This is a genomic window from Bartonella callosciuri (assembly GCF_014203215.1).
GTDB classification, from domain to species: domain Bacteria; phylum Pseudomonadota; class Alphaproteobacteria; order Rhizobiales; family Rhizobiaceae; genus Bartonella; species Bartonella callosciuri.
Genome location: NZ_JACHIM010000001.1, coordinates 1 through 57,671, shown reverse-complemented (window position 1 = coordinate 57,671; position 57,671 = coordinate 1). Strand labels below are relative to the sequence as shown.

At 38.6% G+C, this 57,671-nt stretch carries 53 protein-coding genes, 1 tRNA gene and 5 pseudogenes (1 of these 59 running past the window's edge); 14 read left to right on the top strand and 45 right to left on the bottom strand.

What is annotated here, in order from left to right; all coding sequences use genetic code 11:
- The 3 genes from HNQ69_RS00285 to HNQ69_RS00275 all read left to right on the top strand — a co-directional run.
- Positions 1 to 590, top strand: partial view of a deoxyguanosinetriphosphate triphosphohydrolase gene (locus tag HNQ69_RS00285; RefSeq protein WP_183228127.1) — the 3' portion only. 613 nt of this gene lie to the left of the window's left edge; only the last 590 of its 1,203 coding nucleotides appear in the window; the start codon falls outside the window, past its left edge; the stop codon is at positions 588 to 590.
- A gap of 31 nt (positions 591 to 621) precedes the next feature.
- A complete protein-coding gene (gene argS, locus HNQ69_RS00280; protein WP_183228126.1) occupies positions 622 to 2,379 on the top strand; it encodes an arginine--tRNA ligase in 1,758 nt (585 codons plus the stop codon).
- Between the two features lie 151 nt (positions 2,380 to 2,530).
- A complete protein-coding gene (locus tag HNQ69_RS00275) occupies positions 2,531 to 5,047 on the top strand; it encodes an SPOR domain-containing protein (protein WP_183228125.1) in 2,517 nt (838 codons plus the stop codon).
- Positions 5,048 to 5,245: 198 nt separating this feature from the next.
- Here HNQ69_RS00275 and HNQ69_RS00270 read toward each other — a convergent pair.
- A pseudogene (locus tag HNQ69_RS00270) lies at positions 5,246 to 5,511 on the bottom strand (hypothetical protein).
- A gap of 290 nt (positions 5,512 to 5,801) precedes the next feature.
- Between HNQ69_RS00270 and HNQ69_RS00265 the strand changes: the two are divergent.
- Positions 5,802 to 6,908 carry a branched-chain amino acid aminotransferase gene (locus HNQ69_RS00265; RefSeq protein WP_183228124.1) on the top strand — a complete coding sequence of 369 codons (1,107 nt, stop codon included), beginning with the start codon at positions 5,802 to 5,804 and terminating at the stop codon, positions 6,906 to 6,908.
- A 121-nt stretch (positions 6,909 to 7,029) separates the two neighbouring features.
- Here HNQ69_RS00265 and glpX read toward each other — a convergent pair whose 3' ends face one another.
- Together glpX and HNQ69_RS00255 are read right to left on the bottom strand one after the other, a co-directional pair.
- Complete coding sequence (glpX, locus tag HNQ69_RS00260) at positions 7,030 to 8,016, bottom strand: class II fructose-bisphosphatase (RefSeq protein ID WP_183228123.1); 987 nt, start codon at positions 8,014 to 8,016, stop codon at positions 7,030 to 7,032.
- Between the two features lie 151 nt (positions 8,017 to 8,167).
- A complete protein-coding gene (locus HNQ69_RS00255; protein ID WP_183228122.1) occupies positions 8,168 to 9,478 on the bottom strand; it encodes a homoserine dehydrogenase in 1,311 nt (436 codons plus the stop codon).
- 1,196 nt (positions 9,479 to 10,674) lie between these two features.
- Between HNQ69_RS00255 and HNQ69_RS00250 the strand changes: the two genes are divergently transcribed.
- Positions 10,675 to 10,749, top strand: a tRNA-Glu gene (locus HNQ69_RS00250).
- A 126-nt stretch (positions 10,750 to 10,875) separates the two neighbouring features.
- On the opposite strand, the pseudogene HNQ69_RS00245 reads toward HNQ69_RS00250, so the two are convergent.
- Positions 10,876 to 11,234: pseudogene (locus tag HNQ69_RS00245) on the bottom strand (XRE family transcriptional regulator); the annotation flags it as partial.
- A gap of 1,710 nt (positions 11,235 to 12,944) precedes the next feature.
- On the opposite strand from HNQ69_RS00245, the gene HNQ69_RS00240 reads away from it, so the two are divergent.
- The gene (locus HNQ69_RS00240) at positions 12,945 to 14,159 is read left to right on the top strand and encodes an NADP-dependent isocitrate dehydrogenase (protein WP_183228121.1); all 1,215 of its coding nucleotides are present in this window, start codon (positions 12,945 to 12,947) and stop codon (positions 14,157 to 14,159) included.
- A 120-nt stretch (positions 14,160 to 14,279) separates the two neighbouring features.
- Positions 14,280 to 15,707 carry an MFS transporter gene (locus tag HNQ69_RS00235; RefSeq protein ID WP_183228120.1) on the top strand — a complete coding sequence of 476 codons (1,428 nt, stop codon included), beginning with the start codon at positions 14,280 to 14,282 and terminating at the stop codon, positions 15,705 to 15,707.
- A 41-nt stretch (positions 15,708 to 15,748) separates the two neighbouring features.
- On the opposite strand, the gene HNQ69_RS00230 is transcribed toward HNQ69_RS00235, so the two are convergent.
- The 7 genes and pseudogenes from HNQ69_RS00230 to ssb all read right to left on the bottom strand — a co-directional run bounded on the left by HNQ69_RS00230 (position 15,749) and on the right by ssb (position 25,255).
- Positions 15,749 to 16,948 (bottom strand): MFS transporter, encoded by a 1,200-nt coding sequence (locus tag HNQ69_RS00230; protein ID WP_183228119.1) that lies wholly within the window; start codon positions 16,946 to 16,948, stop codon positions 15,749 to 15,751.
- Positions 16,949 to 17,666: 718 nt separating this feature from the next.
- Entirely contained in the window at positions 17,667 to 18,785 is a 1,119-nt protein-coding gene (tgt, locus tag HNQ69_RS00225; protein ID WP_183228118.1) for a tRNA guanosine(34) transglycosylase Tgt, read from the bottom strand.
- A gap of 1,282 nt (positions 18,786 to 20,067) precedes the next feature.
- Complete coding sequence (locus HNQ69_RS00220) at positions 20,068 to 20,580, bottom strand: peptidylprolyl isomerase (protein WP_183228117.1); 513 nt, start codon at positions 20,578 to 20,580, stop codon at positions 20,068 to 20,070.
- A 19-nt stretch (positions 20,581 to 20,599) separates the two neighbouring features.
- On the bottom strand, positions 20,600 to 21,193 hold the full coding sequence (locus HNQ69_RS00215; protein WP_183228116.1) for a peptidylprolyl isomerase: 594 nt from the start codon (positions 21,191 to 21,193) through the stop codon (positions 20,600 to 20,602).
- Positions 21,183 to 21,700 (bottom strand): annotated as a pseudogene (gene coaD / locus HNQ69_RS00210) (pantetheine-phosphate adenylyltransferase). Before coaD ends, HNQ69_RS00215 begins: the two are co-directional and overlap by 11 nt.
- A 26-nt stretch (positions 21,701 to 21,726) precedes the next feature.
- Entirely contained in the window at positions 21,727 to 24,507 is a 2,781-nt protein-coding gene (gyrA, locus tag HNQ69_RS00205; RefSeq protein WP_183228114.1) for a DNA gyrase subunit A, read from the bottom strand.
- Between the two features lie 229 nt (positions 24,508 to 24,736).
- Positions 24,737 to 25,255: a single-stranded DNA-binding protein gene (gene ssb / locus HNQ69_RS00200; protein ID WP_183228113.1), complete on the bottom strand. Its 519-nt coding sequence runs from the start codon at positions 25,253 to 25,255 to the stop codon at positions 24,737 to 24,739.
- Positions 25,256 to 25,595: 340 nt separating this feature from the next.
- Here ssb and uvrA point away from each other — a divergent pair, with 340 nt between their 5' ends.
- The 4 genes from uvrA to HNQ69_RS00180 all read left to right on the top strand — a co-directional run bounded on the left by uvrA (position 25,596) and on the right by HNQ69_RS00180 (position 31,516).
- On the top strand, positions 25,596 to 28,496 hold the full coding sequence (gene uvrA, locus HNQ69_RS00195; RefSeq protein WP_183228112.1) for an excinuclease ABC subunit UvrA: 2,901 nt from the start codon (positions 25,596 to 25,598) through the stop codon (positions 28,494 to 28,496).
- Between the two features lie 507 nt (positions 28,497 to 29,003).
- A complete protein-coding gene (locus HNQ69_RS00190) occupies positions 29,004 to 29,342 on the top strand; it encodes a P-II family nitrogen regulator (protein ID WP_183228111.1) in 339 nt (112 codons plus the stop codon).
- A 61-nt stretch (positions 29,343 to 29,403) separates the two neighbouring features.
- Complete coding sequence (glnA, locus tag HNQ69_RS00185; RefSeq protein WP_183228110.1) at positions 29,404 to 30,813, top strand: type I glutamate--ammonia ligase; 1,410 nt, start codon at positions 29,404 to 29,406, stop codon at positions 30,811 to 30,813.
- A gap of 157 nt (positions 30,814 to 30,970) precedes the next feature.
- Positions 30,971 to 31,516, top strand: a complete 546-nt coding sequence (locus HNQ69_RS00180) for a hypothetical protein (RefSeq protein WP_183228109.1) — start codon at positions 30,971 to 30,973, stop codon at positions 31,514 to 31,516.
- A gap of 49 nt (positions 31,517 to 31,565) precedes the next feature.
- Here the strand turns inward: HNQ69_RS00180 and HNQ69_RS00175 are convergent, their stop codons facing one another.
- Both HNQ69_RS00175 and HNQ69_RS00170 read right to left on the bottom strand, forming a co-directional pair.
- Positions 31,566 to 32,348: an ATP12 family chaperone protein gene (locus tag HNQ69_RS00175; RefSeq protein WP_183228108.1), complete on the bottom strand. Its 783-nt coding sequence runs from the start codon at positions 32,346 to 32,348 to the stop codon at positions 31,566 to 31,568.
- A 233-nt stretch (positions 32,349 to 32,581) separates the two neighbouring features.
- Positions 32,582 to 33,565 carry an RluA family pseudouridine synthase gene (locus tag HNQ69_RS00170; protein ID WP_183228107.1) on the bottom strand — a complete coding sequence of 328 codons (984 nt, stop codon included), beginning with the start codon at positions 33,563 to 33,565 and terminating at the stop codon, positions 32,582 to 32,584.
- A 208-nt stretch (positions 33,566 to 33,773) separates the two neighbouring features.
- On the opposite strand from HNQ69_RS00170, the gene HNQ69_RS08280 reads away from it, so the two are divergent.
- From HNQ69_RS08280 to HNQ69_RS08270, 3 genes and pseudogenes are all read left to right on the top strand, one after another.
- Positions 33,774 to 34,091 carry a hypothetical protein gene (locus HNQ69_RS08280; protein ID WP_210302641.1) on the top strand — a complete coding sequence of 106 codons (318 nt, stop codon included), beginning with the start codon at positions 33,774 to 33,776 and terminating at the stop codon, positions 34,089 to 34,091.
- Between the two features lie 12 nt (positions 34,092 to 34,103).
- Positions 34,104 to 34,352: pseudogene (locus tag HNQ69_RS08275) on the top strand (glucan ABC transporter ATP-binding protein/ permease); the annotation flags it as partial.
- Positions 34,353 to 34,365: 13 nt separating this feature from the next.
- Positions 34,366 to 35,304 (top strand): annotated as a pseudogene (locus HNQ69_RS08270) (ATP-binding cassette domain-containing protein).
- Positions 35,305 to 35,660: 356 nt separating this feature from the next.
- Here HNQ69_RS08270 and alaS read toward each other — a convergent pair.
- The 32 genes from alaS to HNQ69_RS00005 form a co-directional block, all read right to left on the bottom strand.
- Entirely contained in the window at positions 35,661 to 38,324 is a 2,664-nt protein-coding gene (gene alaS / locus HNQ69_RS00160) for an alanine--tRNA ligase (protein ID WP_183228106.1), read from the bottom strand.
- Between the two features lie 209 nt (positions 38,325 to 38,533).
- Positions 38,534 to 39,577 (bottom strand): recombinase RecA, encoded by a 1,044-nt coding sequence (recA, locus tag HNQ69_RS00155; protein ID WP_183228105.1) that lies wholly within the window; start codon positions 39,575 to 39,577, stop codon positions 38,534 to 38,536.
- 622 nt (positions 39,578 to 40,199) lie between these two features.
- Positions 40,200 to 41,513 (bottom strand): replication-associated recombination protein A, encoded by a 1,314-nt coding sequence (locus HNQ69_RS00150; RefSeq protein ID WP_183228104.1) that lies wholly within the window; start codon positions 41,511 to 41,513, stop codon positions 40,200 to 40,202.
- 8 nt (positions 41,514 to 41,521) lie between these two features.
- Positions 41,522 to 42,922: a DegQ family serine endoprotease gene (locus HNQ69_RS00145; RefSeq protein WP_183228103.1), complete on the bottom strand. Its 1,401-nt coding sequence runs from the start codon at positions 42,920 to 42,922 to the stop codon at positions 41,522 to 41,524.
- A 269-nt stretch (positions 42,923 to 43,191) separates the two neighbouring features.
- Positions 43,192 to 43,620: a 50S ribosomal protein L17 gene (rplQ, locus tag HNQ69_RS00140; protein ID WP_183228102.1), complete on the bottom strand. Its 429-nt coding sequence runs from the start codon at positions 43,618 to 43,620 to the stop codon at positions 43,192 to 43,194.
- 24 nt (positions 43,621 to 43,644) lie between these two features.
- Positions 43,645 to 44,658, bottom strand: coding sequence for a DNA-directed RNA polymerase subunit alpha (locus tag HNQ69_RS00135; protein ID WP_183228101.1), 1,014 nt, complete (start codon positions 44,656 to 44,658; stop codon positions 43,645 to 43,647).
- Between the two features lie 94 nt (positions 44,659 to 44,752).
- Positions 44,753 to 45,142 (bottom strand): 30S ribosomal protein S11, encoded by a 390-nt coding sequence (gene rpsK, locus HNQ69_RS00130; RefSeq protein ID WP_183228100.1) that lies wholly within the window; start codon positions 45,140 to 45,142, stop codon positions 44,753 to 44,755.
- A gap of 125 nt (positions 45,143 to 45,267) precedes the next feature.
- Positions 45,268 to 45,636, bottom strand: coding sequence for a 30S ribosomal protein S13 (gene rpsM, locus HNQ69_RS00125; RefSeq protein WP_183228099.1), 369 nt, complete (start codon positions 45,634 to 45,636; stop codon positions 45,268 to 45,270).
- Between the two features lie 179 nt (positions 45,637 to 45,815).
- The gene (locus HNQ69_RS00120) at positions 45,816 to 46,391 is read right to left on the bottom strand and encodes an adenylate kinase (protein ID WP_183228098.1); all 576 of its coding nucleotides are present in this window, start codon (positions 46,389 to 46,391) and stop codon (positions 45,816 to 45,818) included.
- Positions 46,388 to 47,734, bottom strand: a complete 1,347-nt coding sequence (secY, locus tag HNQ69_RS00115) for a preprotein translocase subunit SecY (RefSeq protein WP_183228097.1) — start codon at positions 47,732 to 47,734, stop codon at positions 46,388 to 46,390. The genes HNQ69_RS00120 and secY overlap by 4 nt, the downstream gene beginning before the upstream one ends.
- A gap of 166 nt (positions 47,735 to 47,900) precedes the next feature.
- On the bottom strand, positions 47,901 to 48,368 hold the full coding sequence (gene rplO, locus HNQ69_RS00110; protein ID WP_183228096.1) for a 50S ribosomal protein L15: 468 nt from the start codon (positions 48,366 to 48,368) through the stop codon (positions 47,901 to 47,903).
- A gap of 20 nt (positions 48,369 to 48,388) precedes the next feature.
- The gene (gene rpmD / locus HNQ69_RS00105; RefSeq protein WP_183228095.1) at positions 48,389 to 48,595 is read right to left on the bottom strand and encodes a 50S ribosomal protein L30; all 207 of its coding nucleotides are present in this window, start codon (positions 48,593 to 48,595) and stop codon (positions 48,389 to 48,391) included.
- Positions 48,596 to 48,626: 31 nt separating this feature from the next.
- The gene (gene rpsE, locus HNQ69_RS00100; protein ID WP_183228094.1) at positions 48,627 to 49,175 is read right to left on the bottom strand and encodes a 30S ribosomal protein S5; all 549 of its coding nucleotides are present in this window, start codon (positions 49,173 to 49,175) and stop codon (positions 48,627 to 48,629) included.
- Positions 49,176 to 49,289: 114 nt separating this feature from the next.
- Positions 49,290 to 49,652: a 50S ribosomal protein L18 gene (rplR, locus tag HNQ69_RS00095; protein WP_183228093.1), complete on the bottom strand. Its 363-nt coding sequence runs from the start codon at positions 49,650 to 49,652 to the stop codon at positions 49,290 to 49,292.
- 12 nt (positions 49,653 to 49,664) lie between these two features.
- A complete protein-coding gene (rplF, locus tag HNQ69_RS00090) occupies positions 49,665 to 50,198 on the bottom strand; it encodes a 50S ribosomal protein L6 (RefSeq protein ID WP_183228092.1) in 534 nt (177 codons plus the stop codon).
- Between the two features lie 38 nt (positions 50,199 to 50,236).
- Positions 50,237 to 50,635, bottom strand: a complete 399-nt coding sequence (gene rpsH / locus HNQ69_RS00085; RefSeq protein ID WP_183228091.1) for a 30S ribosomal protein S8 — start codon at positions 50,633 to 50,635, stop codon at positions 50,237 to 50,239.
- 14 nt (positions 50,636 to 50,649) lie between these two features.
- Positions 50,650 to 50,955, bottom strand: coding sequence for a 30S ribosomal protein S14 (rpsN, locus tag HNQ69_RS00080; RefSeq protein ID WP_183228090.1), 306 nt, complete (start codon positions 50,953 to 50,955; stop codon positions 50,650 to 50,652).
- A gap of 24 nt (positions 50,956 to 50,979) precedes the next feature.
- The gene (gene rplE / locus HNQ69_RS00075) at positions 50,980 to 51,537 is read right to left on the bottom strand and encodes a 50S ribosomal protein L5 (protein WP_183228089.1); all 558 of its coding nucleotides are present in this window, start codon (positions 51,535 to 51,537) and stop codon (positions 50,980 to 50,982) included.
- Positions 51,530 to 51,844 (bottom strand): 50S ribosomal protein L24, encoded by a 315-nt coding sequence (rplX, locus tag HNQ69_RS00070; protein ID WP_183228088.1) that lies wholly within the window; start codon positions 51,842 to 51,844, stop codon positions 51,530 to 51,532. The genes rplE and rplX overlap by 8 nt, the downstream gene beginning before the upstream one ends.
- Positions 51,845 to 51,856: 12 nt before the next feature.
- Positions 51,857 to 52,225 carry a 50S ribosomal protein L14 gene (gene rplN / locus HNQ69_RS00065; RefSeq protein WP_005865073.1) on the bottom strand — a complete coding sequence of 123 codons (369 nt, stop codon included), beginning with the start codon at positions 52,223 to 52,225 and terminating at the stop codon, positions 51,857 to 51,859.
- A 147-nt stretch (positions 52,226 to 52,372) separates the two neighbouring features.
- Positions 52,373 to 52,612: a 30S ribosomal protein S17 gene (gene rpsQ, locus HNQ69_RS00060; protein ID WP_010705114.1), complete on the bottom strand. Its 240-nt coding sequence runs from the start codon at positions 52,610 to 52,612 to the stop codon at positions 52,373 to 52,375.
- Positions 52,613 to 52,623: 11 nt separating this feature from the next.
- Complete coding sequence (gene rpmC / locus HNQ69_RS00055) at positions 52,624 to 52,824, bottom strand: 50S ribosomal protein L29 (RefSeq protein WP_183228087.1); 201 nt, start codon at positions 52,822 to 52,824, stop codon at positions 52,624 to 52,626.
- A 12-nt stretch (positions 52,825 to 52,836) separates the two neighbouring features.
- A complete protein-coding gene (gene rplP / locus HNQ69_RS00050) occupies positions 52,837 to 53,250 on the bottom strand; it encodes a 50S ribosomal protein L16 (protein WP_183228086.1) in 414 nt (137 codons plus the stop codon).
- A gap of 36 nt (positions 53,251 to 53,286) precedes the next feature.
- A complete protein-coding gene (rpsC, locus tag HNQ69_RS00045; protein WP_183228085.1) occupies positions 53,287 to 53,997 on the bottom strand; it encodes a 30S ribosomal protein S3 in 711 nt (236 codons plus the stop codon).
- Positions 53,997 to 54,386 carry a 50S ribosomal protein L22 gene (gene rplV, locus HNQ69_RS00040; protein WP_183228084.1) on the bottom strand — a complete coding sequence of 130 codons (390 nt, stop codon included), beginning with the start codon at positions 54,384 to 54,386 and terminating at the stop codon, positions 53,997 to 53,999. Before rplV ends, rpsC begins: the two co-directional genes overlap by 1 nt.
- A 2-nt stretch (positions 54,387 to 54,388) precedes the next feature.
- A complete protein-coding gene (rpsS, locus tag HNQ69_RS00035; RefSeq protein ID WP_004855734.1) occupies positions 54,389 to 54,667 on the bottom strand; it encodes a 30S ribosomal protein S19 in 279 nt (92 codons plus the stop codon).
- Between the two features lie 15 nt (positions 54,668 to 54,682).
- Complete coding sequence (gene rplB, locus HNQ69_RS00030; RefSeq protein ID WP_183228083.1) at positions 54,683 to 55,516, bottom strand: 50S ribosomal protein L2; 834 nt, start codon at positions 55,514 to 55,516, stop codon at positions 54,683 to 54,685.
- Positions 55,517 to 55,537: 21 nt separating this feature from the next.
- Positions 55,538 to 55,831: a 50S ribosomal protein L23 gene (locus tag HNQ69_RS00025; RefSeq protein WP_183228082.1), complete on the bottom strand. Its 294-nt coding sequence runs from the start codon at positions 55,829 to 55,831 to the stop codon at positions 55,538 to 55,540.
- Entirely contained in the window at positions 55,828 to 56,448 is a 621-nt protein-coding gene (gene rplD / locus HNQ69_RS00020; protein WP_183228081.1) for a 50S ribosomal protein L4, read from the bottom strand. Before rplD ends, HNQ69_RS00025 begins: the two co-directional genes overlap by 4 nt.
- On the bottom strand, positions 56,448 to 57,188 hold the full coding sequence (rplC, locus tag HNQ69_RS00015; protein ID WP_183228080.1) for a 50S ribosomal protein L3: 741 nt from the start codon (positions 57,186 to 57,188) through the stop codon (positions 56,448 to 56,450). The genes rplD and rplC overlap by 1 nt, the downstream gene beginning before the upstream one ends.
- Positions 57,189 to 57,216: 28 nt before the next feature.
- The gene (gene rpsJ / locus HNQ69_RS00010) at positions 57,217 to 57,525 is read right to left on the bottom strand and encodes a 30S ribosomal protein S10 (protein WP_183228079.1); all 309 of its coding nucleotides are present in this window, start codon (positions 57,523 to 57,525) and stop codon (positions 57,217 to 57,219) included.
- 65 nt (positions 57,526 to 57,590) lie between these two features.
- Positions 57,591 to 57,671: EF-Tu C-terminal domain-related protein (locus HNQ69_RS00005; protein ID WP_006589354.1), on the bottom strand; the 81-nt coding region annotated here is incomplete at its 5' end.

The window sequence follows — 57,671 nt, the reverse complement described above, 5'->3', positions numbered from 1 at the left end:
GTGCTGCTATTGCTGATGATATTGCTTATAATGCGCATGATATTGATGATGGGTTGCGCTCGCAATTTTTAACACTCGATCAATTCAAACAAATTCCACTGACAGCAGCATTATTAAAAGATATAACCAACGAACATCCACAGCTCGATCAAGCTCGGTGCGGTTACACACTTGTACGAAGACAGATAACAACCATGGTTGAGGACGTCATAAAACAATCACAGGAAAATTTAGCACGTATTAAACCGACAAGCATAAATGATGTTCACCAAGCAAAACAAACCATTGTTGCCTTTTCACCCATGATGGCTGTTTACGAAAAAGAACTAAAAGACTTTCTGTTTAAAAATCTTTATTACCATGATCAAGTTCTCAAGCGTCGCAATGCAGCAAAATGCATTGTACAAAAATTATTCGACTGTTACTATAAAAGTCCGGATAAAATGCCTGAAAATTGGTGCAAAAGAACAGCGGACTTAACAAGTTATGAGTTAGCACGTCTCATTTCTGACTTTCTCTCGGGTATGACAGATCACTACGCTCTACGTGAATACCACCGCTTATTTGACCATACAGATAATTTCATTTAATTGCTTTTATATACCATGATGGAAGTTAAATATGAATGTCTTTAAAAATTTCGAAAAAAAACTTAAAAAATTACTCGAATTATCTGATATAAAAGGGAAAAATGGAGAAGACTTAGATTTATCAAAAATCACCGTTGATTCCCCACGCGATTCTTCACATGGCCACTTATCAACCAATGCTGCCATGGTGCTTGCAAAGCCTATTGGCCTGAATCCCCGTGCTGTTGCCGAGAAGATCATAGAACGTCTCAAAGATGATCCCTTTATCGACTCTATTGGTGTTGCAGGTCCTGGATTTATCAACATCAAGCTCACAACAGCATTTTGGCAAAATGCAATAAAATCCATGCTTGAATTAGGCCTCTCTTACGGACGTATACCCTTGGGACAGGGCAAGCGTATCAATGTTGAATATGTGTCAGCAAATCCAACAGGGCCAATGCATGTGGGGCACTGTCGAGGTGCCGTTATTGGAGATGTTCTCTCTAATTTACTACAATTTGTAGGCTATAACATTACGAAAGAATATTACATCAATGATGCTGGTAAACAAATCGAAGTACTTGCCCACTCCGTACTTTTGCGCTATCGCGAAGCGCTTGGAGAAAAAATTAATGAAATTCCAGAAGGACTTTATCCTGGTGAATACTTGATACCATTGGGCAAAGCACTTGTTCAAGAGTTCGATGACCAATTACTCACCATCGATAAAGATGAAGCTTTATCTATCGTGAAAGAGCGTGCAATTCATGCAATGATGTCAATGATTCGCAAAGATTTAGCTGCTCTTAATATTTATCATGATATCTTTTTCTCTGAGAAGATGCTTTACGCAGATAATGCACGTGCTATCCGTAATACGATTAATGACCTCACTTTAAATGGTTATATTTACAAAGGAAAACTCCCACCACCAAAGGGACAAAATATAGAAGACTGGGAACCAAGCGAACAGACTTTGTTTCGTTCAACGGATGTTGGCGATGACCAAGACCGGGTCTTAGTTAAATCTGACGGTTCTTACACTTACTTTGCTGCAGATATTGCTTATTTTCGTGATAAATTCAATCGTCATTTTGATGAAATGATTTATATTCTAGGTGCAGATCACGCTGGTTACGTAAAACGGTTAGAAGCGATGGCAAAAGCAATTTCTGGTAATAAAGCCAAATTGAGCGTTTTCTTATGTCAATTGGTAAAACTCTTTCGCAACGGTCAACCTGTACGCATGTCAAAAAGAGCAGGATCATTTGTCACTTTGCGTGATGTTGTAGAAGAAGTGGGGCGTGATCCTGTACGTTTTATGATGCTATACCGTAAGTGTGAAGCACCTCTTGATTTTGATTTTGCAAAAGTGACAGAACAATCAAAAGATAACCCTATCTTTTATGTACAATACGCTAGTGCGCGTTGTCATTCGGTCTTTCGTCAAGCACAAGAATCCCTTCATATTGAAAGTTTTTCAAACGACACAATGATTGCGCATCTTAACCTATTAACAGACGATAATGAAATATCCTTAATACGCAAACTTTCTGAATATCCACGCATAATTGAACAGGCTGTAGTCCATAAAGAACCACATCGATTGGCATTTTATCTCTATGACCTCGCTTCCAACTTTCACGCCCATTGGAATAAAGGGAGTGATAATGTCAATTTACGCTTTATTCAGTCTGATAATAAGGAGCTATCATTTGCCAGATTGGGGTTGATACAAGCTGTCATGAATATTTTAACATCAGGACTTGCAATTGTGGGAGTCGAAGCAGCAACAGAAATGCGTTGAAAAAGTTCTATAAATACATAAAATAAATACTTTATTGATGAAAATTTTTATGTATCCTTGTCATAGGAGGGGGAGTTTATAATTTTAAATATAATAAACCACAATTAACCATTTATTGCACGCAGATGCAAATCATCATGTGAGAAAAGCTATGAGCGGTAACGATCGCAAAAATTTGCACGAAATGAAACGAGATCATGAACACCATGATCCTTTAGAGAGGCTTACGCAACTCTTTAATCCCAACAAACAAAGCGTAAGTCAGCAAGATCAATCTTCCTTACAGACTGATCAATCAAGATCTCGTCCCCCTAAAACTTCATCTCATGATGACGATTTAGATTTGTCCTTTCTAGAAGCAGAACTTGAAAATAATTTAACGAATAACCTACCTTTTGATGATCAAAAGAAGCCATGGGACTCACATACAACGAGCAGTGAACAAACCTCATATGTTGCTCAATATTCTCCTTCTAACCAATTTAAAGAAAACAATTTTTTGTCTAAAAATCCAGATTCCTCATCTCTTGCTCATGATGAAGAGCAAATTTTAGATGCGCTTTCACCGTTGCCTATTCAAAAGAATCAATCGCCTCAATATAGAGCAACTTCGACCAATGCTGATCTTTTTTTTAAAAAAAGTGATTTTAGTGCACAATCAGAAAATTTCTTTTTTGATGAAGCTGATAGAGACAATAATAAAGATACAACAGTCTTCATTGAACATGCCAACCATTTTCCAAACACAAACGAGCAACAATCAAATACTCCAGACGTACAACAAAATTATGAAGAGACTCAAAATCTCTACGATGCCCCCATAAACCATTCCTATAAAGCTTCGGCTGATCAAGAAAATTTAAGTGAAGAATTTTATACAGATATCTCTCCTGTAGATGAAAATATGTTTTTTCCATCTTCTAACTTTGTTTCAGAAAGAAAAAACACTGTAAAAAATGAAACAAGAAATGACTTCTCATCATATTTAGATCCAGAAAAAATTAATAACCCGTCTGATTTAAAAGGTTTTCCACAAAAAGACCATACGACTGATTATCCTGAATTTTATGGAGAGAGTCTCTTAGAAAAAGAAACTTATACTGAAGAAGCACTAACATATCGCAATGCTCAATCCCAATATATCAGTAATGCTGAAAATATCTCTAGTCAAACCAATAAAAAAGAAGTTCTGTATAGCCAAAATAATTTAAATGATACACACCACGCATCAGAAACTCTAAATATAACAGAAACGAGCAATGTTTCTGCTCATAACTACACACACAGAGATGATCCCCCTCCAAATGTTGATACTTATAAATTTTCAGAGGAAATTGTAGAAAAAACTGGACAAATTATGGTTCCAAAAGTCCCGTATGAAGCTCCAGAATATGATGTACCAATTGATGATTTAAAGGAAGAATTTGCTGATGTACTCAATGTAGGAAATGTTTCAGCAGAAGATTTTTCACAGCAACAGCGGCAAAGCCAAGTCGTTAATGAAATCTTTCATCAAACCATACAAAATCAAAAAGAAGATGCATATACAAATTCCCAAAACAGAAATGCTAAATATTTCTCCGCTGACAATGTGGATTATAATTCTTCTTCCTTTACTGAGAAATCATCATACAGAGGTGTAGAGGAAGTCTCCACTCCTGTATCACCCCCCTCTACCTTTAAAAATTTTATTATTGGAAAAAGTATTATTAAAGGTGCTGTTTTTCTTATCTTAATGGCAATTGGTTTTGTCGGTTATTCTCATTTCTTTATGCCATCACAACAAAACGAAAGCACTCCCATTATCCAGGCTGACAATACACCTTTTAAATTCAAACAAGAAATAACTGAAACGAAAAATGATATTGCACATAATTTAGATATTTATAAACAAAAAACTGGACAAAATGAAAAACAAGAAAATCCACAACAGTTTCTTATTGATAAATCTGAACAGCCGGAAGACTTGGCAGAATTAAATCAACAAGAATCTACAAACTTTTCATCGTCTTCTCTTGATGAATCTGATGTTGAAAATGCTGTGACCGAGGCAATTAATCATACTATTCCAACGCGAGAAATACAAACTGTTGTTGTAAATCAAGATGGCACAATTGCTTTATCACCAAAGCATCAAACAGAGGGAAAAACCTCTGATGAACTAGAAAAAACAATTGATAAAACTCCTGGTGATCAATTTCAAGATTCTTCCTCTATTTCTTCAAACGAAGCCGATATAAATACCAACGTAACAGAAGATAATATCACAAGTGAGATTGATAAAATAATAGCGGAAAACGCTTCTATTTCTGATATTGAAAAAAAAGTTATACCAATTCCTCCATATGTAGAGGACAATTCAGAGGTACAAACACACGATTCTTCTCGCCCAGCACTACCAAGCAAGACAGTTGCACAACACTCAGAAAATTATTACGTCCAACTTGCATCCCAACCGACCCAGGCGCTCGCTAGGGATTCTTTGAAAAGAATGAAGTCTAGATTTGGATTCCTCATTGGTTCTCGTCCTTTAAATATTCAGTCTGCTCTTATACCAGGAAAAGGAACATATTATCGTATTCGTATTCAAACACAAAACCGGAATGACGCCATAAATCTTTGTGAAGATATTAAAAACTCTGGGGGAAATTGTTTCATCACACGCTAAATAAATAGTGCAACGGTTCCAACAACCGTCGCACTATTTATTTCCACAGCAACTCATTAACTACTCTAATAATTTTGGAATTAAAGTCCTATTAGATTTTTCTAGATATATATTTAAGGTAATTTTACTACTTAATTTATGTTGAGTTAGATTTTTCCTTTGAAGAGTTCTACTTATGAAATAAAGATGGCCATGCTCTTAATAGGTGTAAGGTAATGGAGCTTTTGGATTTAAATCTTTTCCTGGGCTTATTATACTCTGTTCTGATTGTGTCGTGTTATCATGAGATACATGTTTTAGGGGATTTTTCAAAAAAAAGAACCTAAAAAGCCAAAAATAAGCCAAATAATAAAAAGCCCAAGAAGAATAGCAAAGATACCTTTGCCAATTGAATTAAGCTGTTCACGCTCTTTTTTTTCTGAAGCTATATGCTCCTCGTATGTTTCGTAATTTCTATCAATCATAGTAAATTCCTTTTTTCCCTATCTTTAAGTTATAAGATATGCCTATATGAAATTATTTAGACAGTTATTTTGCAAAACGATAACTATGTATAACGGTTCCAGATTGCTTGATAAAATTGAAAAGAAAAATCATAAAAATAGAATCAAAAAGGTATCCGCGAATAGTTTTCACTTTAAATTTTGTAATAAAACATTGACACAAAGGATTTGCTAATAATAGATTTACAATGAAAGTATCTTATTGTTCTTATAATAGAAGTACTTAAAAATAATGTATAAAGGCTCTACTTATGAACTCTCCCATATCATCGCTTCCGTTTAAAATAGAAAAGCACCCATCACCTCTATCAAACGAAAACCGTGAAGAAATTCTAAGAAGTCCGGGTTTTGGTAAATTTTTTACAGATCACATGTGCACCATCCAATGGAGTAAAGCCAAAGGTTGGCATAACGCTGTTATCTCTCAATACAAACCTTTAGAAATTAGCCCAGCAAGTACTGTTTTGCATTATGCACAAGAAATTTTTGAGGGTTTAAAAGCATATCGTGCAGAAGATGGACGCATTTTGTTATTCCGTCCTACTGCCAATGCGCAACGCTTTATAGAATCGGCAAAACGGTTAGCCATGCCCGAATTACCAAAGGATATTTTTTTAGAAGCAGTTAATCAATTGGTAAAAATTGATCAAAAATGGGTTTCCGGTCTTCCAAATGCTAGCCTCTATATACGCCCATTTATGTTTGGTAATGAAAACTTTTTGGGCGTTCGCCCTTCTGAAGAATATCTTTTTTGTATCATAGCATCTCCTGTTGAATCATATTTCAAGGGAGAAGAAAAACCTGTCAGCGTATGGCTTGAAACAGATTATAGCCGTGCTGGTCCAGGAGGAACAGGTGCTGCCAAATGTGGCGGTAATTATGCAGCGAGCTTGCTTGTACAAAAGTATGCAATACAAAATAATTGTAGCCAAGTGCTCTTCCTTGATATGGTTGAACATAAATGGATTGAAGAACTTGGTGGCATGAATGTTTGCTTTATTATGGCAAATAATACACTTGTAACACCTGCGCTTAATGGTACTATTCTCCCAGGAATAACCCGTGATTCAGTTTTAAAGCTGGCACAACAGATGGGTTTAATAATAGAGGAGCGTCCTTATTCTTTTGAATCACTCAAAGAAGATGCACAAAGTGGTCACCTTAAAGAAGCTTTTGCTTGCGGGACTGCTGCTGTTATCACATCAATTGGCCGTTTTAAATATAAAGGTGGAGAGTTGATCATTGGAAATGAAACGATTGGCGAGATTACACAGCAACTTCGCACACAATTGGTTAACCTTCAAAAAGGAAATACAGAAGACACACATGGCTGGGTACATTTTGTTCCACTCTCATAACAATAAAGCTATCTCTAAGTACAGTCATCAATTCTTCTGTGAGTATACCTCCCAAAGCCTTTATAAAAGCGTATATTCATAGAATGATATTTTTTAATAGCTACTGCGAAAAAAGATGAAATTAATCAAATTTTGAATAATCCCTATGTTTTGCTTTAATATTACGGATCGTACCCGTATGTGAACGCATCACAAGAGTTTCTGTCTGAATATAACGAGGAGTGAATTTAACACCAGAAAGCATATTGCCGTCCGTTACTCCGGTTGCAGAAAATAAAACATCACCCTTTGCCATTTCTTCCATTGTATAAGCTTTATTAGGATTATCGATCCCCATTTTGGCAGCACGTACGATTTTTTCTTCTGTATCAAGCAGCAAACGCCCTTGCATCTGCCCACCAATACAGCGCAAAGCTGCAGCAGCTAATACCCCCTCTGGCGCTCCACCAATCCCCATATAGATATCAATACCCGTTTCATCTGAATCAGTTGTATCAATCACGGCTGCAACATCTCCATCACCAATTAAACGAATTGATGCCCCCGTTGTTCGCACTTCATTAATCAGTTTTTCGTGGCGAGGTCGATCCATAATACAAACGGTAATCTGATTAACAACAACGCCTTTAGCCTTTGCAAGGGCATGAATATTATCAGCAGGAGAAGCATCTATATCAACAATCCCCTCTGGATAACCAGGACCAATAGCAAGTTTTTTCATATAAACGTCAGGAGCATAAAGTAAGTTACCCTTTTCAGCAATGGCAACCACAGCTAAGGAATTAGCAAGATTTTTAGCACAAATTGTCGTTCCCTCAAGTGGATCAAGTGCAATATCAATCGCCAATCCATTTTGAAGACCTACTTTCTCTCCAATATAAAGCATAGGGGCTTCATCGCGTTCACCTTCGCCAATCACCACTGTACCATCAATAGGCAAGCGATTGAGTTCCTGACGCATCGCATCTACAGCAGCTTGATCAGCAGCCTTTTCATTACCACGTCCGCGCCAACGCGCTGCCGCAACAGCGGCGCGTTCAGTGACACGTACCAATTCAAGCGTTAAAATACGATCAAGTCCATTTAAAATCTTTTGAGTTGTGGACATATGAAAAATCCTACTGAATGAGTACTAAAAAAACGTTAGCATCTGTTTCTAAACATTAAGAAGAAAGCTTTTGGCAAAGATGAGAACTTTCTACAAGAAAATAAAGTGCTCAAGCTTCTTCCCTTTGCGATTATAAAGCAAATTGTTAATTCTATGTCATAGGTTCGATACGAATCAATTGAAATTTTGTAACAAGATGCCCATCTTTTTCAATCGCTGCAAGTGCCTTTCGTACATTCACTTCTGTTGTTTCATGCGTTATCAAAATGATTGTCTTTACAGTCTGACTTTCTACAAAAGGTCTTTGAACAATCGACTCCAATGAAATCTGATTATCAGCCATATGCCTTGCAACGGCTGCAAAAACACCAGCTCGATCATGAACATTCAAACGAATAAAATAACCACCTGTATGATGAGAAACATGTGCTTTTTTATGAGGAACAAGCTGCAACGCTGGGCTTCCTAAAACAGGTGCATACTGAAAACCAGGACGCGCTTTTGCGATATCAACTAAATCACTAATAACCGCTGATGCTGTTGCATCTCCTCCAGCACCAGGACCAGAAAACAGAAGTTCACCTAATAAATCACTTTGAATAGAAAGAGCATTCGTTACACCATGAATCTGTGCGATCATTGATGATGTTGGTACCATTGTTGGATGAACACGCTGCTCGATTCCAGAATCGGTTTTTAATGCAACCCCTAACAGCTTAATCCGATACCCCAATTCATCAGCCGCACGGATATCAATCTGCGAAATGTTGCTAATCCCTTCAACATAAACATCATCTAATGAAATCGTTGTCCCAAATGCCAAACTTGTCAATAGTACCAATTTATGGGCAGTATCATGTCCCCCAATATCAAAAGTTGGATCAGCTTCAGCATAACCAAGCCTCTGTGCATCTGCCAAACAGTCTTTAAATGAAAGACCTTCAGTAAACATGCGTGTCAATATATAGTTGCAGGTTCCATTGAGAATACCATAAACCCGCGATAGATAATTGCCGGAGAGTGATTCTCTCATCGCTTTAACGATGGGAATCCCCCCCGCAACAGCAGCTTCAAAATGAAGAAAAATACCTTTTTTTTCTGCACTTACAGCAAGTGTTACACCATGCCGAGCGAGAAGCGCTTTATTAGCAGTAACAACATGATGCCCTCTCTCAAGCGCCTTCTTAACCGCTGCATGTACGAGATCTAATTCACCACCAATTAACTCAACAAAAACATCAATCTCATTAGAAGCAGCCATTTCCACAGGTGAATCAAACCATTTGACATCACTCAAATCAATGCCACGATTACGCCCTTTATCACGTGCACTCACAGCAACAACTTTAATTGTTCGCCCGCATTGGCAAGCCAAACTGTTAGCTTTTTCGCGCAAAATTCGGATGACTGAAGCACCAACCGTACCAAGACCCGCAACGCCAACTTTTAAAGCTTCTGTCATTATCTAACTGCTTATCCCTACCTTCATTAAAAATGTTACATGATGCAAAAATTAAAGCAAATAATGCTTATACCACCACAATCTAAAAAAAGCCCCCTGCTCTATTCAAACAAATTTTTTCTTACTAGAAGAATTATCAACTCATTCATTAAAAGTTCTAAAAACAAAAATATTCATATTTTTCAAAGATTAATAGCCTCTAGAAAAACAACTGATTCCGATAAAAAATTGCCCATCATTAACACCGGGGTTTTTTTATACATCCTTCAAACAATAGCAATATAGATAAATGATAAAAAAAGCATTATTAACAATAACTTGTATGAGAATATAAATGCTTTAGTAAATGCAACAATATTCTATATGCATAAATAAACTATTTGTTTCCAATAGCCAAAACTTATCTGCCATCCTAACATTGAAAAATATTTACACATAAACTCAACTATTATAAACATTCTCAATGAAAACTATCAAGATTTACAGATGTAGATTATCCTTAACAAATTATAAAAAATATAGTTTACTATCTTAACAAAAATTTTTTCATAAAAATTAAGCTGAATAAATAAAGCCTAGAATCAAAAGAGCTCCAAAAAACAACAAATAATTGGCTAAAGCCTTGATGAAATACAGGTAAAAATACCTTACCCGATTCAACAACTATTGAACAAAAAACATTCTTTCATATGATAAATTAAGAGAACGGACAAAATAAACTGGATTAGAAAATAATACCATATCTTTTTCTACCGTTGTCTAGCTTGGGCCATTTATAGAAATATCTTTTCTCTAATAATCCAACTTTTCTCTAATAATCAAAAAATTTCAATATCTTATGTATATATAAATGGATCCCTACATTAAAGTAAAAATCATAAGACTCAAGTTGCACATAATGCAATCCTGAAATATTGATGAATTACAGTTACACATACCTAAATCAATTCTTCCTATGCTTAGCAGCTTTCAGAAAAAATTGTTTCAAATTATATGGAAGAATAAGCAACCGACTTTAATTCTCTTTCAAAAATCTCTTATTTCCGCCATCTACATAGAGATAAATAGGGATTTCATTTATGCTTTTCAAAAATATATACCTAAAAATTATTCAATAAAACAGTTTTTTTCAAAAAAAATTACGGATAGGGCTTGCGAAGTAAAAAGATCCTCTCTATAAGCCTCATCATTGGTTTGCGCCCATCGTCTAGCGGTTAGGACATCGCCCTTTCACGGCGGAAACAGGGGTTCGATTCCCCTTGGGCGTACCATGTTACTTTTTATTGCATATATCTTATTGATTTTATATGTGTTTTTTTAAGGTGAGGGATACGTAAATTAAAGTGAGGGAATAGGATTTTTTGATATTTCTCTACAACAGTAGCATTTTCCTCTCTTTTCGCTTTACTAATACTGTTAATAAATTTCTTTAATAATTCTAAGTTCTGTTGTGAGAGATCATTTAAAATTTTTAAAAACATACCGACAATTTTACAACTCAACGGATCACAAGGCTTTATTGTAAAACCTTTGCGAGAAGTATCCATTTTTCTTCTCAACAGTGCGGCTATCTCTCTTGATCCAAAGCATAGAGTTCAATAATCTTTTCTTCCATGCCAACCGGTAAAAACTTTTTGCCGATCTCTACAGAAGATAAAAATGGTACAGATCTGTCTAATTTCTCACCCATATCCAAAAGCCGTTCTGAGTGATCAATGCGAAGTCTGCGTAAGGTTTTACCAAATGATGTTAACATCTAAAATAATCCTGTCAAAAATAAATATAGCATTGTGATTCTAGCAAATTTAAAAATTATTACGAATCAGGACCTGTTTTTCGGGGTATTTTTCAGCCATTTTAAGGAGGGGTGGTTTATCTTCTTCTACAAACCCAAAAGGAGCCTCTATTGGTTTTGTATTTTCAATTATTCTGACAAATTCTTCTCTACACCTATCATAGCTATCCCTGTCAACCCCACACACTCCTCATCAATAAACTTCTGCCCCTCCTCTTCAAATAACTATCAACCGAAAAGAGATCATGCTTCTTTCGAAAGGAAAGCTGCTCTGAAGACGAGAGACTTATAAAATGATCATGGACTTTTAAACAATATTCTTGCAAAAGAACACTACGGATCAATTTTGTCTCCGCCATTAACACCGCGTAAAAATATCCCAATAAATCTCGGACATTAAACTTCGTCCAGCTATCACTTTCACATCACATCATTCTTATCAATGCATACAGATCACTATAATCAATCCGACATAAGCCTTCCCATCGCACAATAACCAACCTTTTGGAATCTCTCGCATGGCAAAATTTCCTATAAAACCAGACGGATAAAGCTTGGTTTGCAAATCTTTTTTTGAATGTGTCTGTGTAGGATTGAGACGATGCCAACTTTCATCATTATAAATAATTATAAATACATCATTCCTGTATCTCACCTCCAGACAACGGCAAAGCACCAACTTCTGTCCCCTTGTAAACAGATTTGACATCTAAATCATTATAAAGGGAAATCATCGTTGCTCCTATGTTCTTGCACATAGCTAAAAACTTACAACTCTAACTATTCTGATATTCTAAAAATTGCGATTTAGTTTACAACATAATTACTGCTATTTGTTGTTCAAGATCAACATTAAATATACTTTCAATCACATCCCCCATATCTGATAAGTATTTCTTCACATGTTGCATTATCACACGGGCGTACCATATCCTCTTGCATTGCATATATTTTCAAAACTTAGGGAGTAAGACCTTAGGTGTATTTTTGCATGCCCGCATATAAGAAATCATCAAAGTTTCCCTGTCACTGGTTCTTTCTCAAGGAGAATACTTTTCTGTACATACGGATAATAAAAAATGGGAATTCATCAAAAATAGAATCTTTCAGTGTTTTCGTCTCGTAATAAGCTAGAATTCATGAGCTATATTAATATAACGCTTATACTGTAAGTTTTTTAGCAAACCTAGCTCTATCCTTTATAAGCTTTTTACTCAAAATAACTCTAAGAAACTCTAGGATATCATGAAAGGTCACCTTATAACTGGGCTTATATGTGACTAGTTTCTAATTACAACTCATCTTTATCAGATAAAACCTTTATCTAAAAATACAACTCATAACCTTAAAGCTGAAATAACAATAAAAACAATTGCTATTATAACCTTTCTTACCTAACACAATAAGTCAAAAACTACAAACAGAGTAAGAGCAACATAAATTTATCAAATAATTAGATAAAACATTTCACAAACAAAAAATAAATCCCCCCTACCTCATCAGTAAATATCCGCTCAAAATATGCGTTTTTCAATAAAAATTTATCTCCTATGAGAATAGAGCTTATTGGTATCACATATGAATACGCCTCTATCATTCTTGTTTTTACTTTTCATCATAAGCCTGAAAGTGTTATAAAATATATATAACTTAAATGGAAAAGGACTTCTAATGGCAAAGATCAAAGTGGAAAACCCTGTTGTTGAAATCGACGGCGATGAAATGACTCGCATCATCTGGAAATATATCAAGGACAAACTGATCCATCCCTATCTCGACATTGATCTCAAATATTACGATCTTTCCATCGAAAACCGAGATGCAACCAACGATCAGGTAACTATCGATTCTGCCAATGCTATCAAGCAATATGGCGTTGGCATAAAATGTGCAACCATCACACCAGATAAGTCACGTGTTAAAGAATTCAGCTTAAAAAAAATGTGGAAATCGCCCAATGGTACTATCCGCAATATTTTAGGAGGAGTCATTTTTCGCGAACCCATTATTTGCAAAAATGTTCCACGCCTCGTTCCTAACTGGACAAAACCAATTATTATCGGACGTCACGCTTTTGGTGATCAATATAAAGCAACGGATTTCAAATTTCCTAGCAAAGGAAAATTAAGTATTAAATTTGTCGGCGCTGATAATCAAGTTATCGAACATGAGATTTTTGATGCCCCAAGTGCAGGGATTGCTATGGCTATGTATAACCTTGATGAATCCATTCGTGACTTTGCGCGAGCATCTTTTAATTATGGGCTACAGCGGAATCTTCCAGTTTATTTTTCAACAAAAAACACCATCCTGAAAGCTTACGATGGTCGTTTTAAAGATATCTTTCAAGAAATATTTGATACAGAATTTAAAGCTGAATTTGAAAGTCGTAAATTATATTACGAACATCGCTTAATTGATGACATGGTTGCTTCTGCACTGAAATGGTCAGGTGGATATATCTGGGCATGTAAAAACTATGATGGTGATGTCCAATCAGATACCGTTGCTCAAGGCTTTGGTTCCCTTGGCCTTATGACTTCGGTTCTCATGACACCAGACGGTAAAGTTGTTGAAGCAGAGGCTGCACATGGTACAGTAACACGCCATTACCGTCAACATCAAAGGAATGAAGAAACATCAACGAATTCTATTGCCTCTATTTTTGCATGGACACGTGGTCTCGCCCATCGTGCCAAACTGGATAACAATGAAAAATTAAAAAACTTTGCCACAACATTAGAAGAAGTTTGTATTAAAACCGTTGAAGAAGGTTTTATGACTAAGGATCTCGCACTTTTGATTGGTCCTAAACAAAAATGGCTTTCTACAACAGGTTTTCTTGATAAAGTCGATGAAAATCTCCAAAATGCAATGAACAGTTAAGTCATAACTTAATTAAATCTCAAAGCTCTGCGAAAGAAGGGCTTTGAATCTTCTCTTGGCAAATTCAAATAACTGCCTTATAAATAAAAGAGGTCAACTTTTTACTAAATAGCAAAAACAGTGGAAAAACAAAGCTGGTCCGCGCTTTTATTAGGTAGAAATGGTGTTCGCTTTTTAACGTTTACAGGCGGTGTTATATTGCACGCCACCAACGTTTACATTGTTGTTACTATTCTGCCTTCTCTTATGAGTGACATTGGTGGAGAACTTTATTATTCTTGGGTGGCGACTGTTTTTATTACAGCATCACTCCTTGGTACTTCATTTGCAACAAAAATACTGGAAAAAATAGGTCCTCGCAAAGCTTATGCTGTCTCTGCGCTCTTCTTTACCGTTGGAACCTTTATGTGCAGCAGTGCATCGACTATGCCATCTTTTTTAATAGGACGCTTTATTCAGGGATTCGGCAGTGGTTCTTTACTATCCCTATCCTATTCTATGATACGTATTGTTTTCAGTCCATCTGTATGGTCACATGCATTGAGTGTTATTTCTGGAATGTGGGGAATATCAACCTTATTAGGACCTGCCATCGGTGGCATTTCTGTACATTACGGTGTATGGAGAGCATCTTTTTTAGTTCTTGGTGCATTAGCAATAATCTTCTTGCTCATAGCCCTTAAAGTTTTACCAAAAGAAAATGAAAATTATATTCCAACATCCCCACTCCCCCTCGTACAACTCTTTACACTCATTTTACTGATTTTCATCATTTCTGCTGGAGGAGCTATGGATAGTACAGTTGCAAAAATCTGCGGTCTAGTTATCGGATTGAGTCTTCTCTTAGTTCTAGCAAAGATCGAATCATCTACACTTCATCCTATGTTACCGCGCAACTCCTTTTCCCTCTCTTCCGAGCTTTTTCCTGTTTACACATTGATACTCACCATGACTATAGTGGTATATAGTATAGAGCTTTATTTTCCACTTTTTCTTCAAGAACTTCATGGACAAGCCCCACTCATTGCTGGTTATATGGCAACACTCATGAGTCTCGGTTGGACATGTGGTGCTCTATCAAGTGCTGGTATATCCACAAAAAAAGTTCGCAGAATCATTGTATATTCTCCCATCTTAAACCTGTTAGGCATAAGCATTCTTTTATGGTTTATTCCGACAAAAGCTTCTACCTCTGAACATATTTTTATCATTTGCTTTTCATTATTTGCTATCGGAATCAGCGCTGGTATAGCATGGCCGCATTTGTTAACTCGGATCTTACAATGTGCAAATAATGAAGATGCTCTACGTGCTAGCGAATCCCTTACCTCTGTACAGTTGTTTTCAGCCGCGTTAAGCGCAACACTTTCAGGAACAATTACCAATCTTGCTGGTCTCTTTAATCCTGGAGGAATAGTAGACATAATTTCAGCAGCAAAAGCTCTTGTTGCAGCACTCATCGGTCTTTTATTTTTTCTTGGTATCCCATTTGCTCTACGCGTTTCCTATAATATATTTAAAAATCCAACAGGGCAATCAAAGAACTAAAGCAATAAAAAGATATTTTTTCTCAATAACGAAAAGAAATGTTAATCAGAATCTTCTGCATACCATGAGAAGCAAAAAATCAGTAATCCACACAGAGTTAAAACACACCCAACAACAGCAGTATATTCGTAACTATAACCCAACTTTAAAACCCATGCTCCAGATTCTGCTCCAAGAGCATTTGCAATATTAAAAGCAGATTGCATTAATGCTCCCGCTAAAACCTGCCCATGAAGAGCAACATCCATAATTTTTGTTTGTATGGAAGGCATAGCTGCAAAAGAAGTACCAATAAAAAAACATCCTAATGCGGCCGTTAACGGAGCATGGGATAAAAAGAAAAAAAGGAAAAAAACAAAGGTACTCCAAAGCATAGAAAAAAATATCGTTGGTGAAATACCGAATTTAGCCGCAAACTTAGGCCCCAAAAGATTGCCAACCACCATCCCCAACCCAACTAACGGCATAATAAAAGGCACCCAATCAAGCGAAACACCAGCAATATGCATTAATGTTGATTTAATATAAGTAAAAACAGAAAATAATCCTGATGCTCCAACCGAAACCATCGTCAAAAGAAGCCACACTTGCTTTTGTTTTAACGCACCCAATTCGCGTAGAGGGCTTGTTTTTAAAAGATTTAAATCAAAAGGCAAAAACTTCCAAACAAGCAAACAACACAATAAAGCAATAGCGCCAACAAGGATAAAAGCAATCTGCCAACCAATAAGCTGACCAATCCAGGTTGCACCGGGTGCTCCCAAAACGGTCGCAATTGTTAAACCAAGCATAACATAGCCAACAGCTTTGGAACGTTCATTCATTTCCACCATTGAAGCTGCAACCATAGTTGCAAGACCGAAATAGATACCATGTGGAAGACCACTGATAAAACGCAACCCTATCAATATGCTAAAATCAGAAAAAAAGGCACTAGCAATATTTGCAAGTGCATAAAAAAACATCAATCCTATCAAAACAGTTTTGCGTGATAACTTAGCTGTTGCAATAGCTAAAAGAGGCGCTCCAATCACAACACCCAATGCATAAGCAGAAATATATTGACCCGCTGTAGGAATATCAACAGATGAGCTTCGTGCCATCTCCGGCTGTAGTCCCATTGCAACGAATTCTGCAGTACCAATAGCAAAACTTCCCACGGCAAGAGCTAAAACTGCCAAACACCGTGTTTTCGAATCAATCTCTGATGCAAAAAGGGGGGGGCTATAAGAATTATTCATTGTTAGCGTTTCTGCATATTGACACTTTAATTGTAGCTATCTGTAATATGGTATAAGTGAAAGAAGAATCTTCTTATATCTCTATCTAAGAATTTCCAAAGAAGTATTAAAATATCTTCCACAGTGAAAAGACTAACACCTTTATTTTTCTTTTTAGTGGCATAATAAAATGTCTATTCACAAATAAAACTTATTTTTTAACTGCATAGCAGCTGCAATATTATGTAACTTCAATGAATCTTCAATTATATTAGAATATCGCTATTAGAAAAAATAAACACAGCACTTTAAAATATTAACCGTTTGCATTTTCTAAATCTCTAATTCAAACTAAATCACCACCATCCTTAATGAGATAGCCTTCGTTAAGGCTTCATTTTTAACGAAAAAAATAAAAAATACCCTATAAAAACGCAATTTTCATACTTCTTTAAGAGTTCGCTAACGCCTCATTAACATTGTTGATCTAAACAGTCATCAGAAGCAGAAAAACTGTTTTTCTCCGGATCAGGTAGCGCGTACCGGAGTCAACAGTTTCTGTTTATCACTACAATCGCAGGAGAATGTAGACCAATAAAACTGTGCATTCATCTTTTAGCTCAATATAATTTTATCCTTTTAAAAAGCATTTCTAATTTTATTTTTAAGCAAAAACTTTTGGTGCAAAATAAATTAGGCAACATGAAAAAGACAGCCACTATGCATGACGGTTAACATTTTAGCGTCCCTGCATCCACAAAGCACGAGTTTCAGCGCAAAAGTCAGCATAACATCCTTCTTCAATGGCATCACGAATTCCTTGCATAAGATTCTGATAATAAAAGAGATTATTCCAAGTCAACAACATACCACCAAGAGATTCACCAGATTTGATCAAATGATACAAATAAGCACAACTATAATCAGATGTAGCAGGACAAAGCGACTGTGGATCAAGAGGATATGGATCTTCTGCATAACGTGCATTACGCAAATTAATTCTCCCAAAGCGTGTAAAAGCTAAACCATGACGTCCCGCACGTGTTGGCATCACACAGTCAAACATATCAATACCGCGAGCAACACTCTTTAAAATATCATCAGGTGTTCCTACCCCCATGAGATAACGCGGCTTATCCTCTGGCAAAATCGGACAAGTAGCATCCAATATGGCTGTCATAACACTCTGCGGTTCACCAACTGCAAGCCCTCCAATAGCATAGCCCTTCAAATCCATCTCTTTTAATGCTTTGGCAGAACGTTCACGCAATTTCATATTATCACCGCCTTGAACAATACCAAAAAGTGCTTTGTCTGGCTGATCACCAAAAGCTGTTTTACAACGCTGTGCCCACCGCAATGAAAGTTCCATAGCAGCTTCTATTTCTTTTTCACTTGCAGGTAATGCGATACATTGATCCAGTTGCATCTGGATATCCGCATTAAGAAGCCCTTGAATTTCAATAGAGCGCTCTGGACTCATTTCATAGTACGCTCCATTAATATAAGAGCGAAAAATTACACCTTGTTCTGTAATTTTACGGATTCCCGCCAATGACATAACCTGAAATCCACCAGAATCGGTTAAAATAGGTCCAAACCAGCGTGAAAATTCATGTAAGCCCCCTAAACGCGCAACACGCTCTGCCCCCGGACGCAACATTAAATGATAAGTATTACCCAAAATGATATCTGCTCCAAGAGCACGGATCTGATCCATATACATAGCCTTAACGGTTCCTGCCGTCCCAACTGGCATAAATGCGGGTGTGCGGACACACCCACGACTCGTTATGATTTCGCCACGACGCGCATAGCCATCTTGAGCAATTTTCCTATAATGAAATGTCTTTATCATCATTCTCGTCTTTTTGATTTCATAAATTCATAAAGCTATAGAAAGAAAAGAGAAACTTCTCTTGCCAGCAATATCATAAATTTTATGGATTGATTCTCGATTCGCTAAATATTGCCATTAGAATAAAAAATTAAACGAAATAAATACAGTTTTGTGACTAAGCAATGACTACAGTTAAAATGATAATCTCATTTCACAAAAATACTAAGAATACCTTTTAACATAATATCTTAAAAAGCTTTCCTTACTCACCACAGTTTTCAAAAACTATGAGGCTGCTTTTTAATAACAACGACCATATTCGTATATACTTTCACTCCCTGTAATGCCGAGAGAGTTTTGCAGTAAGAGAAGAAACCTCTAAATACAGAGCCTCAAATATGTTTACTTTCACAGATAAAAAATTTTTATGTCTCTATTGAAATATAACCAGTCTAAAGCTGTCCTGTAATTTTCTAATAAAATACAAATCAGTAGAGTATATTTTATCACTTGTCTCACAAGTAAAAAGGAGCTTTACATTTTTGCTTTCAAGCTCTTAAACACACTTTCATAATAATATGAGAATAGAAATATGCACATTTAAATAGCGTATCACAGTGAACATCAAAAGCATTCATATACTCTAGTGATCTCTATAATATTTAAATTTATATCTTTCCGTCATCAAAAATCTTCAAAAGAGACGGACATAAAAATCCTTTCTTATATACACTTTTGAACAACCCAAAGCAAAATAATCTTTTCATCCAAACAAGCAAACCTCAATGCAAGCTTATCGCACGTGACAAGTGAAATCTCTAAAATGTCACTTGCGTAAACAGAGAACTCAGACAAATAAAAAAACTCATATATTCCCCAATGCGCAACACACTTAGCTCCCAGATACAACATTAAAAGATAAAAAGATTGCCCAAAGTGATACTTCTCCTAAGAGTAGATACCTGATTCATATAAATACGCTTAAGGTTCTTGCTATCCCAACGATTATAAAGAGAAGTGTGGGAATAAACCGTATTATAATACAAGCACAAAAACTTGAGCATAATGTCCTATTTGGCAAATGACATTTGCCAATAATAGGCAGACAAATAGGCAGATAACATGCCATAAACCTATTGTACCTAAAAGCAAAAAATCTTAATGCAAAAAACGACCCATAACAATTGAATTTTCGTATGAATAAAAGCCACAATAAATTACCCTTCATCGCACTCAAAACAAGAAGCAGACGGAAATATCTTCACTTGATAATATTACGATTAAAACTGATATAATTATTCTATTGTGCATCCGCAGCAATTGTAGCTTTAATAATTGTATCAGGATCTACAACAGGCTCACCACGCTTAATTTGGTCAACATTTTCCATACCTTCAATAACTTGCCCCCATATGGAATATTGACGATCAAGCCAAGGAGCATCAGCAAAGCAAATAAAAAATTGTGAATTAGCAGAATTGGGATTCTGACTACGCGCCATAGAAACTGTACCACGCTTATGAGAAAGATTCGAAAACTCTGCTGTCAAATTCGGCTTCTGTGAACCACCCATACCCGCACGCGATAAATTAAATTTTTCAGCATCCTTTTTTCCAAATTCTACATCACCGGTTTGTGCCATAAAACCATCAATAACACGATGAAAAATCACGTTATCATAAGCACCTTCACGTACAAGTTCCTTAATACGTGCAACATGACCAGGTGCTAACTCAGCAAAAAGTTCAATAGCAACTCTGCCCTTCGTTGTTTCAAGAATTAAGGTATTCTCTAGATTCTTAGTCTTGGCCATATGGCTAAACTCCTTTGATTCATCTATCATCTTGCAAAGCGGCAGTATTAATAACATCGGGATTTTTTACAGATCCATTATTACGTGTAGTGCCTTTTTTTATTTTATCAACAACATCCATTCCTTTTATGACTTCCCCAACAACAGTATACTGACCATTTAAAAAGGCGGTATCATCAAAACAAATAAAAAATTGAGAATTAGCGGAATTTGGATCTTGTGAACGTGCCATTCCAACGGTACCACGCTTAAATGGCTGCTTTGAAAACTCCGCCGATATATTGGGATAATTTGAGCCTCCCATACCAACGCGCTTAAGATCAAAATCTGGACTGTCCTTTTTTCCAAATTTTACATCACCAGTCTGTGCCATAAAACCTGGAATAACACGGTGAAATACAACATTGTTGTAAGCACCTTCCTTTGTTAACCTCTTGATTTGTGCAACATGCTTTGGTGCCAAATCAGGACGAAGACGAATAACTACATCACCATTTTTGAGAGATAAAACAAGAACGTTAGAATCATCAGCGGTATTAAAATTATTTGCTACAGCACCCAAAGAAAAAAAGCAAAAAATACATGTTAAAACAGCAAAAATTCTAAGATACACAATCATTCTCCCCTAAAATTGAAATTTTAAGCGCAAAGCTTTTGCAACATTTGCAGGTACAAAGGGTGCCACATCACCTCCCATAGCAGCAATCTGGCGCACCAATGTGGAAGTTATTGCACGCCCAGAAACGCTCGCCGGTAAAAAAACAGTTTGTAATTCAGGAGCCATAATACTGTTCATTCCCGCCATTTGCATTTCATAATCAAGGTCAGTGCCATCACGTAACCCGCGAATAAGAAGTGAAGCACCAATTTCACGAGCCTTATCAATCAAAAGAGTATCAAACGAGATAACCTGCAATTGATCCGGATTTATATTTAATAACTCTTTTCCTACCTGGGCAATCAAATTAACACGCTCTTCAAAACTAAAAAGTGGTTCTTTTTTAGCTTGTCGACCTATAGCCACAACCACCTTATCAGCCAAAACGAAACTGCCTCGCAAAACATCAAGATGACCATTTGTAAGAGGATCGAAGGAACCCGCATAAAGAGCGATTTTCATTATTTTACTCCGCATACCCTTCAAAATTATTTGTCTTCGTTCACATCAACCGTATCAGAATGTTTTCCAGATTCACCATCTAATTGGCTATCATCCTCTTCAGATTCAGAAATACGCTCAACCGATACGACTTTTTCACCTTCAGCTGTATTGAAAATTGTCACCCCTTTAGTCGAACGACCAGCTACACGAATACCATCAACAGGGACACGAATAAGCTGCCCCCCATCGGATACCAGCATAATTTGATCTTGTGCCTTCACCGGAAAAGCCGCCACTAATTTGCCAATTTCAACTGTCTTAGATGGATCTGTTGCACGAATCCCTTTCCCACCACGTCCCGAAATCCGGAACTCATACGAGGAAGATCGTTTCCCATAACCAAACTCACTCACTGTTAAAAGCATCTGTTCGCGCGCATGAAGTTCTGCATAGCGCTCCTCTGTCAACTCTGTCCCTATTCCTCCATCTTCTTCGTCAAGAGACAGAATATCTTCAGCATCAACACCAGCAGCACGCCGTTCATTAATCACACGTTTAACGTAAGCAGAACGCTCAACCGATGTTGCTTCAACATGCTTTAAGAGTGTCATCGAAATGACTTTATCACCATGAGCTAAATTGATACCACGGACCCCTACTGAATTACGTCCTGCAAAAACACGAACCTCAACAACTGGAAAACGAATACATTGTCCATTAGCCGTTGTCAGAACAACATCATCCTGCTCTGTACAGGTTTCAACAGAAAGAATTTCATCTCCTTCTTCATCAAGTTTCATTGCAATTTTGCCATTACGATTAACCTGAACAAAATCTGATAACTTATTACGACGCACAGTTCCACGGGTGGTTGCAAACATAATATCCAATGCACTACAACGCGCTTCATCTTCTGGTAAGGGCATAATAGTTGTTATGCGCTCACCTTGCTGTAAGGGAAGCAGATTAATCAGAGCTCGCCCACGCGATTGCGGGGTACCGATAGGCAAACGCCAAACTTTTTCCTTATAAACAATCCCACGCGAAGAAAAGAAAAGAACCGGTGTGTGTGTATTAACCACAAACAATCGCGTTACAAAATCCTCATCTTTCGTTGACATACCAGAACGCCCCTTACCACCGCGGCGCTGCGCACGGTATGTATTGAGAGGTACCCGTTTAATATAGCCACTATGACTAACCGTTACCACCATATCTTCCGGTGCGATCAGATCTTCACTATCCATCTCAGCACTACCAAAACCAAAGACAGTGCGTCGGGGCGTTGCAAATTCCTCGCGAAGAGCTCTTAGCTCATCCTTAACAATACTCATAATACGCGAACGGGACGCCAAAATACCAAGGTAATCGGTAATATCCACTCCAATTTTATTCAATTCATCAGCAATTTCATCACGCCCAAGTGCCGTTAACTTTTGCAAGCGCAATTCTAAAATAGCACGCGCCTGCTCTTCAGATAAATTATAAGTACTATCCTCGTGAATAATATGGCGGGGGTCATCAATAAGTTTAATCAAAGGCGCTACATCAGTAGCCGGCCAGCGCCATTCCATTAATTGTGCACGCGCTGTCTGTGGATCAGGAGCTTTACGAATGAGGGCTATAATTTCATCAATATTTGCAACAGCAAGTGCAAGACCAACCAAAACATGGGCACGCTCACGTGCTTTACGCAAAAGATATTTTGTTCGCCGACTTACAACTTCTTCCCGGAAAGAAACAAATGCACGAAGCATATCAAGCAACGACATCTGCTCAGGTTTTCCACCGTTCAACGCAACCATATTACAACCAAAGGAAGTTTGCAGTGGCGTATAACGATATAATTGGTTCAAAACAACTTCCGCAACAACATCTTTCTTCAGCTCAATAACGACACGATATCCATCACGATCAGATTCATCACGCAAATCAGAAATCCCTTCGATGCGTTTATCGCGCACCAATTCAGCCATTTTCTCAATCATCGTTGCTTTATTAACTTGATAAGGTATCTCACTCACAATAATTGCCTGTCGACCATTGCGAATTTCTTCAATATCGACCTTAGCACGCATAATAATTGAACCGCGTCCCGTTTCATAAGCCGAACGGACACCGGAATGACCAAGAATAATACCACCGGTGGGGAAATCAGGACCAGGAATAATTTCAATGATCTTATCAAGTGTTATATCAGGATTATCAATCAAAGCGATACAACTATCAACAACTTCACCAAGATTATGGGGAGGAATATTGGTTGCCATTCCTACAGCAATACCACCTGACCCATTGACCAAAAGATTAGGGAACCGTGCGGGTAAGACGACCGGTTCACGTTCACGCCCATCATAATTGTCCTGAAAATCAACAGTTTCTTTATCAATATCAGCTAAAAGCTCTTCTGAAACTTTTTCTAAACGACATTCTGTATAGCGCATCGCTGCAGGCGGATCACCATCAACAGAGCCAAAATTTCCTTGACCATCAATCAACGGATTTCTCAAAGAGAAATCCTGTGCCATACGCACCAAAGCATCATAAATTGAGGCATCACCATGGGGATGGAATTTCCCCATAACCTCACCAACAACCCCGGCAGACTTACGATAAGACTTATTAAAAGAAAGCCCCATTTCATTCATGGCATGAAGAATACGCCGATGAACTGGTTTAAGACCATCACGTACATCCGGAAGTGCACGCGAAACAATTACGCTCATAGCATAATCGAGATAGGAGCGTTGCATTTCATCAATAATACTGATTGGTTCAATACCGGTCAGCACATCACGTTCTGAGTGTGGAGTAAGATCGGTCACAACTTCAAGACTTTCAAAAAAGAATCACTTTACTCTTTGTATATCGAAAAATACATCAAAATGCTAATTTCTCTCTTATAACAGGGAAGAAATTTAACAATAATTTTCAACATGTTATTTATTTGTGTTAAAAATCATAGATAAAATGAACAAAACTCTCTTTGCTAAAATTTAAAAACCTAAAACAAAGAACACCCAAAGTAATAATCATAGGGCCCCTTAAAGACTATTAAAAAGGAACGTCATCATCTAATTTATGTGAAAAACTTTCCTCTGATTGGTTATTGTTTTGCCCGAAAGCATTTTTCTGGTTTGAACTACTATCACCAAAACCACCACTGGCATAACTGCCACCTGTCTGATTTACACCTTGCATTTGTTCCCCACCAGCTGCTCCACGTCCATCAAGCATTTGTAATTCACCACGGTATTTTTGCAAAACAATCTCTGTTGTATAACGGTCATTGCCGTTTTGATCTTGCCATTTGCGTGTCTGTAACTGACCTTCAATGTAGATTTTACTGCCTTTTTTTAAATATTGCTCTACAACTTTGATAAGGTTTTCGTTAAAAATAACAATATTATGCCACTCGGTTCGTTCTTTTCGCTCATTTGTATTACGATCACGCCAACTTTCTGAAGTAGCAATACGTAAATTTGCTACTTGATCACCAGAGTTCAAACGGCGGATTTCAGGATCCGCACCAAGATTACCAATCAAAATAACTTTATTAAGGCTACCAGCCATTGCATAAACTCCAAAATTTTAATTCGCAAAATAATCTTTATTATATATTTGTTCTATAGAGATCATTACCATCTTGACCTAACCACTTGCATATCTGCAATTGACCTTCAATGTGGATTTTGTTACCCTCTAAGATATCATACCGTAATTATAACAAAAGATGATAACAACGCATAGTTTATTCCACCGTTAGAGAAGAATAAAGCTGTTCCCAACTTTTCTTTTCACAGAACTTGCATTCTTTATCCCCGTTAGAGCAATGAAATAGATTGTAATTCTAAAAAACAGTTTTATTCTATTTTAAATGCTCAATTTTTGCTACATATGCCAAGGATAAAATATGGCTCATCAAAAATACATCTCCATTCGTGGTGCGCGTGAGCATAACCTTAAAAATATTGATATAGATCTCCCTCGTAATAAACTGATTGTGATCACGGGACTTTCTGGATCAGGCAAATCATCCTTAGCTTTCGATACTATTTACGCCGAAGGGCAACGTCGTTATGTTGAAAGTCTTTCTGCCTATGCACGCCAATTTCTGGAAGTGATGCAAAAACCAGATGTGGACAGAATAGATGGTCTTTCTCCAGCCATTTCCATTGAACAAAAAACGACCAGCCGCAATCCTCGCTCAACAGTAGGTACCGTAACTGAAATCCACGACTATATGCGGCTTCTCTTTGCAAGTATTGGTATTCCTTATTCTCCGGCTACAGGACGTCCTATTGAAAGTCAGACGGTAAGCCAAATGGTTGACCAAATTCTGGACTTACCAGAAGGTACACGGGCTTTTATTATGGCCCCTCTCGTTCGAGGACGAAAAGGAGAATATAAGAAAGAACTCGCTGAACTTTTAAAAAGAGGATTTCAGCGCGCCAAAGTTGATGGAAAGTTCTATGAAATTCCTGATATTCCTCCTCTTGATAAAAAGTATAAACATGACATAGATGTGGTAGTGGATCGCATTGTTGTAAACAGTGACATTGCCTCCCGCTTAGCAGACAGTATAGAAACCTGTTTACAGCTAGCAAATGGGCTTGCAGTTGCTGAAATGGCTGACCAACCTTTAGTACAAAACGAAACCACGAAAGAATCTGCTCATAAATCAAAAAATGAAACACACAAACGTCTTATTTTTTCAGAAAAGTTTTGCTGCCCCATATCTGGATTTTCTATCCCTGAAATTGAACCACGCCTCTTTTCATTTAATAACCCTTTTGGTGCTTGCCCCACTTGCGATGGACTTGGCATTAAAAAGGCAATAGACCCGATAAAAGTTGTACCAAATAAAAATCTTACCTTAGAGGATGGCGCAATTGCACCTTGGTCTAAATCACCTTCACCTTACTATAGTCAAATCCTAGAGGCATTGGGAAAAACTTACGGATTTAAACTTACAGACAAATGGTGTGTACTCTCAGATGAAGCACAACATGCTATTCTTTATGGTACAAAAAGAAAAGAAATCTCCTTTATTTATAAAAATGATTCAGATTCGCATAAAACGACTCAATATTTTGAAGGCATCATTCCTAATATGGAGCAGCGATGGAAAGAAATCGATTCTACATGGTTATGTGAAGAAATTGAGCGTTATATGTCTTCTTCACTCTGCCCAGCTTGTCATGGTTATCGTTTAAAACCAGAGGCACTCGCTGTCAAAATTCACGGAATGCATATTGGGCAAATATCAGAACTTTCTATTCTCAAAGCAGATGACTGGTTTGCCAATATTGATCAATATCTCACTGAGAAACAACGGAGTATTGCAACACGTATTTTAAAAGAAATTCGTGAACGCTTAGCTTTTTTAAATCATGTCGGGCTTGAATATCTCACCTTATCTCGAAGTTCAGGCACCCTTTCAGGGGGTGAAAGTCAACGTATCCGGTTAGCATCTCAGATTGGCTCTGGTCTTACAGGTGTCCTTTATATTCTAGATGAACCATCCATCGGTTTACACCAACGCGATAATGAACGCCTTCTGAAAATGCTGCACCATCTGCGTGATCTTGGCAATACAGTTATTGTTGTTGAACATGATGAAGATGCCATTCTTAGTGCAGACCATGTGGTTGATATGGGCCCAGCCGCAGGCGTTCATGGCGGAGAAATCATAGCGCAAGGTACACCGCAGGAAATTATAGAAAATCCATCTTCTCTTACAGGCCAATATCTTTCAGGAAAAATGGCTGTTACAGTACCTGCTCAACGACGCAAAATATCAAAATCGAAAATACTTAAAGTTATCGGAGCCCGAGGAAATAACCTCAAAAACATCAGTACAGGCATTCCTCTTGGAACCTTTACATGCATAACCGGCGTTTCAGGCGGAGGAAAATCAACATTCCTCATTGAAACTCTTTTCAAAGCTGCATCACAACATATCATGGGAAGTCATCACAGCCCCGCAAGTTATGATAAAATTGAAGGATTAGAATTTCTTGATAAGGTCATTGATATCAACCAATCACCTATTGGACGCACCCCACGCTCTAATCCCGCAACCTATACGGGCGCATTTACCCCGATCCGTGAATGGTTTGCCGAACTTCCAGAATCAAAGGCTCGTGGTTACAAAACAGGACGGTTTTCATTCAATGTTAAGGGAGGACGTTGTGAAGCGTGCCAAGGCGATGGGGTTATCAAAATTGAAATGCATTTTTTACCGGATGTTTATGTCACTTGCGATGTCTGCCAAGGAAAACGTTATAATCGAGAAACGTTGGAAGTAAAGTTTAAAGGGCAATCTATCGCTGATGTTTTGGAGATGACAATCGAAAAAGCAGAGGATTTTTTCCAAGCTGTTCCAACCATTCACCACAAAATGAAGACACTCGTTAAAGTCGGTCTCGGCTATATTAAAGTAGGACAACAAGCCACAACACTTTCTGGTGGTGAAGCCCAACGTGTAAAACTTGCCAAAGAGCTTTCACGCAAAACAACGGGGCGTACGCTCTACATTTTAGATGAACCAACAACAGGTCTCCATTTTCATGATATTTCTAAACTCCTTGAAGTTCTGCATGAACTCGTCGAGCAAGGCAATACGGTTGCAGTCATTGAGCATAATCTTGAAGTTATAAAGACAGCTGACTGGATTATTGACTTAGGTCCTGAAGGTGGAGATCGCGGCGGTGAAATTGTTGCAGTTGGGCGTCCTGAAGATATTATTCATGTTCCGGCTTCCTCTACAGGAAAATTTCTGAAAGAAATTCTGTTACGTCGTCCCTTATAAACTCCATTTCTTAAAGTAATTCCCATTATAAAATATAGTATAGTATAATATTGTAACTGCTTTTGTATTGAGACAATTCATGAAAAGAATATTTACTCTCTTCTGAAACAGTTTTGACCCCCTCAGCCATTCCGCTTTTAACATGCAAGCGAACGATCTTTATGATTCATTATAAGAAGAATTAAAGTGAAGAGATCTTCCTGTATTTTAGACCCTCATTAAAGTTTTAGATGATGAGTGATCTTCATAAATTAATATATTATATAATTATAATAAAGAAAAAGAAAAAAAATATCTTTTATTGTATAATTTTTTACAATCCTTATAAATTTTTCCCAAAGAACAATAAAACTTCACTTTATATTACAAAAGAATCTTTCTCCACAGAATATCGAGTAACAGTATTTTTGACTTTTTGTGTACAAAGTATCTGTTGGACATCTCACAGTTGCCAATATAATGTGATGCAGTCTAAAAAGGCAAAATAACGTTGGAGATAATTTCAGCATGAAAAAAATTGAAGCCATTATAAAACCTTTCAAACTTGATGAAGTGAAAGAAGCGCTTCAAAAAATTGGACTACATGGTATTACAGTAACAGAAGCGAAAGGTTTTAGTCGTCAAAAAGAACATACAGAACTGTATCGCGGTGCTAAGTATGTTGTTAATTTTCTACCTAAAGTAAAAATTGAGATTGTTGTTGCCGATGAAAAACTGGAACAAGCCGTTAATACAATATGCAAAGCGGCTCAAACAAAACATATCGGAGATGGAAAAATATTTGTCTTTTCCGTTGATGATGCCATTCATATCGGCACTGACGAATCGGGAATAGATGCCCTTTAATAAATAATGACAAAATCTTTAGCTTTTTTATTCACCTCAATCCCACATAAGGAAATTAAATATGACAACCGCATCAGATATTATCAAACAGATTGCAGATAACGAAATCCGTTTTGTTGATTTACGTTTTACTGATCCGCGAGGAAAGCTGCATCACATTACAATGGATATCGCAGAAATCAGTGAAGATACATTTAGCGATGGCGTTATGTTTGATGGTTCTTCAATTTGCGGATGGAAAACAATTAATGAATCTGACATGGTTTTGATGCCGGACCCAGAAACAGCACATATTGATTCCTTTTTTGCTCAATCGACTTTAGCCATATTTTGTGATGTTCTTGATCCTGTTTCTGGAGAATTTTATCGTAGAGATCCTCGTTCTATCGCCAAGAGAGCTGAAATCTATATGAAGTCTTTAGGAATCGGAGATACAATCAATGTAGGACCAGAAGCGGAGTTTTTTATTTTTGATGATGTCCGCTATAAAACGGATCCTTACAATACAGGATTTAAACTCGATTCAAGTGAGCTTCCAGCTAATGATGATACGGAATATGAGACGGGGAATCTTGGCCATCGTCCACGAATGAAGGGCGGTTACCTTCCAGTTCCTCCAGTTGATTCCTGCCAAGATATGCGCTCTGAAATGCTCATCGCACTTAAAGATATGGGCGTCCGCGTGGAAAAGCATCATCATGAAGTGGCAGCAGGACAGCATGAATTGGGTATTCGCTTTGATACACTCGTTCGGGAAGCTGACAAGATGCAAATTTTTAAATATGTAGTCCATCAAATAGCAAATAGCTATGGAAAAACAGCTACTTTCATGCCAAAACCAATTTTTGGTGATAACGGCTCAGGCATGCATGTTCATATATCCATTTGGAAAGATGGCAAACCAATTTTTGCGGGCAACGAATATGCTGGACTATCAGAAACTTGCTTATTTTTTATCGGCGGTGTTATTAAGCATGCAAAAGCAATCAATGCCTTCACCAATCCATCCACAAACTCCTACAAGCGTTTAGTGCCTGGTTATGAAGCGCCTGTCCTTCTTGCTTATTCCGCGCGTAATCGTTCTGCGTCTTGCCGTATTCCAATGAGTGCTTCGCCAAATTCAAAGCGTGTAGAAGTGCGTTTCCCAGATCCAACAGCAAATCCTTATTTAGCATTTGCAGCACTTTTAATGGCTGGTCTTGATGGAATCAAAAATAAAATTCATCCTGGATATGCTATGGATAAAGATCTTTACGATCTTCCCTTAAAAGAGCTTAAAGAAATCCCTACAGTCTCAGGAAGTCTGCGCGAAGCACTTGAAGCACTTGATAAAGATCGTAGTTTTCTTAAGGCCGGCGACGTTTTTGACGATGATCAAATTAATTCTTTCATTCAAATAAAAATGCAAGAAGTTTTACGTTATGAAACAACGCCTCATCCTGTCGAATTTGATATGTACTATTCTGTTTAAAGAAGAATAGGTGTATTTTTTTGATTCAGAAATAGAGGTTTCAATCTCTATTTTTTTGGGTATTCTTTTCATCAAAAAGCACAAGTGGCTTTTTGTTAATATGCTTTTCCTTTATAAATTTAAGTGAATCCATTCAAATCAATTGACAAGGTTTCTAATGCTGCGAATTCGTTCACTACTTCCTATTTTTTTATACATTGCCTTTATTCTACCGGCGGCTCAAGCTTATACAGTCACAAATCAAAAACTTATAGACCTTGAAAAAGCAGCGTTTGCCTACAGCAAAGCGATTCAAAATGCTGATGCAAATACTCTCTTAAATTCTCTTCCTCCCCAAGTTATAAACAGCTTAACTGCCAAAAAGAATCTCAGTAAATCACAATTCCAACAAATCATGAGAAGTCAAATAGAACGATTGGCAGAAAATTATAAGATTGACAGTATTCACATTAACCAAAAACAAAAGCGTGAAGGCAAACTTGATAATGGTATCCCTTATTTCGTTATACCTATAGAGTTTATAACTACAACAAATACTGGAAAAAAGTGCTCTATCCAAACTGAGGTTATTGCTCTTCTTGACAATAACAAGTGGTACTTTATCCGTGGCAACGATGAAGCAACCTTAAACATCACCAGTACAGCATTTCCTGGACTTGAAAAAATAAAAGTAAATCCCCAAAAAATCACAAAAATACTATGATTGAGAAAAACTGCACGTGTAAATAATATAAATAAAAGAAAACATGTTCTTACAAACAAGCTGTAATGACTTTAGCAGCAGCATTGAATTCAGCTTGTTTATAAGAACGGCGTGCTATTGCTTCTTCATCACCGCCCCATTTTTCCATCACCCAATCTTCATCTAAATGGGCAATATCCCAAGCATGATCTGCATCAATTTTTTCCGCCATAACAGCAAGAGCAATGAGAGCTGATCCTGTTAAAGTTGTCATCGCATGAAGAGCGGCAAGCATATAAGGAGACTCAACTTTACGGAGATAATTGCTTACCGCTTGAATAGCTTGCTGTGATTGTTCAACATGCATAAGACCTTCGGCTAAATAAAAACGGGCACCAAGTTTTTCTTCTGCCCAATCCAGTAAAGGGTCCCACTTTTCACATTGTCGCTGTACCAGCTCTTTTGGTGTTTGTGCGCGATAAAAAACCATATCGCATGTAACAAAACGTAATAAATCCTCAAAAATAATCTGCATATTATAAGCTATGCCATCAATAACAGTATTAACAAGACGGGTTATAGGCATTTTTGTTGGATCAATAACTTGCTTTTGTCTTCCAAATTCCTGTGCTATTAATGTAGCTAACGCTTCTGTTGGCACGAAAAAAGGACGTTTTGCTGGCGTTTTAACTGGACATCCATCCAATAATATAGCAAAATTTCCTTCTTCACAAAAAATCTTTACTTCTTTATAAAATCGCTTGGGGTATGACTGACATGAAAGCTTTTGAGGCTTCTGAACGGAAGGATCTTTATTTAATGGCATATCAAAGTGATCCAAAATTTCGCGCATATCATTTTACCTCTGATATTTTTAATAAATTTAAAGATTTTTCTAAAGAAAAAAGCACCAACTTTTAAAAAATAAAGACAACTGAATAATACTCAAAAACGATTAACCACAATCATAGAATCAATTTCACACTGAGCAGAAACCAGTTTTTATCTGTAGAGTAAAACGTCAATCTCCAATGACAAAATACCCTCACGCATCATTCAAGAAAATATAATTACGAAATTTTTTCATTATTCTATTTCACCATCACTCTCATTAAAAGCCAAAAGATTAAAGCTTTGTACCATATGAGGTGGTAAAGGTGCGATAATATCCAATACACTTCCTGAAGGATGAGGGATACGAATACGACGTGCATGAAGATGAAGTCTATTTTGAATTCCCCCCGGTAACTTCCAATTACTATCAGAAAAAAAATATTTTGAATCCCCAATAATAGGATGATCCATATAAGCAGCATGCACACGCAGCTGATGTGTCCTACCTGTATAAGGTTCCATTTCAAGCCACGAAAGAGCCCGTCCTCGAGTATCTAAAACGCGATAGTAAGAAACTGCATGGTTAGAATCTGGTTCTCCATGTTGACAAACGCACATTTTATCACCTTGTGCAGTGCTTTCCTTAACCATCCATGTTGAAATCTTATCCTGCTTTTTTTTAGGCACTCCCCGAACCAATGCCCAATAAGTCTTTTTTGTTTCCCGTGTTCTAAAAGCAGCCGTTAGAGCCTGCGCAGCACCTCTCGACCGAGCAACAATGAGCACACCTGAGGTCTCACGATCAAGACGATGAACCAACCGCGGTTTTTCACCTTTTTTATTACGCCATACCTCAAGCATACTATCCACATGGCGCGTTAAACCCGAGCCACCTTGTACAGCTAAACCCGCAGGTTTGTTAAAAACAAAAACTTTTGGATCTTCATAGAGTAGCATTTTTTTCAAAAGAGTTCCATCATCTTGACCACGAAGTATGTTATCCGTTACAGGAAGATTTTCCTTTTCATCAACAGGTAAAGGGGGTACACGAACAGATTGCCCCATAAGAAGACGCGTATCGGCTTTAACACGCCCACCATCAACCCGTATCTGACCAGAACGCAGTAACTTTTGTAAATGTCCAAATCCAAGTCCTGCATAATGGACTTTAAACCAGCGATCTAAGCGCATTCCGCTCTCATCTGCCTCAACCTGTTTTATTTCTACGCCCGCCATGAAAGTTCCCTTATTCCTTGCCAAATAATTCTATTGACCCGTTTCGCGCCCTAATTTTTATAAACATAGAAATTCATATCTTATAGAATTGACTTTATCACATCATATTATAGTTAGTATTCGAAATTGCATTTTCTTTCCGTTTAAATTTTATTAACTAAAAATCTAGCAATTACAATTATAAGATAGCTCGTGGAGATAATCACCTGTGTCCTTATTCAAAACCTATGCTCGTGTCCTTACTTATTTAAACAAAGAAAAAAGTGCATCTGTTTTAAACTGTATTGCGAATATTATATTGGCCTGTATCGCCATCGCAGAACCTATTTTATTTGGACGTGTCATTGATTCCATGACAGAAAAATCTGATATTGTTCTTACCCTCACAATTTGGGGATGCTTTGGTCTTTCTCACATTATTGCTTATGTCCTTGTTGCTCGCAGTGCTGACCGCTTGGCACATAAACGCCGCTTAACTGTTTTAACTGAATCTTTCGAACGTCTTATCGCCATGCCCTTAATTTGACATCAACAGCGCGGAACTTCCAACGTTCTTCATATACTTTTGCGCGCTGTAGACTCTATGTCAACCATATGGCTTGATTTTATGCGTCAGCATCTCTCAACTCTTTTCGCATTATTGGTTCTCATTCCCATAGCCTTTAACATGAGTTTGTGCCTTTCAACAGTGTTGGTTGTGCTCGCTATCATCTATGTCTTGATTGCACGTTTAGTGATGCGAAAAACAAAAGACGGACAAGCCCGTTGTAGAGTGCTATCACCATAATCTTTTTAAACATATTAGCGATTCGATTACGAACGTTTCTATTTTACAAAGTTATAACCGAATAAAAGAAGAAACTTCTCTATTGCATCAGCATATAAACAATCTTCTTAAAGCACAAAACCCTGTTTTCAATTGGTGGGCTCTTGCGAGTGGACTAATCCGAATGGCCTCGACAATTTCAATAGTTTTTATCCTTCTACTTGGAGCCTTTTTTGTAGCAAAAGGCCTATTACAAATAGGTGAAGTCATTGCTTTTATCGGATTTGCACAATTAATGATTAACCGCTTGGATCAAATGAGCAGTTTTATTAATTTAATCGTATCCTCAAAAGCAAAACTCCAAGAATTTTTTGCAATGGAAAACGCAACTTTTCATATCAATGAACCTAAAAATCTTCCTTCTCTCCAAAATGTTAAGGGAGCAATAGAATTTCATCATGTTACCTATAAGTTTCCAAATTCTTCTCAAGGTGTTTTTGATATTTCATTTGAAGTGAATACAGGACACACTGTTGCGATTGTGGAACCAACCGGCACTGGAAAAACAACATTAATCAATTTGTTGTGGCGTGTGTACGAACCTACACTTGGACATATCTCTATTGACGGAATAAATATACGCTTTGTTAATCGTGAATCCTTACGCAAATCTTTAGCAACAGTATTTCAAGATGCTGGTCTTTTCAACCGTAGTATTCACCACAATATTTCAATAGGAAAACCTAACCACAACGAATGAAGAACTGTATGAAGCAGCAAAATAGCATCGGCTCATGACTTTATTTTGAAAAAAGCTGATCGTTACGACACAATAGTTGGCAAGCATGGCTCTCAATTGTCAGGTGGAGAAAAGCAACGATTAGCAATAGCACGTGCGGTTGGAAAAAATGCACCCATTCTTATTTTAGACGAAGCAACAAGTGCCCTTTATGTCGAAACAGAAGGCGCGTAAAAAATGCCCTTGATTGCATAAGCCATAACCGTACCACCTTCATTATAGCACATCGCCTTTCAACAATATGCAATGCCGATGTTGTACTTTTTCTAGAACATAGTCATTTAATTGAAACAGGAAGCTTTCAGGAATTGATCAATAAAGGTGGCCGCTTTTATAAACTCTTAAAACCCAGCGGCTTGACAATCGATCAACCAGCGACAAAAGGAAGAGATGAAAATATATTTCCCTTGCAGGAAGCCATAGCATCATAGAGCAACACTCTACCTTTAAGTATAAAAAGCGTGTCTCAACAACAAAATCCTCTCTTTTAAAAGATAGGAAACGAAGCAGAACAAATAACCAATCAGAAATTATCCTTTAAGAGAAGCTTTTAATGCCGTAAGAGCCTCATCAGCCTTATTTCCTGCAGGACCACCAGCCTGAGCCATATCAGGACGACCACCACCACCTTGTCCGCCAAGAGTACTTGAAAGAATACGAACGAGATCAACAGCATTTAACTTCTTCGTTAAATCATCAGTAACACCGACAACAGCACTCGCCTTGTCATCCTCTGAAATGCTGATAAAAGCAACTATCCCAGATCCAATCTGTTTTTTTCCAGCATCCACGAACGCTTTAAGATCCCGTGGTGAAATATTTTTAACAATCCGTCCCATAAAAGAAACACCATTGATGATTGTAATATCTTCTTGACCGCCTTGTCTTGTCACACCACTTAGCATCATTTTTTTGCGTACATCATTTAACTCTTTTTCAAGTTTACGACGATCATCAAGTAAAGCCTGCACACGTGCTTCCACATCACAATAAGAAGTTTTAAAAAGATCAGCAATTTCACGGATACGTTCATCTTGGCGACGAAGATAAAGACGTGCTTCTGTACCTGTTAAAGCTTCAATACGACGCACTCCAGCCGCTACAGAACTTTCAGAAACAATATGAATTAAACCAATATCCCCCGTTCTCTCCACATGTGTCCCTCCACAAAGCTCAACTGACCAACGCCTTTTTAATGCTTCCTGCTCAAGCTGGTTTCCCATAGAAACAACGCGCACTTCATCACTATATTTTTCACCAAATAACGCCATTGCTCCTTCAGAAATTGCATCATCCACAAGCATAAGACGTGTTGTTACATCACTATTTTGCAAAACAATGTCATTTGCTAAATCTTCTATCTTTTTCAATTCTTCTAAAGAAAGGGGCTTAGGATGCGAAAAATCAAAACGTAACCGATCCGGCGATACAAGAGAACCCTTTTGTGTAACATAAGCTCCCAACACTTGACGTAAAGCTTTGTGTAATAAATGAGTAGCAGAATGGTTCGCACGGATTTTTTTACGACGAACGGAATCAACCGTTAGTTCTACACAATCAGATGTCTTTGCCTGACCAGATTTAACTTCTCCAATATGGATAAAAACACCATTACACTTTTTCTGAGTGTCATGCACTTCAAAAACAAAATTTTTACCAGAAATGATACCGCTATCACCAACCTGCCCACCAGATTCACCATAAAAAGGTGTTTGATTCAAAATAAGAATGGCTTTCTGCCCTGAAGAAATATGATCAACAATTTTACCATCACGCACAAGAGCTGTAATAATGCCTTCGGCTGTTTCTGTTTCATACCCCAAAAACTCCGTGGCCCCTACTTGATCACAAAGAGCAAACCAAATCGTCTCTGTTACAACTTCACCAGAACCAGACCAATGAGCACGCGCTTCCTCTTTCTGACGTTTCATCGCTTTATCAAAGGTGTCAACATCAACAGATATTCCACGACGCCGCAAAACATCCTGCGTCAAATCAAGCGGAAAACCATAGGTATCATAAAGTTTGAAAGCAACTTCACCATTAAAATGATCCCCTTCTTTAAGATCTGTACTTGCTTCATTTAACAAACTAAGTCCTCGATCAAGAGTTTTTTGAAAACGCATTTCTTCTAACTTTAAAGTTTCGGAAATCAAAGACTCAGAACACACCAATTCAGGATAAGCCTGTCCCATTTCGCAGACCAAAGCAGGCAAAAGACGCCACATCAATGGTTCTTTAGCCCCAAGAAGATGCGCATGACGCATAGCACGACGCATAATACGCCGTAAAACGTACCCCCTACCTTCATTGGAAGGAAGAACACCATCAGCAATCAAAAATGCCGATGAGCGAAGATGATCAGCAATGATACGATGGCTCGCAATAAAATCACCTGTTGCCTTAACTCCTGTTATCTCTTGTGATGCATTAATTAACGCACGAAAAAGATCAATGTCATAATTATCATGAACACCCTGTAAAACTGCAGCAATCCGCTCTAATCCCATTCCTGTATCAATAGAAGGATGAGGCAATTCAACACGCTCCTCCTTACTTACCTGCTCATACTGCATGAAGACAAGATTCCAAATTTCAATAAAGCGATCACCATCTTCTTCCATACTGCCAGGTTGTCCACCCCAGATTTTATCACCATGATCATAAAAAATCTCTGAACAAGGACCGCAGGGACCTGTATCTCCCATTGCCCAAAAGTTATCAGCCGTCGCAATACGGATAATTTTTTCGTCTGGAAGACCTGAGATTTTGCGCCATAATTTGGCAGCAACATCATCACTATGATAAACTGTCACCAACAATTTTTCTTTTGGCAGACAAAATTCTTTCGTTAAAAGATGCCACGATAAAAAAATGGCTTCTTCTTTAAAATAATCACCAAAAGAAAAATTACCCAACATCTCAAAAAATGTATGATGGCGTGCCGTATAGCCAACATTATCAAGATCATTATGTTTTCCACCCGCACGGACACATTTTTGTGCTGTTGTTGCCTGCTTATAGGTGCGCTGTTCGAGTCCAGTAAAAACATTTTTAAACTGCACCATTCCTGCATTTGTAAACATGAGTGTGGGATCATTACGCGGAACAAGTGGGCCAGAAGCAAGAACTTTATGCCCATTCAGATGAAAATATTCTAGAAAAGTTGAACGTATGCTATTAACGCTATTCATATTGACACCTGCAGAATACAGCACAAAACAATAAAAGCAAAACCCACCCTCATTAAATATCCTCTTTGCCATACCTGGAGTCAATTTAATCAAAGAGTGAAGTATTTACTTGAAAAATCTCAGAAATAAGCAATCTTATATTTAGAAACTACAACAAACGAAAACAGAAAAATTGTAAATAAAGAAATTATACTTAAAAAACATTCCCATCAAATTACTTCATCGCTTTCTGTATCTTCTGACCCTGCATTTTCTAATAATTCAATGGCAATCAAACCAGCATTTTGACGCAAAGCCATTTCAATCTCTGTAGCTATTTCTGCGTGTTCACGTAAAAACTGCTTTGCATTTTCTCGCCCCTGCCCTAAACGTTGAGAATTATAAGAGAACCACGAGCCAGACTTTTCCACAATACCAACTTTGACCCCTAGATCAATCAACTCACCTAATTTGGAAATACCTTCACCATAAATAATATCAAACTCAACCTGTTTGAATGGAGGTGCCAATTTATTTTTCACCACTTTAACACGCGTCTGATTGCCAACAATCATATCCCGATCCTTAATGGATCCAATGCGACGAATATCTAAACGAACAGAAGCATAAAATTTTAGAGCATTCCCACCTGTTGTTGTTTCAGGCGAACCAAACATTACACCAATTTTCATGCGAATTTGATTAATAAAGATCACCATACAATTAGAACGGAAAATTGATGCAGTTAATTTTCTCAAAGCTTTACTCATTAACCGTGCTTGCAATCCAGGTAAAGCATCACCCATCTCGCCATCAATTTCTGCACGTGGTGTTAAAGCTGCTACAGAATCAACAACAAGCACATCCACAGCACCAGAACGCACTAATGTTTCTGTAATTTCCAGTGCCTGTTCACCAGTATCTGGTTGAGAAATAAACAAATTTTCTAAATCAACACCAAGCTTACGCGCATAAATAGGATCAAGAGCATGCTCGGCATCGATAAAAGCACAAATTCCACCAATTTTCTGTGCTTCAGCAATAGCATGAAGAGCCAATGTCGTCTTTCCAGAACTTTCTGGTCCATAAATCTCAACAATACGGCCCTTCGGTAATCCACCAATACCCAAAGCAATATCCAAGGATAGTGAGCCCGTTGGAACTGTTTCAATTTCAACAACCTGCTCTTTTTGCCCAAGACGCATAATTGAGCCTTTACCGAAAGAACGTTCAATTTGTGAGAGAGCCGCATCGAGAGCTTTTGTTTTATCCACGATTATATCCTTGATCGATTCATAATAAACAAACTTTTAGTTTACACTGTTATTTTAGTTTAACCAAAGTCTTGAGTTTAGATTTGCACAGACTATTTCTATTCCTATTCTCATATTATGTCCACACCATCTCATTACCGCCCAAAAAAGGATTTACCATCCCTTCCATCTTATGACACAAAATACATCGCAATAAAACACATGTCTATAAAGGAGAAAAACTGAGTACTTTTATATCCCTTCCTCTAGAAAAGAAACAATCTCAATACTGTACTTTATACACAGCACCTCTCATATTCTTTCGTAAAAACTTAAAAGATCAAACCTCTTCACCAATCCCCTACTCTTGATACCCCCACAAAATCCATTATCACTCAAAACCGCAGTAAACCACGCACAACTGAAATCACAAATACAAAGCAAGCCACCAATTAAAATGAGACAAATATTTCTTAAGCTTGCGTTTTAAGCAATATATGAATTTTCATACAAAAAGATTTTTTTACTCTACGAGAAACAATAAGAGACATAATACAAATCATTAATAGAACGATAATTACATAACGGATGAAAAATAAGCTCAAGACCAATAAAAAGTCTTTTCGCAATTAAAATTTCATTCTTACTTGGCTCGTTTTTGGCGCAATTGCTTCCACCACGCAAGCCGCTTGCCAATCTCACGCTCAAAACCACGTGCTCGTGGTTGATAATAGCTCTGACGCCCAAGTTTTTCAGGAAAATATTCCTGTCCTGAAAAAGCATCTGGTTCATCATGGTCATAACGATAACCATGCCCATATCCTTCTTCCTTCATAAATTTTGTAGGCCCATTAAGGATGTGTTTAGGGGGAGGCAAAGAACCATTTTTACGTGCACAATGCATAGCTGCTTTATATGCGAGATATGTTGCATTTGATTTCGGCGCTGTTGCAACATAAAGACATGCTTGCGCCAAAGCCAATTCTCCCTCTGGTGAACCTAAATAATGATAAGCATCTTTGGCGGCATTACAAATGACAAGAGCTTGCGGATCCGCCAAACCAACATCTTCAACAGCCATACGAACCAATCTTCGCCCAATATAGAGAGGATCTTCACCGGCATCAAACATACGTGCTAAATAATAAAGAGCCGCATCAGGATCAGATCCACGAACGGACTTATGCAGTGCTGAAATGAGATTATAGTGTCCATCTCGCCCTTTATCATAAATCGGTGCGCGACGCTGAACGATTTCTCGCAAAGCAACAGTATCCAATATCTCCCCCGGTCGTGCGACACACCAAACTTCCTCTGCCAATGTTAATGCCACCCGAGCATCACCATCAGACATCCCTATCAAAACATCTCGCGCATCATCATCTAAAGGAAGGCGCTTTCCTTCCACTTCTTCAGCACGATTCAAAAGCATACCCAAACTTTTATTATCATGCGGAAGAAATGTCAAAACACGGGCACGAGAAAGAAGAGCAGCATTAAGCTCAAATGAAGGATTTTCAGTTGTTGCACCTATAAGAATGATAGTACCATCTTCCATAACGGGAAGAAAGCTATCCTGCTGTGCACGATTAAATCGATGGATCTCATCAACAAACAGAAGTGTTTGACATCCAGACATAAAACGCGCTCGAGCAACTTCAAAAATCTTCTTAAGCTCAGAAACCCCAGTAAAAATAGCAGAAACTTGCTCAAAAGCGAAATTCGTTTCAAGTGCTAACAAACGCGCAACCGTTGTTTTCCCTGTCCCTGGTGGTCCCCAAAAAATCATCGAGCTCATGGAGCCAACTGCCAGCATACGCGAGAGCATCCCTTTCTCTCCAAACAAATGATTTTGTCCCATCACATCATTGAGAGAATGAGGACGCATTCTTTCTGCAAGTGGCCGACTCTTATTAACTTGGAGATCAAAAGACGAAGTAAAAAAATCTTTATTCAAAAAAAACCTCAGCGAATAAACTGACGAATATACATACCATCACGTTCATATTCCAATTGCCACATATTTTGACGACCTTGCATAAGAATCTTTTTCAATTGTCTAACTGTTTGAATTTTATGGCCATTAACAACACGTAAGATATCCCCTGGACGAAAAATTCCAGCTGCATTGCTCATCTCATCAAGATTGGTAATCACAACACCTCTTGCAGATATAGGAAGATGAAAACGTTGACTATTTTGCGGTGTTAAATCTAATACTTCAGCACCAGAAAGAGGACCTCCATCAACAATTTTTTCAGATTTCAAAAATGCAGATTCTGATATTGATGCAACAGTTATTTCCGTCTTTAAAACTTTTCCACTTCGTAAATACTCTAAAACAAGAGTGTTCCCAATACCAGCTGTCATTAAACGATATCCAAGACTATCTGGGTTATCAACGCGCACCCCCTGTACGCTCAAAATAACATCTCCTACTTTCAAATCTGCTTTTGCAGCAGGACTGTCTTTGATAACTTCAATAACAAGAGCACCATGGGGGCGCTCTAAACCTAAACCACCTGCAATATCAGATGTAACATTTTGAAAAGATGCACCAATATAAGGTGGCACAAAATACTTCCCACCACGTCTAACAGTATCAAGCATCACTTTTACAAGATTCGCTGGAATAGCAAAACCAATCCCTACAGAACCACCTGAACGCGAATAAATAGCCGTATTAATCCCGATTAACTGTCCTTTCATATCAATCAAAGCACCACCAGAATTTCCTGGATTAATGGCAGCATCTGTTTGAATAAAAAAGTCAAAATCAGAAATACCAACACGTGTACGTGCTTGCGCTGAAACAATACCACTTGTAACCGTTTGACCAACACCAAAAGGATTACCAATTGCTAAAACAAGATCACCAACTTCAACTGCATCAGAATTTCCCAAAGGAAGTACAGGAAACTGCGCACCTTTTGCATCAATCTCAAGCACAGCAATATCCGTTGCTTCATCTTTTAGCATAACCTTACTCTCAAATTCCCGTCCATCAGAAAGAGCAACTTTAATTTCGTTGGCATCCTTAATAACGTGGTAATTTGTAACGACTAAACCACGCGAATCAACAATTACCCCAGACCCTAGTGAAGATTGTTTCCGTACAGGTAGATTATTTTGAAAACGGCTAAAAAATTGCTCAAAAAATGGATCTCCTTCAAAAGGTGAACGTGCTCTAATCTGTCGAGCTGCATAAATATTTACAACAGATGGAATCGTCTTTTTAACTAAAGGAGCAAAGGAAAGAGTGATTTCTTTTTGTGTTTGCGGAATTTGAGCATATGCACGATGAAAGAATATCTGTGTCATACTCATAATAGCAAAAAAAAACCACGCCAAAAGAGAATATCTCATTACTCACTCCTTTAAAACTAACTCACTCTTTAATCTTAAGAGGATAAGAAATCCCTCATCCTTTATAACCTAAGTATATCTATTAATATTATAATGAAAAAGAAAAACAACTATTTGAGCAATAAATATGATAAAAATCAAATAATTCAATATTTTGTAATCTTTTCTCGATGTTTATCTCTTGAACAAAACCGATCAAAATGCACATAAAAAAACCGCTCTGGAAAAGCGGTTCTCTAAAATTCAACAGACAGAAAATACTTTAATCTTTATGAAGAAACTGCTTTTTCATTTGCAGTATCTTCTGTGCACCCACGATCTACAGTCCCCTTCGCATCAACATCACGATCGACAAATTCTATAACAGCCATGGGAGCATTATCACCTGTACGAAAACCTGCCTTCATAATGCGCAAATATCCACCGTTGCGTGATGCATAACGCGGCGCAAGCGTATCGAATAATTTTGCAACTTTTCCTGCATCACGAAGTGCAGAAATTGCTTGTCGACGTGCGTGCAAACCTCCGCGTTTACCGAGCGTCACTAACTTCTCAACAATAGGACGAATTTCTTTAGCCTTTGGAAGCGTTGTTACAATCTGCTCATGCTCAATCAGCGAAACCGCCATATTAGCAAACATTGCTTTACGGTGACTGGCAGTCCGGTTCAACTTGCGGCCTGACTTACTATGGCGCATGGCCCTCTCCTTAAGTTCTAAATTTTAATATTGATCTTCATAACGTTTAGCAAGATCATCAATGTTCTCAGGCGGCCATGCAGAAACTTCCATACCAAGATGCAAACCCATACATGCCAAAACCTCTTTAATCTCATTTAACGACTTTCGTCCAAAATTTGGTGTTCGAAGCATTTCAGATTCTGTCTTTTGAATAAGATCACCAATATAAACAATATTATCATTCTTAAGACAATTTGCCGAACGGACTGAAAGTTCTAATTCATCCACCTTTTTGAGAAGTGCAGGATTAAAAGCAAGATCCGAATCAGACTCTTCAACAGTTTGCTTCTGCGGTTCCTCAAAATTAACAAACAACGATAATTGATCTTGAAGAATACGCGCTGCAAAAGCAACAGCATCTTCTCCATTAACAGCACCATTGGTTTCAATTGTGAGGGTTAATTTATCATAATCCAGAACCTGCCCTTCACGTGTATTTTCTACTTTATAAGACACTTTACGAATTGGTGAATAAAGACTGTCAACTGGGATAAGACCTATTCGTGTATCATCAACGAAATTGCGATCAGATGGAACATACCCCTTCCCTGTACTAACAATAAACTCCATCCGAATTTCAGCGTCCTCATCAAGAGTACAGATCACATGTTCTGGATTTAGAATCTCCATATCTCCAACGGTACTGATATCTCCAGCTCTCACAACACCTGGCCCTTCCTTAGAAAGAACGACACGTTTAGGCCCCTCTTCTTCCATACGAAGTGCAACTTCCTTGATATTAAGAATAATATCTGTAACGTCCTCACGAACACCCGGAATTGATGAAAATTCGTGTAAGACACCATCAATCTGTACAGCGGTAATCGCGGCACCACGAAGCGATGACAATAACACACGACGAAGCGCATTCCCCAATGTTAAGCCAAAACCACGCTCAAGAGGCTCTGCTATCACACTCGAGATGTTTGGATTATCATGTGTACAAAACTCAACCTTATTGGGTTTAATGAGTTCCTGCCAGTTTTTCTGGATCATATTTTTATTCCCATTCTTTAGTTTCGCTACCATTCAATCGTAACGACCAATATGAACATCAGAGAAGACTCTGACAACAAAAAACAATACCCAACTAAACACGCCGCCTTTTTCGCGGACGACATCCGTTATGAGGAATTGGTGTTACATCACGAATGGAAGTAATGACAAAACCAACAGCTTGTAACGCACGCAAAGCAGACTCACGTCCCGATCCAGGACCACAAACTTCCACTTCTAATGAACGCATACCATGTTCCTGTGCTTTTCTAGCACAATCTTCTGCAGCAACCTGAGCAGCAAAAGGCGTAGATTTGCGTGAACCTTTAAATCCCTGAGCACCAGCAGATGACCACGCGATTGTGTTCCCCTGAGCATCAGTAATGGTAATCATTGTATTGTTAAATGTTGAATTGATATGCACAACACCTGATGAAATATTTTTGCGCTCGCGACGACGAACACGTGTGGCTTCTTTGGCCATAGTCTTCCTTTCACTGATCTCCTCACTGCCGTAACACCAGCAGCTCCACCTTCCTCGTTCTTGCTAAAAAACTTTAACAAGAAACAGAATATTTTAAAATAAGAATCCCTTTCTAAAAAAGAATCTCACTTTTTCTTACCAGCAATTGCCTTAGCTGGCCCCTTACGCGTGCGCGCGTTTGTATGTGTGCGCTGCCCACGAACAGGCAGAGAGCGGCGATGACGCAAACCACGATAACAACCAAGGTCCATCAAACGCTTAACATTCATAGCGACCTCACGACGGAGGTTTCCCTCAACTTGATAGCCTTGATCTATCGCCTCACGAATCTGCAACACCTCTGCATCCGAAAGTTCATGCACACGGCGCCCTATAGGAATACCAACTTTTTTAGTAATTTCTTGAGCAAATTTTGGTCCAATCCCATGGATATATTGAAGCGCAATAATTACACGCTTATTCGTTGGGATATTGACGCCAGCAATACGAGCCACGCCTATTCTCCTTGATTATATTAACAATTAACCATAAAATACCTGATATACCTTACAGAAAAAAATGGCTCGGTATAAATACACTCCGAGTTCCATTATTTTACTGAAATATTAAAGCACTTTTTGATAGATTTCATCAAAAAAGTCAACACTTTTATCTATTTCTAAAAAATTCCTTATTAAAGAAATTTTCTAATCATGCGTGATACCTCCGCAACATCAATCATTCCATCAACGACCTTCAATAATCCCCTTTCCAAATAAAATTTAGATAAGGGAGCTGTTTTCTCATGATATTCCACTAATCGCTTCGCAAAAGCAACAGGATTATCATCTGAACGGACTTGCCCACCAGCAGTTATTGTTTCTTGAACGCGTTTCTCCACACGTTCAATCAACGCATTTTCATCAACATTCAATTCGATAACAGCATCAAGCTGCATATTTTTTGACTGCATAATCTGTTGCAAGGCTTCTGCCTGCCCCACAGTTCTTGGATATCCATCCAAGACAAAACCGTTTACACAATCACTTTCGTCAATTCGATCTGATACAATTTGATTAACAACACTATCAGAAACCAAAGCACCAGAACTTATAATAGTTTTAGCTTTTTTGCCAATTTCTGTCTCTCTGGCAATAACTTCCCGTAACATATCGCCTGTTGACAACTGAGGAATATGATACTCCTCAGCCAACATTTTAGCCTGTGTACCTTTTCCAGCCCCTGGGGGACCTAAAAGAATAACTCTCATCGATTCCTTTTACCTCCACGAAGTTTTGATTTTTTAATCAACCCTTCATATTGGTGCGCAACAAGATATCCCTGAATTTGAGCAACTGTATCAAGCGTCACAGTAACCACAATTAACAAGGATGTTCCCCCAAGATAAAAAGGAACCTGTAGGGCAGATATCATAAATTCAGGTAACAAACAAACCAAGATAATATAAATAGCCCCCACAACAGTAATACGTGTCAAAACATAATCAATATATTCAGCTGTACGCTCACCAGGACGAATTCCAGGAATAAAACCAGAGTGCTTTTTCAATTGGTCTGCTGTATCACTTGGATTAAATACAATAGCCGTATAAAAAAAACAAAAAAACGCCATTAAAAGCGCATAGACGATCATATAAAGTGGCTGTCCATGACCAAGAGAATAAGAAATGCTTTGAATCCACTGTGGCATTTTGTCGGAAAAGTTATTAATAGTTGCAGGCAACAACAACAAAGATGAAGCAAAAATTGGTGGAATAACACCGGCAGTATTCAGTTTTAAAGGAAGATGAGACATATCACCTTGAAACATTTGATTACCAACATGGCGTTTCGGATACTGAATAAGAATTCGCCGCTGCGCACGCTCTACAAAAACAATAATCCCTATAACAGAAATTGCAATAAAAAGAATTCCTATTAACAAAAAAGTCGATAAATCAGCCTGACTATGAGCAGTCAAAAGTTGAGCAAAAGTCGAAGGCAGGTTAGCCACAATTCCTGTAAAAATGATAAGAGAAACTCCATTACCAACACCGCGTGACGTGATTTGTTCACCAAGCCACATCAAAAACATCGTCCCACCAACAAGTGTAATAACAGAAGAAATACGGAACATAAGACCCGGCTCCACAACAATTTGAAGCCCTGTTCCTATACCTGTTTCAAGTGCAACTGCAAGACCAAAGGCTTGTAGAATCGCCAATACTACTGTTACATAGCGAGTATACTGATTAATAACCTTACGTCCTATTTCCCCCTCTTTTTTGAGAGTCTCCAACGAAGGAATAACTGAGGTTAGCAACTGCACAATAATTGACGCCGATATATATGGCATAATTCCCAATGCAAAAATTGCCATACGCCCAACAGCACCTCCAGCAAACATATTAAATAGTCCTAAAACACCAGATGCATGATGTTCCAACGTCTGCCGTAAAGAATCTATATTGATACCAGGAAGAGAAATATAAGTACCAAAACGATAAACAAGAAGCGCAGCCAGAGTAAACCAAATGCGTTTTTTTAATTCCGTTGCACGTGAAAAAGTACCAAAGTTTATATTGGAAGCAAATTGCTCTGCTGCTGATGCCATAAAACGTCTCCAGTCCCCACTCCAGTTCTTTAAATCATAGGAGTATAACTTTAAAAAACCATACTGTCATACAGAAATAAATGAAAAACTTAAATAACTCTCCACCAAAGATATCCTCAAAGGAAATATACACACCTCTCTAGAATACCATCCAGATCAAAATAAATCACCGAATAGCCTCAGGAAAAACAATTTGACCACCCACTTTTTCAATCTTCATACGAGCAGCCTCAGAAGCACCAGAAACATGAAAGATAATCTTTGTTTTTAACTCGCCATCAGAGAGAAGACGCACTCCATCCTTCACACGACGAATGATACCCGCCTCTTTCAATGCAATAATATCAACAGGCTTTTCAATATTCAACTTACCAACATCAATTGCTAACTGAATACGCCCTAACGAAACTTCGTTATAGGTTTTAGAAAAAAAATTCTTAAATCCACGCTTTGGCAAACGACGATAGATAGGCATTTGCCCACCTTCAAAACCATTAAGCGAAACACCAGAACGTGATTTTTGCCCTTTTACACCACGACCACCCGTTTTCCCTATACCTGAACCAATACCACGCCCAACACGTTTACGATTTTTTGTTGCACCTTCGCGATTACGTAGTTCATTGAGTTTCATATTTTATACTCCCGCAACCTTTAATCTTCATCTATAACGCGAACAAGATGCTGAACCTTGGCAACCATACCCCGCACACACGATGTATCCTCTAAAACACACTGTCTCCGCATTTTATTCAATCCGAGCCCTTTCAAAGTCGCCCGCTGTATTCGCGAATTCCGAATTGGACTTCCAATCTGCTCTACTGTTATAGTTCTGCCACTCTGAGATTTTTTCTGAACCATTCCCTAATTCCTTCTCTGATAATCTCAGAAACTAACCTTCTGCATCAATTAAATGTCGACGACGTGCCTGCAAAGTCGAATATTTTATACCACGTTGAGCTGCCACATCTCTAGGGTGCATTTGATTTTTTAACGCATCAAATGTTGCACGTACAACGTTATAAGGATTGGATGAACCCATTGATTTTGCAACGACATCCTGTACACCAAGAGTTTCAAAAATAGCACGCATCGCCCCACCAGCAATAATACCAGTACCAGCAGAAGCTGAACGCAACAAAACACGACCGGCTCCGTGAAAACCCTCAAGATCATGATGCAATGTACGCCCAGACCGAAGCGGAACATAAATCATTCCACGCTTTGCAGCTTCTGTAGCTTTACGAACTGCCTCTGGAACCTCACGTGCCTTACCATGACCAAAACCTACACGTCCTTTTTGATCTCCAACAACAACAAGAGCAGCAAAGCCAAAACGACGACCACCCTTCACAACTTTAGCAACACGATTGATATGAACAAGCCTATCGACAAATTCACTCTCACGTTCATCTCGCTCACCACGTTCTTTTTGTGCCATTCCTCATTCCTTTTTCTTTTCCGGAATAACGCTAACAAAGTTCCATCACAAAACGAGAGGAACTTACACGAAACATTCTAAAATCTCCTTATTCAAAATTCTGAATAAAATATTTTAGAAGTTTAAGCCACCTTCACGAGCAGCCTCAGCCAAAGCCTTTACTCTACCATGGTAAACATATGCTCCACGGTCAAAAACCACCTCATGAACACCGGCTTCTTTCGCACGTTCAGCAATTAATTTACCAACAGCAGAAGCTGCCTCTTTACCAGCACTACTTTTTAACGATTTTTTTAAATCACCTTCAAGGGTAGATGCCGAAACAAGCGTATAGCCATGCGAATCATCAATAATTTGAGCATAAATGTTCTGATTTGAACGATATACACTAAGCCGCGGACGACCACTAGAAACCATTTTAAGTCTACGACGAACACGCCGCGCACGATGTTGGATAATGTCCTTAGATGAAAGCATAATACAAAATCCTTACTTCTTTTTACCTTCTTTACGGAAGATAGGTTCATCTGCATGCTTAACGCCTTTACCTTTGTAAGGCTCTGGACTACGGTATTCGCGAATTTCTGCTGCAACCTGCCCAACTTGCTGCTTATCAATTCCAGAAACAACAATTTCTGTAGGTTTAGGAACTGTTACAGTAACTCCCGATGGCACTTTATAAATCACATCATGCGAAAACCCTAACGACAGCTGAACATCCCTTCCCTGCAAAGCAGCACGATAACCAACTCCGTTGATCTCCAGCTTCTTTTCAAAACCATCCTTTACACCACAAAAAATATTTTCAATCATTGAGCGTGACATACCCCATTTAGAGCGCGCATCTTTTGACTGATCTCGCGGCGAAACTAATATAACATTTCCTTCAAACCTGACCAAGACTTCGTCATTTACAACGTAACTCAGTTCACCTCTGGGACCTTTCGCCTTAACCACCTGACCTTCAACAGTCGCAGTAACCCCAACAGGAACTGAAATGGGCTTTTTTCCAATACGAGACATTGTTCTAACCTATTTTTCTTCTGTTTTCTTGATATAAATTAGAAAACACGACAAAGAAGCTCTCCACCAACATTTTGTTCACGCGCCTCATAATCCGCCATAACTCCCTTAGAAGTTGACAAAATCGAAATACCAAGACCATTTGCCACTTGAGGAAGGGACTTAGCAGAAACATAGACACGACGACCAGGCTTTGAAACACGTGAAATTTCACGAATAGCAGATAACCCTTCAAAATATTTCAATTCAATTTCAATTTTAGATTTTCCATCACCTAAATCGACTTGATTATATCCACGAATATAGCCTTCAGATTGAAGAACATCAAGAACACGCGCACGAAGTTTAGATGCAGGTGTAGCGACTTTACCTTTTTTACGACCAAGTGCATTACGAATACGGGTTAACATATCACCAAGAGGATCTGACATAGACATTGAGTAATCTCCTCTCACCAACTAGATTTAATAATACCAGGAATATGGCCTATAGAACCAAGCTCACGCAAAGCAATCCGCGACATTTTTAACTTACGATAATAAGCCCGTGGACGCCCTGAAACCTCACAGCGATTACGAACACGAACTCTTGCAGAGTTACGCGGCAATTCCGCCAATTGAACAGAAGCTTTAAAACGCTCTTCAAGCGAAACCTTTTGATCCATAACTATTGCTTTTAAACGTGCACGACGCGCAGCATAACGTTTTACCATCACCTCACGACGCTTATTTTTTTCAACAGCACTTACTTTGGCCATAATCTTACCTCGCTCTGTCTGCCGTTACGAACGAAAAGGAAAATTAAAAGCACGTAACAATTCACGTGCCTCATCATCCGTTTTTGCTGTCGTACAAACGATAATATCCATTCCCCAAATTTGATCAACTTTATCATAGTTGATTTCTGGAAAAACAATGTGCTCTTTAATACCCATAGCAAAATTACCACGGCCATCAAAGCTTTTTGGGTTCAGACCACGAAAGTCACGAACCCGCGGAAGTGCAATCGTAACAAGACGATCCAAAAACTCAAACATACGATCTTTACGCAACGTAACCTTAGCTCCAAGTGGCATTCCCTCACGGACTTTAAAGGTTGCAATAGAATTACGGGCACGCGTAATAACAGCCTTCTGACCTGCTATTAACCCCAAATCCTCAACAGCAATAGACGGCTTTTTAGAATCAGCAGTTGCTTCACCAATCCCCATATTAAGTACAATTTTATCAACCCGTGGAATTTGCATTACATTCTTATAATTAAACTTCTCTTGAAGAATCTTACGAACTACTTCAAAATAATGCGTCTTCATGCGCGGCGTTTGTTTTTCCTCAGCCATTAATCAACTCTCCCGAACGCTTGGCAAAACGAACCTTATTACCATCTGCATTCATACGAAAACCTACACGCGTAGGCTTACCATCTTTAGGATCAGCAATCGCCAAATTAGATAAATGAATCGGAGCTTCTTTAGAAACAATTCCAGCCTCTTGCTTTTGTGTCTGACGCTGATGACGTTTAATCATATTAATCCCACGAACAAAAGCCTTATTCTCTTTCGGATTTACCTTAATTACTTCACCACTAGATCCTTTATCCTTACCGGATAAAACAACAACTTTATCACCTTTTCGAATCTTCTGCATAATACGCACTCCTTATAACACTTCAGGAGCGAGCGAAATGATCTTCATATGATTCCTACCACGAAGTTCGCGAGGAACTGGTCCAAAGATACGTGTACCGATCGGCTCTTTTTTGTTATCCACTAAAACAGCAGCATTACTATCAAAACGAATGACACTACCATCTGTGCGACGAATATCCTTAGCAGTACGAACCACCACAGCTTTCATCACATCACCCTTTTTAACACGGCCACGAGGAATAGCATCCTTGACCGAAACAACAATAATGTCGCCGACCGAAGCATATTTTCGCTTTGAACCGCCCAACACCTTGATGCACATGACACGACGAGCACCGGAATTATCAGCAACATCGAGGTTTGTTTGCATCTGAATCATGACTGGCCACCTTCTCTTAATATTTATATCCGGTGGTGCTTTTAACACCCCAGAACTTGCCTGCCAAACAACGATAAAGCTACTGCCCTCAAATCTACAAACGAAAATAGAACCGCTGTAAAATTTTAAAACAATAAACCTAATTAACTACGCTACACTGCTTTTAACAACAATCCAACGTTTATCTTTCGAAATTGGTTTAGATTCCTGAATAGAAATTTGATCCCCAATCTTGAACTGATTGTTCTCGTCATGTGCCTTATACTTTTTAGACTGTCGAACAGTTTTTTTAAGAAGCGGATGAGAATAACGACGCTCTACTTTAACAACAACAGTCTTATCGCTCTTGTCACTAACGACGACTCCCTGCAAAATGCGTTTAGGCATCTCTTATTTCCTTAAACCTTACTTTCGTTTATCTTCTGACGAAGAAAAGTTTTAACACGCGCAATATCACGACGAACTTGCCTAACACGTGCAGTCTTTTCCAATTGGCCAGTTGCTTTCTGAAAGCGCAAATTAAACTGCTCTTTCTTTAACTTAGCCAATTCATCTTTTATTTGGTCGAGCGTTTGCGCCCGTAACTCCATGGCTCTCATCGCTTAACCTCTTTATTCAGCAATACGTTGGATGAAACGTGTTTTAATAGGCAACTTTGCAGCGCCCAACCTCAGCGCTTCACGCGCCACATCCTCAGAAACCCCATCAAGCTCAAACATGATACGCCCAGGCGCAACACGAGCTGCCCAATAATCAACACTTCCCTTGCCTTTACCCATACGAACTTCAGTCGGCTTAGATGTAACCGGAAGATCCGGAAAAATACGAATCCATACACGACCAGAACGCCTCATATAACGTGTAATCGCACGACGTGCTGCTTCAATTTGACGAGCAGTAATCCGCTCCGGCTCAACAGCCTTCAAACCGTAAGCACCGAAATTTAAACCCGTACCACCCTTCGAAGCACCGTGAATACGGCCCTTAAACTGTTTACGGAATTTTGTGCGCTTTGGCTGCAACATTGCTCTCTACTCCAAACTTTAGTTTAATCACAAAAACTAAGCATTTTCGCGGCGACGATTTGACGAGGAACCAGAATTATCAGCTTCCGTAGCACGACGTTCTGAAGCCATAGGGTCATGCTCGAGAATCTCTCCCTTAAAGACCCAAACTTTAACACCGCAAATACCATAAGCAGTTTTAGCTTCTGCTGTACCGTAATCAACATCAGAACGCAAGGTATGAAGTGGAACACGACCTTCACGATACCACTCCATACGAGCAATTTCAGCACCACCAAGACGACCAGAACAATTAATACGAATACCTTCTGCTCCAAGACGCATAGCTGATTGAACTGCCCGTTTCATTGCACGCCGAAAAGCAACACGACGTTCTAACTGCTGAGCAATTGATTGCGCTATAATCGTCGCATCAATTTCCGGTTTACGTATCTCTACAATATTCAACGAAGTTTCAGCATTAGTCATTTCTGAAAGCTTACGACGAAGCTTTTCTATATCAGCACCCTTTTTGCCAATAATCAAACCAGGACGCGCTGAATAAATCGTTACACGGCACTTTTTATGAGGACGCTCAATGACAACCTTAGAAATAGCGGCTTGTTTCAACTCTTCAAGCACGTACAAACGAATTCTTAAATCCTCATGAAGAAGACGTCCATATTCACCACTGTCAGCATACCAACGGGAATCCCAAGTCCGATTAACTCCAAGACGAAGTCCTATTGGATTGATCTTCTGACCCATTATGCGGCCTCCACTTTTTCGGTAACTTCACGAACAATAATAGTAAGATGCGAAAACGGACGTTCAATCCGACTAGCACGTCCACGACCGCGAACATGAAAACGCTTCATCACTACCGACTTACCAACGTAAGCTTCTGCAACAACCAGCGAATCAATATCAAGATCGTGGTTATTCTCTGCATTTGCAATCGCTGATTCAAGTGCTTTTTTGACAGTCACAGCAATACGTTTACGTGAAAATGTCAAATCAGCTAGTGCCACATTAACTCTCTTACCACGAATCATCGCAGCAACCAAATTAAGTTTTTGCGGACTAACACGAATCATCTGGGCAACAGCCCTCGCCTCATTATCTTTAAGCTGGCGGGGAACCTTATCTTTTCCCATTCCTACTTCCTCTTCGCTTTTTTATCTGCACCATGCCCATAATAAGTTCGGGTAGGAGCGAACTCACCAAACTTATGCCCAACCATCTCTTCAGAAACAGAAACAGGAATATGCTTATTGCCGTTGTAAACACCAAAAGTCAAACCAACAAACTGTGGTAAAATAGTAGAGCGACGACTCCATATTTTAATAACTTCATTACGCCCACTCGCACGGACCTTTTCTGCTTTTCCAAGAAGATAGCCGTCAACAAACGGACCTTTCCAAACTGAACGAACCACTTCAGACTACCTTTCTCATTTCTTGCGCTGATGACGCGTACGCATAATAAATTTATCAGTGACTTTATTGGAGCGCGTACGCTTACCCTTCGTAGGTTTACCCCAAGGAGACACCGGATGACGCCCCCCCGATGTACGACCCTCACCACCACCATGTGGATGATCAACTGGATTCATAGCAACACCACGGACATGTGGACGTCTACCACGCCAACGTGATCTTCCTGCCTTCCCATCATTAATGTTTCCGTGATCAGGATTTGAAACCGCACCAACGGTTGCAAAACAGCGACTAGACACCAAACGCTGCTCCCCAGAATTAAGACGAAGAATAACCATCCCTTGATCTCGTCCAACCAACTGCGCATAAGCACCAGCTGAACGTGCAATCTGACCACCTTTTCCAGGCTTCATCTCAACATTATGAATAATTGTACCCACAGGCATATTACCAAGCGGCATAGCATTCCCTGGCTTAACATCAACACTCAAACCAGCAATAATAGAATCACCTATACCAAGACGTTGTGGTGCAAGAATATAACTTAATTGGCCATCTTCGTAGCGTATTAACGCAATAAAAGCAGTACGATTTGGATCGTATTCCAAACGCTCAACTTTCGCAGCAATATCACGTTTAAAACGCTTAAAATCAACAAGCCTATAGCTGCGCTTATGACCACCACCTTGAAAACGGGCAGTAACACGACCATGATTATTACGCCCGCCTTTTGACGACAAACCTTCAGTCAGCGTTTTTACAGACTTACCCTTATAAAGGCAGGAACGATCTACAATAACAAGCTGACGCTGCCCGGGCGTAGTTGGATTAAAGTTCTTAAGTGCCATTATTCTTATCTCCGAGCCTCTTTAAAGACCTGTCGAAACGTCGATAGACTGACCCCTAGCCAGGGTCACGATCGCTTTCTTTACATCACTCTGCCGACCAACAGTGCCTTTGAAACGCTTCACTTTACCCTTACGGACTATCGTGTTAACTGCTTTAACTTTTACACTAAAAATTGCCTCAACAGCTGCCTTAATCTCAGGCTTTGTCGCCTTCGGCGCGACATTAAAAGCAACTTGATTATACTCAGAAATCATAGTCGACTTTTCAGTAATAACTGGACTAATAATTATATCATAATGGCGAAGATCTGTCATTTAAAACGCTCCTCAAGAGCCTCAACAGCTGCTTTTGATAAAACAAGTTTACTGCGACGCAAAATATCATAAACATTAATCCCTTGAATTGGCAAAATATCGATATTAGGGATATTAGATGCTGCACGAAAAAAAGTAATATCTATTTCCTTGCCACCAATTAAAAGAGCATTATCAAACCCAAGTTTAGAAAAACAAGAAACAAGCATTTTTGTTTTAGCATCTTTAATACTCAAATCATCAACGACAATTAAATCATTCGCCTTTAATTTTGCGGATAAAGCAAGACGCACCCCAAGCGCACGAATCTTTTTAGGAAGATCATGTGCATGGCTACGGACAACCGGACCATGCGCCTTACCACCACCTCGGAACTGTGGTGCACGAGCAGATGAGTGTCGAGCACGTCCAGTTCCTTTTTGTTTAAACATCTTTGCCCCTGTTCGCGACACATCAGACCGTCCTTGTGATTGATGAGTCCCCTGCTGACGACGTGCAAGCTGCCAACGAATAACACGCTGCAAAACATCTTCACGTGGAGCAAGATCAAAGATAGCCTCAGAAACTTTTAACTTGCCGGCTTCATTACCATCAAGGGTTTTAATTACAAGATCCATTATTCGGCTCCCTCAACTTCAGAGGTTTCCAATACCGGAGTAACCATTTCAGTTTTATCCTTCGCAAGATGGCGAATACCAGCAGGTTTAGGTGCAGTATCAGGAAGACGTTTCTTTACAGCATCACGCACCAAAATCCAAGCGCCTTTAGAACCAGAAACAGCACCACGCACTAAAATTAAACCACGTTCAACATCTGTAGAAACAACCTCAATATTTTGTGTTGTTACACAGACCTGCCCCATATGGCCAGCCATTTTTTTACCTTTAAAAACTTTACCCGGATCTTGACACTGTCCTGTCGAACCATGAGCACGGTGTGTTATTGAATTACCATGAGAAGCACGATGTCCACCAAAATTATGCCGCTTCATAACACCAGCAAAACCTTTACCGATACTCGTACCTGTCACATCAACTCTCTGTCCCGGAACAAAGTGCTCTACTGTAATCTCTGTACCAATATCAAGAAGATTATCAGGACTCACGCGAAATTCTGCTATTTTAGCTTTTGGCTCAACAGAAGCCTTAGCAAAATGCCCACGAAGAGCTCGAGAGGTATTCTTAACCTTGGCAAAGCCTACACCTAGTTGAACAGCAGTATAACCATTCTTTTCAACCGTACGCTGAGCCACAACTTGACAGCTCTCCAAACGAAGTACTGTTACCGGTACATGCTCACCAGCTTCATTATAAATACGGGTCATGCCCAGCTTCTGTGCTATTACACCTGAACGCATCGGATCTGTTCCTTCCGTCCTTCAAACCTCAGAGCTTAATCTCTACATCCACACCAGCAGAAAGATCAAGCTTCATAAGCGCATCTACTGTTTGCGGTGTTGGATCAACAATATCAAGAAGACGCTTATGTGTACGCATTTCAAACTGCTCGCGACTCTTCTTATCAATGTGTGGTCCACGATTAACCGTAAACTTCTCAATCCGTGTTGGAAGCGGAATAGGACCACGGACATTTGCACCAGTACGCTTAGCAGTCGATACAATTTCACGCGTTGATGAATCAAGAACTCTATGATCAAACGCTTTCAAGCGAATTCGGATATTTTGACTGTTCATGCTCTTTTATTTCCCTGCCACGCAAAACGACCTCTGTAATAAAGACGTCGTTCAACAACCATTATTTACTCAATAATCTTAGAAACGATACCGGCACCAACAGTACGACCACCTTCACGAATAGCAAAACGAAGCTTCTCTTCCAT

What these genes read in the sequence shown, in the direction of transcription:
- rpsQ (WP_010705114.1), bottom strand. Translation starts at nt 52,612, where the DNA reads ATGCCTAAACGCATTTTGCAGGGAGTCGTCGTTAGTGACAAGAGCGAT.
- rplC (WP_183228080.1), bottom strand. Translation starts at nt 57,188, where the DNA reads ATGCGTTCAGGTGTAATAGCACAGAAGCTGGGCATGACCCGTATTTAT.
- rplR (WP_183228093.1), bottom strand. Translation starts at nt 49,652, where the DNA reads ATGCTTTCATCTAAGGACATTATCCAACATCGTGCGCGGCGTGTTCGT.
- HNQ69_RS00175 (WP_183228108.1), bottom strand. Translation starts at nt 32,348, where the DNA reads ATGCGCGAAATTTTGGATCACTTTGATATGCCATTAAATAAAGATCCT.
- HNQ69_RS00120 (WP_183228098.1), bottom strand. Translation starts at nt 46,391, where the DNA reads ATGAGAGTTATTCTTTTAGGTCCCCCAGGGGCTGGAAAAGGTACACAG.
- rplX (WP_183228088.1), bottom strand. Translation starts at nt 51,844, where the DNA reads ATGCAGAAGATTCGAAAAGGTGATAAAGTTGTTGTTTTATCCGGTAAG.
- HNQ69_RS00230 (WP_183228119.1), bottom strand. Translation starts at nt 16,948, where the DNA reads ATGAATAATTCTTATAGCCCCCCCCTTTTTGCATCAGAGATTGATTCG.
- HNQ69_RS00240 (WP_183228121.1), top strand. Translation starts at nt 12,945, where the DNA reads ATGGCAAAGATCAAAGTGGAAAACCCTGTTGTTGAAATCGACGGCGAT.
- rplO (WP_183228096.1), bottom strand. Translation starts at nt 48,368, where the DNA reads ATGAAACTCAATGAACTACGTAATCGCGAAGGTGCAACAAAAAATCGT.
- rplQ (WP_183228102.1), bottom strand. Translation starts at nt 43,620, where the DNA reads ATGCGCCATAGTAAGTCAGGCCGCAAGTTGAACCGGACTGCCAGTCAC.
- rplB (WP_183228083.1), bottom strand. Translation starts at nt 55,516, where the DNA reads ATGGCACTTAAGAACTTTAATCCAACTACGCCCGGGCAGCGTCAGCTT.
- rplF (WP_183228092.1), bottom strand. Translation starts at nt 50,198, where the DNA reads ATGTCTCGTATTGGAAAAAAGCCCATTTCAGTTCCTGTTGGGGTTACT.
- HNQ69_RS00265 (WP_183228124.1), top strand. Translation starts at nt 5,802, where the DNA reads ATGAACTCTCCCATATCATCGCTTCCGTTTAAAATAGAAAAGCACCCA.
- HNQ69_RS00025 (WP_183228082.1), bottom strand. Translation starts at nt 55,831, where the DNA reads ATGACAGATCTTCGCCATTATGATATAATTATTAGTCCAGTTATTACT.
- rplP (WP_183228086.1), bottom strand. Translation starts at nt 53,250, where the DNA reads ATGTTGCAGCCAAAGCGCACAAAATTCCGTAAACAGTTTAAGGGCCGT.
- HNQ69_RS00145 (WP_183228103.1), bottom strand. Translation starts at nt 42,922, where the DNA reads ATGAGATATTCTCTTTTGGCGTGGTTTTTTTTTGCTATTATGAGTATG.
- rpmD (WP_183228095.1), bottom strand. Translation starts at nt 48,595, where the DNA reads ATGGTTCAGAAAAAATCTCAGAGTGGCAGAACTATAACAGTAGAGCAG.
- rplN (WP_005865073.1), bottom strand. Translation starts at nt 52,225, where the DNA reads ATGATTCAGATGCAAACAAACCTCGATGTTGCTGATAATTCCGGTGCT.
- HNQ69_RS00275 (WP_183228125.1), top strand. Translation starts at nt 2,531, where the DNA reads ATGAGCGGTAACGATCGCAAAAATTTGCACGAAATGAAACGAGATCAT.
- rpsJ (WP_183228079.1), bottom strand. Translation starts at nt 57,525, where the DNA reads ATGAACAGTCAAAATATCCGAATTCGCTTGAAAGCGTTTGATCATAGA.
- rpsH (WP_183228091.1), bottom strand. Translation starts at nt 50,635, where the DNA reads ATGTCTATGTCAGATCCTCTTGGTGATATGTTAACCCGTATTCGTAAT.
- argS (WP_183228126.1), top strand. Translation starts at nt 622, where the DNA reads ATGAATGTCTTTAAAAATTTCGAAAAAAAACTTAAAAAATTACTCGAA.
- HNQ69_RS00220 (WP_183228117.1), bottom strand. Translation starts at nt 20,580, where the DNA reads ATGGCCAAGACTAAGAATCTAGAGAATACCTTAATTCTTGAAACAACG.
- HNQ69_RS00255 (WP_183228122.1), bottom strand. Translation starts at nt 9,478, where the DNA reads ATGACAGAAGCTTTAAAAGTTGGCGTTGCGGGTCTTGGTACGGTTGGT.
- rplV (WP_183228084.1), bottom strand. Translation starts at nt 54,386, where the DNA reads ATGGGAAAAGATAAGGTTCCCCGCCAGCTTAAAGATAATGAGGCGAGG.
- HNQ69_RS00180 (WP_183228109.1), top strand. Translation starts at nt 30,971, where the DNA reads ATGCTGCGAATTCGTTCACTACTTCCTATTTTTTTATACATTGCCTTT.
- rplE (WP_183228089.1), bottom strand. Translation starts at nt 51,537, where the DNA reads ATGGCTGAGGAAAAACAAACGCCGCGCATGAAGACGCATTATTTTGAA.
- rpsK (WP_183228100.1), bottom strand. Translation starts at nt 45,142, where the DNA reads ATGGCCAAAGAAGCCACACGTGTTCGTCGTCGCGAGCGCAAAAATATT.
- HNQ69_RS00170 (WP_183228107.1), bottom strand. Translation starts at nt 33,565, where the DNA reads ATGGCGGGCGTAGAAATAAAACAGGTTGAGGCAGATGAGAGCGGAATG.
- uvrA (WP_183228112.1), top strand. Translation starts at nt 25,596, where the DNA reads ATGGCTCATCAAAAATACATCTCCATTCGTGGTGCGCGTGAGCATAAC.
- glpX (WP_183228123.1), bottom strand. Translation starts at nt 8,016, where the DNA reads ATGTCCACAACTCAAAAGATTTTAAATGGACTTGATCGTATTTTAACG.
- rplD (WP_183228081.1), bottom strand. Translation starts at nt 56,448, where the DNA reads ATGGATCTTGTAATTAAAACCCTTGATGGTAATGAAGCCGGCAAGTTA.
- tgt (WP_183228118.1), bottom strand. Translation starts at nt 18,785, where the DNA reads ATGATAAAGACATTTCATTATAGGAAAATTGCTCAAGATGGCTATGCG.
- HNQ69_RS00190 (WP_183228111.1), top strand. Translation starts at nt 29,004, where the DNA reads ATGAAAAAAATTGAAGCCATTATAAAACCTTTCAAACTTGATGAAGTG.
- ssb (WP_183228113.1), bottom strand. Translation starts at nt 25,255, where the DNA reads ATGGCTGGTAGCCTTAATAAAGTTATTTTGATTGGTAATCTTGGTGCG.
- HNQ69_RS00135 (WP_183228101.1), bottom strand. Translation starts at nt 44,658, where the DNA reads ATGATCCAGAAAAACTGGCAGGAACTCATTAAACCCAATAAGGTTGAG.
- rpsC (WP_183228085.1), bottom strand. Translation starts at nt 53,997, where the DNA reads ATGGGTCAGAAGATCAATCCAATAGGACTTCGTCTTGGAGTTAATCGG.
- glnA (WP_183228110.1), top strand. Translation starts at nt 29,404, where the DNA reads ATGACAACCGCATCAGATATTATCAAACAGATTGCAGATAACGAAATC.
- rpsE (WP_183228094.1), bottom strand. Translation starts at nt 49,175, where the DNA reads ATGGCACAAAAAGAACGTGGTGAGCGAGATGAACGTGAGAGTGAATTT.
- alaS (WP_183228106.1), bottom strand. Translation starts at nt 38,324, where the DNA reads ATGAATAGCGTTAATAGCATACGTTCAACTTTTCTAGAATATTTTCAT.
- secY (WP_183228097.1), bottom strand. Translation starts at nt 47,734, where the DNA reads ATGGCATCAGCAGCAGAGCAATTTGCTTCCAATATAAACTTTGGTACT.
- rpsN (WP_183228090.1), bottom strand. Translation starts at nt 50,955, where the DNA reads ATGGCCAAAGTAAGTGCTGTTGAAAAAAATAAGCGTCGTGAGGTGATG.
- rpmC (WP_183228087.1), bottom strand. Translation starts at nt 52,824, where the DNA reads ATGAGAGCCATGGAGTTACGGGCGCAAACGCTCGACCAAATAAAAGAT.